Origin of the sequence: Paraburkholderia sp. BR13439 (assembly GCF_040948805.1) — a bacterium.
GTDB classification, from domain to species: domain Bacteria; phylum Pseudomonadota; class Gammaproteobacteria; order Burkholderiales; family Burkholderiaceae; genus Paraburkholderia; species Paraburkholderia youngii.
The window spans coordinates 1-57,671 of record NZ_JBFPKN010000011.1 but is presented as its reverse complement, the minus strand read 5'-3'; the positions used below and the strand labels follow the sequence as shown (position 1 = coordinate 57,671).

Annotated in this window: 48 protein-coding genes and 1 pseudogene (1 of these 49 running past the window's edge); 21 read left to right on the top strand and 28 right to left on the bottom strand. The window is 62.3% G+C overall.

Annotation, left to right across the window (positions count from 1 at the left end; translation table 11 throughout):
- Window positions 1-660 carry the 5' portion of a LysR substrate-binding domain-containing protein gene (locus tag AB3X96_RS21810; protein WP_368591338.1) on the bottom strand. Its footprint begins 270 nt before the window's first position, so 660 of the gene's 930 nt are visible here — the first part of the coding sequence; its start codon is at window positions 658-660; its stop codon lies beyond the left edge, outside the window.
- Window positions 661-780: 120 nt separating this feature from the next.
- Complete coding sequence (locus AB3X96_RS21805; RefSeq protein ID WP_368591337.1) at window positions 781-2,052, bottom strand: MFS transporter; 1,272 nt, start codon at window positions 2,050-2,052, stop codon at window positions 781-783.
- A 515-nt stretch (window positions 2,053-2,567) separates the two neighbouring features.
- On the opposite strand from AB3X96_RS21805, the gene AB3X96_RS21800 reads away from it, so the two are divergent.
- Window positions 2,568-3,473 carry a cation diffusion facilitator family transporter gene (locus AB3X96_RS21800; RefSeq protein WP_368591336.1) on the top strand — a complete coding sequence of 302 codons (906 nt, stop codon included), beginning with the start codon at window positions 2,568-2,570 and terminating at the stop codon, window positions 3,471-3,473.
- Between the two features lie 86 nt (window positions 3,474-3,559).
- Here AB3X96_RS21800 and AB3X96_RS21795 read toward each other — a convergent pair whose 3' ends face one another.
- Entirely contained in the window at window positions 3,560-3,832 is a 273-nt protein-coding gene (locus AB3X96_RS21795; RefSeq protein WP_013093856.1) for a hypothetical protein, read from the bottom strand.
- A 304-nt stretch (window positions 3,833-4,136) separates the two neighbouring features.
- On the opposite strand from AB3X96_RS21795, the gene AB3X96_RS21790 reads away from it, so the two are divergent.
- The gene (locus tag AB3X96_RS21790; RefSeq protein WP_368591335.1) at window positions 4,137-4,952 is read left to right on the top strand and encodes a class I SAM-dependent methyltransferase; all 816 of its coding nucleotides are present in this window, start codon (window positions 4,137-4,139) and stop codon (window positions 4,950-4,952) included.
- A 58-nt stretch (window positions 4,953-5,010) separates the two neighbouring features.
- Here the strand turns inward: AB3X96_RS21790 and AB3X96_RS21785 are convergent, their stop codons facing one another.
- Genes AB3X96_RS21785 through AB3X96_RS21775 form a run of 3 tightly spaced genes read right to left on the bottom strand, consistent with a single transcriptional unit; the run spans window position 5,011 to window position 6,912 of the window.
- On the bottom strand, window positions 5,011-5,316 hold the full coding sequence (locus AB3X96_RS21785; RefSeq protein WP_368591334.1) for an acylphosphatase: 306 nt from the start codon (window positions 5,314-5,316) through the stop codon (window positions 5,011-5,013).
- A 45-nt stretch (window positions 5,317-5,361) separates the two neighbouring features.
- Window positions 5,362-6,450, bottom strand: coding sequence for a hypothetical protein (locus AB3X96_RS21780; protein WP_368591333.1), 1,089 nt, complete (start codon window positions 6,448-6,450; stop codon window positions 5,362-5,364).
- Window positions 6,451-6,471: 21 nt separating this feature from the next.
- Window positions 6,472-6,912, bottom strand: coding sequence for a hypothetical protein (locus tag AB3X96_RS21775; RefSeq protein WP_368591332.1), 441 nt, complete (start codon window positions 6,910-6,912; stop codon window positions 6,472-6,474).
- 767 nt (window positions 6,913-7,679) lie between these two features.
- On the opposite strand from AB3X96_RS21775, the gene AB3X96_RS21770 reads away from it, so the two are divergent.
- Window positions 7,680-9,314 carry an NADP-dependent glyceraldehyde-3-phosphate dehydrogenase gene (locus AB3X96_RS21770; protein WP_368591331.1) on the top strand — a complete coding sequence of 545 codons (1,635 nt, stop codon included), beginning with the start codon at window positions 7,680-7,682 and terminating at the stop codon, window positions 9,312-9,314.
- Window positions 9,315-9,435: 121 nt separating this feature from the next.
- On the opposite strand, the gene AB3X96_RS21765 is transcribed toward AB3X96_RS21770, so the two are convergent.
- Both AB3X96_RS21765 and AB3X96_RS21760 read right to left on the bottom strand, forming a co-directional pair.
- The gene (locus AB3X96_RS21765; protein WP_176111502.1) at window positions 9,436-9,615 is read right to left on the bottom strand and encodes a hypothetical protein; all 180 of its coding nucleotides are present in this window, start codon (window positions 9,613-9,615) and stop codon (window positions 9,436-9,438) included.
- A gap of 10 nt (window positions 9,616-9,625) precedes the next feature.
- Entirely contained in the window at window positions 9,626-9,793 is a 168-nt protein-coding gene (locus tag AB3X96_RS21760; RefSeq protein WP_176110689.1) for a hypothetical protein, read from the bottom strand.
- Window positions 9,794-10,317: 524 nt separating this feature from the next.
- On the opposite strand from AB3X96_RS21760, the gene AB3X96_RS21755 reads away from it, so the two are divergent.
- On the top strand, window positions 10,318-11,010 hold the full coding sequence (locus AB3X96_RS21755) for a CBS domain-containing protein (protein ID WP_176369360.1): 693 nt from the start codon (window positions 10,318-10,320) through the stop codon (window positions 11,008-11,010).
- Between the two features lie 116 nt (window positions 11,011-11,126).
- Here the strand turns inward: AB3X96_RS21755 and AB3X96_RS21750 are convergent, their stop codons facing one another.
- Window positions 11,127-11,573 carry an SRPBCC family protein gene (locus AB3X96_RS21750; RefSeq protein WP_368591330.1) on the bottom strand — a complete coding sequence of 149 codons (447 nt, stop codon included), beginning with the start codon at window positions 11,571-11,573 and terminating at the stop codon, window positions 11,127-11,129.
- A 219-nt stretch (window positions 11,574-11,792) separates the two neighbouring features.
- On the opposite strand from AB3X96_RS21750, the gene AB3X96_RS21745 reads away from it, so the two are divergent.
- Window positions 11,793-12,527, top strand: coding sequence for a haloacid dehalogenase type II (locus AB3X96_RS21745; RefSeq protein ID WP_368591329.1), 735 nt, complete (start codon window positions 11,793-11,795; stop codon window positions 12,525-12,527).
- Here the strand turns inward: AB3X96_RS21745 and AB3X96_RS21740 are convergent.
- Window positions 12,510-13,109, bottom strand: coding sequence for an NUDIX domain-containing protein (locus tag AB3X96_RS21740; protein WP_176111506.1), 600 nt, complete (start codon window positions 13,107-13,109; stop codon window positions 12,510-12,512). The genes AB3X96_RS21745 and AB3X96_RS21740 overlap by 18 nt on opposite strands.
- 80 nt (window positions 13,110-13,189) lie before the next feature.
- Here AB3X96_RS21740 and AB3X96_RS21735 point away from each other — a divergent pair, with 80 nt between their 5' ends.
- From AB3X96_RS21735 to AB3X96_RS21710, 6 genes are all read left to right on the top strand, one after another.
- Complete coding sequence (locus AB3X96_RS21735) at window positions 13,190-13,945, top strand: DeoR/GlpR family DNA-binding transcription regulator (protein ID WP_368591328.1); 756 nt, start codon at window positions 13,190-13,192, stop codon at window positions 13,943-13,945.
- A 211-nt stretch (window positions 13,946-14,156) separates the two neighbouring features.
- Complete coding sequence (locus AB3X96_RS21730; RefSeq protein WP_368591327.1) at window positions 14,157-14,957, top strand: transporter substrate-binding domain-containing protein; 801 nt, start codon at window positions 14,157-14,159, stop codon at window positions 14,955-14,957.
- A gap of 362 nt (window positions 14,958-15,319) precedes the next feature.
- Complete coding sequence (gene treA, locus AB3X96_RS21725) at window positions 15,320-16,993, top strand: alpha,alpha-trehalase TreA (protein WP_368591326.1); 1,674 nt, start codon at window positions 15,320-15,322, stop codon at window positions 16,991-16,993.
- Window positions 16,994-17,067: 74 nt separating this feature from the next.
- A complete protein-coding gene (locus AB3X96_RS21720) occupies window positions 17,068-17,436 on the top strand; it encodes a DUF2784 domain-containing protein (protein ID WP_368591325.1) in 369 nt (122 codons plus the stop codon).
- Window positions 17,437-17,961: 525 nt separating this feature from the next.
- Window positions 17,962-19,797 carry a peptidase S10 gene (locus tag AB3X96_RS21715; RefSeq protein WP_368591324.1) on the top strand — a complete coding sequence of 612 codons (1,836 nt, stop codon included), beginning with the start codon at window positions 17,962-17,964 and terminating at the stop codon, window positions 19,795-19,797.
- Between the two features lie 57 nt (window positions 19,798-19,854).
- Entirely contained in the window at window positions 19,855-20,247 is a 393-nt protein-coding gene (locus AB3X96_RS21710; RefSeq protein ID WP_368591323.1) for a 2-oxoglutarate dehydrogenase, read from the top strand.
- Window positions 20,248-20,356: 109 nt separating this feature from the next.
- On the opposite strand, the gene AB3X96_RS21705 is transcribed toward AB3X96_RS21710, so the two are convergent.
- The 4 genes and pseudogenes from AB3X96_RS21705 to AB3X96_RS21690 all read right to left on the bottom strand — a co-directional run bounded on the left by AB3X96_RS21705 (window position 20,357) and on the right by AB3X96_RS21690 (window position 23,009).
- A complete protein-coding gene (locus AB3X96_RS21705; protein ID WP_176111513.1) occupies window positions 20,357-20,770 on the bottom strand; it encodes a VOC family protein in 414 nt (137 codons plus the stop codon).
- A gap of 88 nt (window positions 20,771-20,858) precedes the next feature.
- Window positions 20,859-21,167, bottom strand: a pseudogene (locus tag AB3X96_RS21700) (amidohydrolase family protein); the annotation flags it as partial.
- Between the two features lie 171 nt (window positions 21,168-21,338).
- Window positions 21,339-21,872 (bottom strand): helix-turn-helix transcriptional regulator, encoded by a 534-nt coding sequence (locus AB3X96_RS21695; protein ID WP_368591322.1) that lies wholly within the window; start codon window positions 21,870-21,872, stop codon window positions 21,339-21,341.
- A gap of 63 nt (window positions 21,873-21,935) precedes the next feature.
- Window positions 21,936-23,009, bottom strand: a complete 1,074-nt coding sequence (locus AB3X96_RS21690) for an AI-2E family transporter (RefSeq protein ID WP_176111517.1) — start codon at window positions 23,007-23,009, stop codon at window positions 21,936-21,938.
- Between the two features lie 455 nt (window positions 23,010-23,464).
- On the opposite strand from AB3X96_RS21690, the gene AB3X96_RS21685 reads away from it, so the two are divergent.
- A complete protein-coding gene (locus AB3X96_RS21685) occupies window positions 23,465-24,751 on the top strand; it encodes a hypothetical protein (protein WP_368591321.1) in 1,287 nt (428 codons plus the stop codon).
- A 39-nt stretch (window positions 24,752-24,790) separates the two neighbouring features.
- Here the strand turns inward: AB3X96_RS21685 and AB3X96_RS21680 are convergent, their stop codons facing one another.
- Complete coding sequence (locus tag AB3X96_RS21680) at window positions 24,791-25,579, bottom strand: hypothetical protein (protein WP_368591320.1); 789 nt, start codon at window positions 25,577-25,579, stop codon at window positions 24,791-24,793.
- A 306-nt stretch (window positions 25,580-25,885) separates the two neighbouring features.
- On the opposite strand from AB3X96_RS21680, the gene AB3X96_RS21675 reads away from it, so the two are divergent.
- Window positions 25,886-27,472, top strand: a complete 1,587-nt coding sequence (locus tag AB3X96_RS21675; protein ID WP_368591319.1) for a phospholipase D family protein — start codon at window positions 25,886-25,888, stop codon at window positions 27,470-27,472.
- A gap of 8 nt (window positions 27,473-27,480) precedes the next feature.
- Here the strand turns inward: AB3X96_RS21675 and AB3X96_RS21670 are convergent, their stop codons facing one another.
- From AB3X96_RS21670 to tssH, 3 genes are all read right to left on the bottom strand, one after another.
- The gene (locus AB3X96_RS21670) at window positions 27,481-27,936 is read right to left on the bottom strand and encodes a hypothetical protein (RefSeq protein WP_176121648.1); all 456 of its coding nucleotides are present in this window, start codon (window positions 27,934-27,936) and stop codon (window positions 27,481-27,483) included.
- Between the two features lie 215 nt (window positions 27,937-28,151).
- A complete protein-coding gene (locus tag AB3X96_RS21665; protein ID WP_176111522.1) occupies window positions 28,152-28,535 on the bottom strand; it encodes a PLDc N-terminal domain-containing protein in 384 nt (127 codons plus the stop codon).
- A 425-nt stretch (window positions 28,536-28,960) separates the two neighbouring features.
- Window positions 28,961-31,651, bottom strand: a complete 2,691-nt coding sequence (tssH, locus tag AB3X96_RS21660) for a type VI secretion system ATPase TssH (protein ID WP_368591318.1) — start codon at window positions 31,649-31,651, stop codon at window positions 28,961-28,963.
- Between the two features lie 484 nt (window positions 31,652-32,135).
- Between tssH and AB3X96_RS21655 the strand changes: the two genes are divergently transcribed.
- The 8 genes from AB3X96_RS21655 to AB3X96_RS21620 are packed head-to-tail and all read left to right on the top strand — an operon-like array spanning window position 32,136 to window position 40,713.
- On the top strand, window positions 32,136-32,831 hold the full coding sequence (locus AB3X96_RS21655; protein ID WP_368591317.1) for a TagK domain-containing protein: 696 nt from the start codon (window positions 32,136-32,138) through the stop codon (window positions 32,829-32,831).
- Complete coding sequence (locus AB3X96_RS21650) at window positions 32,815-33,651, top strand: type VI secretion system accessory protein TagJ (RefSeq protein ID WP_368591316.1); 837 nt, start codon at window positions 32,815-32,817, stop codon at window positions 33,649-33,651. The genes AB3X96_RS21655 and AB3X96_RS21650 overlap by 17 nt, the downstream gene beginning before the upstream one ends.
- On the top strand, window positions 33,648-34,166 hold the full coding sequence (gene tssE / locus AB3X96_RS21645) for a type VI secretion system baseplate subunit TssE (RefSeq protein WP_368591315.1): 519 nt from the start codon (window positions 33,648-33,650) through the stop codon (window positions 34,164-34,166). Before AB3X96_RS21650 ends, tssE begins: the two co-directional genes overlap by 4 nt.
- A 1-nt stretch (window position 34,167) precedes the next feature.
- Entirely contained in the window at window positions 34,168-36,048 is a 1,881-nt protein-coding gene (gene tssF / locus AB3X96_RS21640) for a type VI secretion system baseplate subunit TssF (RefSeq protein WP_368591314.1), read from the top strand.
- A gap of 2 nt (window positions 36,049-36,050) precedes the next feature.
- The gene (gene tssG, locus AB3X96_RS21635; protein WP_368591313.1) at window positions 36,051-37,118 is read left to right on the top strand and encodes a type VI secretion system baseplate subunit TssG; all 1,068 of its coding nucleotides are present in this window, start codon (window positions 36,051-36,053) and stop codon (window positions 37,116-37,118) included.
- Window positions 37,115-38,185, top strand: coding sequence for an ImpA family type VI secretion system protein (locus tag AB3X96_RS21630; RefSeq protein ID WP_368591312.1), 1,071 nt, complete (start codon window positions 37,115-37,117; stop codon window positions 38,183-38,185). The genes tssG and AB3X96_RS21630 overlap by 4 nt, the downstream gene beginning before the upstream one ends.
- Window positions 38,169-39,269, top strand: a complete 1,101-nt coding sequence (locus AB3X96_RS21625) for a fimbrial protein (RefSeq protein ID WP_368591311.1) — start codon at window positions 38,169-38,171, stop codon at window positions 39,267-39,269. Before AB3X96_RS21630 ends, AB3X96_RS21625 begins: the two co-directional genes overlap by 17 nt.
- 40 nt (window positions 39,270-39,309) lie before the next feature.
- On the top strand, window positions 39,310-40,713 hold the full coding sequence (locus tag AB3X96_RS21620; protein ID WP_368591310.1) for a GlcNAc-transferase family protein: 1,404 nt from the start codon (window positions 39,310-39,312) through the stop codon (window positions 40,711-40,713).
- Here AB3X96_RS21620 and AB3X96_RS21615 read toward each other — a convergent pair.
- From AB3X96_RS21615 to tssB, 10 genes are all read right to left on the bottom strand, one after another.
- Window positions 40,618-44,052 carry an RHS repeat-associated core domain-containing protein gene (locus tag AB3X96_RS21615; RefSeq protein WP_368591309.1) on the bottom strand — a complete coding sequence of 1,145 codons (3,435 nt, stop codon included), beginning with the start codon at window positions 44,050-44,052 and terminating at the stop codon, window positions 40,618-40,620. The two genes, AB3X96_RS21620 and AB3X96_RS21615, sit on opposite strands and share 96 nt — an antisense overlap.
- A 16-nt stretch (window positions 44,053-44,068) precedes the next feature.
- Window positions 44,069-44,335: a PAAR domain-containing protein gene (locus AB3X96_RS21610; protein WP_176111993.1), complete on the bottom strand. Its 267-nt coding sequence runs from the start codon at window positions 44,333-44,335 to the stop codon at window positions 44,069-44,071.
- 89 nt (window positions 44,336-44,424) lie between these two features.
- Window positions 44,425-47,427 carry a type VI secretion system Vgr family protein gene (locus AB3X96_RS21605; protein ID WP_368591308.1) on the bottom strand — a complete coding sequence of 1,001 codons (3,003 nt, stop codon included), beginning with the start codon at window positions 47,425-47,427 and terminating at the stop codon, window positions 44,425-44,427.
- Window positions 47,428-47,460: 33 nt separating this feature from the next.
- A complete protein-coding gene (tssM, locus tag AB3X96_RS21600; RefSeq protein ID WP_368591307.1) occupies window positions 47,461-51,426 on the bottom strand; it encodes a type VI secretion system membrane subunit TssM in 3,966 nt (1,321 codons plus the stop codon).
- Window positions 51,427-51,439: 13 nt separating this feature from the next.
- On the bottom strand, window positions 51,440-52,774 hold the full coding sequence (tssL, locus tag AB3X96_RS21595; protein WP_368591306.1) for a type VI secretion system protein TssL, long form: 1,335 nt from the start codon (window positions 52,772-52,774) through the stop codon (window positions 51,440-51,442).
- Window positions 52,771-54,120, bottom strand: a complete 1,350-nt coding sequence (gene tssK / locus AB3X96_RS21590) for a type VI secretion system baseplate subunit TssK (protein WP_368591305.1) — start codon at window positions 54,118-54,120, stop codon at window positions 52,771-52,773. Before tssK ends, tssL begins: the two co-directional genes overlap by 4 nt.
- 5 nt (window positions 54,121-54,125) lie before the next feature.
- On the bottom strand, window positions 54,126-54,671 hold the full coding sequence (gene tssJ / locus AB3X96_RS21585) for a type VI secretion system lipoprotein TssJ (RefSeq protein WP_368591304.1): 546 nt from the start codon (window positions 54,669-54,671) through the stop codon (window positions 54,126-54,128).
- Window positions 54,672-54,810: 139 nt separating this feature from the next.
- Window positions 54,811-55,293: a type VI secretion system tube protein Hcp gene (locus tag AB3X96_RS21580; RefSeq protein WP_176111536.1), complete on the bottom strand. Its 483-nt coding sequence runs from the start codon at window positions 55,291-55,293 to the stop codon at window positions 54,811-54,813.
- Between the two features lie 108 nt (window positions 55,294-55,401).
- Window positions 55,402-56,904 carry a type VI secretion system contractile sheath large subunit gene (tssC, locus tag AB3X96_RS21575; protein ID WP_176121500.1) on the bottom strand — a complete coding sequence of 501 codons (1,503 nt, stop codon included), beginning with the start codon at window positions 56,902-56,904 and terminating at the stop codon, window positions 55,402-55,404.
- Window positions 56,905-56,950: 46 nt separating this feature from the next.
- Window positions 56,951-57,484: a type VI secretion system contractile sheath small subunit gene (gene tssB, locus AB3X96_RS21570; protein ID WP_368591303.1), complete on the bottom strand. Its 534-nt coding sequence runs from the start codon at window positions 57,482-57,484 to the stop codon at window positions 56,951-56,953.
- Window positions 57,485-57,671: the final 187 nt, after the last annotated feature.

The following is a 57,671-nucleotide window of genomic DNA, read 5'->3' as shown; positions in this document are numbered from 1 at the left end:
CGAACGGATCATGCCCGGCAGCTCCATTTCGACTACCTCATCACCGTGCGTCATGGTCCAGCGATTGCGCGACGGGTAGCCCGAATAAAGCGCGGTGGTGTGTTCCAGCAACTCGCGCGGATGCTGCGGCGCGCCATGCTCCTTCACATACGCGGGCGTCGCGCAGAACAGACGCCGCACTTTGAACAGCCGTCGCTCGATCAGCGATTCGGCGATCGGCGGAAAGATCTGAAAGGCGACGTCGAAGCCCTCTTCGATCGGATCGACCACCCGGTCGTTGACGATCACATCGAGCTGGATGCCGGGATAGCGTCGGTTGAATTCCGCAAGCGGCGCGCCGAAGTGGCCGAGCGCGAAACCCGGCAGCATCTGGATGCGCAAGCGGCCGGTCGGTGTCGCGCGCAACTCGCGCATCTGGTCGGTCAGTTCGTTGACACGCCCGACCACCTCTGCGCATTCGCGATAGAACGCCTCGCCCACTTCGGACAGGCGTACGACCCGGGTGCTGCGATGAAAGAGCGGCGCGTTGACGAACTTCTCCAGCTGCTGGATGCGCGTCGTGATCACCGAACTCGTCACGCCCAACTGCCGCGCCGCCTCGGCGAAGCTGCTCGTCTCGGCCACGCGTACGAAGGCCTCGATGCTCAGAAAACGATCCATGCTGGGTCCTTGTCCACTCGTCCAGCCTGTCAGTGTATCTGGGCTGGGGCGCGTGAACGCGCCGCCCAGTCGGCGACAACGGCCTCGTTGTCGAGCGCTGTGCCGACCGGTTGCAGCGCATCATTCCGGTTGCTCGCTGGCCGGCAGGTCGAGCGACGGCGCAAGCCGGTGACGACGCACTCGGGCCGGCGCGGTTTCCTCGAGCAGCAGGCTCACGCCGATACCGAGCAGCACCGCGCAGATCGGCAGCCACAGGATGTTCTGAATGCCGAAGTGCGTCGCGACGAAGCCCGCCAATGCCGGCGCGATGCCGCCACCAAAAATCTCGCCCGCGCCGACGACGATGCCGATCGACGTCGAGATCATGCCGATCGGCGCAGCTTCGGTCGCAACCGGACCGGACAGCAGCGACACGAGTCCGAGCGTGAAGAACGACGCGACGAACAGCACCGCGAACAGCTGCACCGGCTGCGCACCGAGTCCGCGGAACAGGTACAGCATCACCGCGGTGCCGGCGAAGCCGACGATGCTTGCCACGCGCCGCCCGGTCAGATCCGACAGCCCCGGCAAACCGAACTGTCCGATAAAGCCGCCAAAGCCGATCGCCGAGACGACGACGCCCATGCGCTGCGTGTCGAGCGACAGATACTCGGTCAGGTACAGCGGCAGCATCGCGCCGAGCACGAACACGCCGGTCATCGCGCAGAAAAGCGCGGCCATCGCGATCGGGATGTTGCGGCTCTTCAGCACGTCGCGCCAATTGCCGCGTTCGGCCGGGCAGGCGGGCCGCTTTGGCCTAGCTTGCGGCGCGGCTTTCGGTTCGCGAATCACGAAGAACATCAGCACGCCGAGAATCAGCCCGGGCACCGACACCAGCGCGAACACCCAGCGCCACGTGACCACGCTGAGCAGCTGCGTCGCGATGATCGGCGACAGCGCGAGGCCGAACAGCGCGAAGCCGCTTTGCTGCAGGCCGAGATTGAAACCGCGGCGCTTCGGATGCGACGCATCGGCGGTCGCGGCGAAGCTGGTCGGGCAGAACGAGCCTTCGGCGACGCCCATCAATGCGCGCACCGCGAGCAGGCTCATCAGGCCGCCGGCAAGTCCGGAGAAACCGGAAAGCAGCGAAAACGCCAGAATCGCCGGGATCAGCACCTTGCGGCGCCCGATCTTGTCGGAGATGCCGCCCATCAGCGCCGCGAAAATGCCCCAAGACAAGCCGAGGATGCCGATGCAGTTGCCGACGTCCTGCGCGGTCAGATGCAGGTCCTTCATGATGGCCGGAAAGAGCGGCGCGATCAGCCAGCGGTCGAGTCCCACGAGGCCGAAGCCGAGGGCCAGCAGCACGACGGCCTTCCATTCGTAGGCCACGTCCCAATCGTTCGATTTCATCTGTGTCTCCATGTCTCCGTGGTCCGGCCGCTTGGCGCGCGCACGGCATTCGCTGGCGCCGCGGCGCGCCGCCGGGTTCGTCGAATTCAGCAACGGGGGTCGTGCCGCGCTTCGTCGATGCGGCAGCGACGCGGCCAAGATTGGCCCAAGTGCGGCGGCTCAGGTACGGGACAAGCGGCGAATGCGGTATTCGTGAATCGCAAATAATCGCGAGGGACAGCGCGGCGGCGAGCGTGGGTAAGGCTTGGCGGTATGCAGATAGGGTGAATTGGATGCGCGCGGAGGCACCCCAGGACAAGCCCGGGTAGACGCGCGGATGTGCCGCGGGCGGGGGGGCGCGCGGGCAAGCCGTTGGAATAGCTTTGGCTAGCCGTATCGAGCACCGGGCCCGCGACGTTGGCCGCTACCGACGAATTGCGGCGCGCTCGCGCGTGGCCGCGACATTCCGGGCATACGCGCCCGATATACTCCCCTCACCTCTGAACGTCTTTCAGCCACGGGCGGTTACTCGGATCATGAAAGCAACGGACCTCGAACAACGCATCCTCAAGCAGTCGCTGCTTTGCACCGTGATGATCGCCGGACTCGGCATCGCGGTCGGGATTCTGAGCGGCTCGCTGGCGATCATCTTCGACGGCATGTTCTCCGCGCTCGACGCCGCGATGTGCAGCCTGTCGTTGCTCGTCACCCGCCTGCTTCAACAGGAGAGCAGTCGACGCTTCCAGCACGGCTTCTGGCACATCGAGCCGCTCGTGCTGGTGTTCAACGGCAGTCTGCTGGCGGTGCTGTGCTTTTACGCTTTCATCAACGCGGTCAAAGGCCTGCTCGACGGCGGCCGCGAACTCGAATTCGGCTGGGGGGTCTTCTACGCCGTGGTGGTCGCCGCGTTTTGCTTCTTCATGTTCTGGCGCGAACGGCGCGTGAATCGCGTGATCGACTCCGAACTGATCGGCCTCGACATCAAGAGCTGGTTGATGTCGGCGTGCATCAGCTCGGCGCTGCTACTGGCGTTTTCGATTGCATGGCTGCTCGAACGCATCGGACAAGGCCACCTGACGCCGTACATCGACCCCGGCGTGCTGGCCCTGCTAACTCTCGTGCTGATCCCGATGCCGATCGGAACCGTGATCGGCGCGGTCAAGGAAGTGTTGCTGATTACGCCGCCGGATCTGGAGCACGAGTTGCGCGACCTGATGCAACAACTGACCGCCGACTATGGCTTCGTCAAGCACTCGCACTACGCGACACGCGTCGGCCGAGGCCTGTTCGTCGAGGTGCATATCGTGTTGCCCGAGGCGATGGAGCACGCCGGCGTGCGCCAGCTCGATCATATCCGCGACAGAATCTCGCGCGCTATCGGTGAGTCGGGCCCGGACCGCTGGTTGACCGTCGCGTTTACGCGCGACCCGCGCTGGTTGTAACGACGCGTTGCCGGCGTGCGTTGCCATTCCCGTTTCCAACATGCGCACGCGATCAATAACGAACAAGGAATCGGTGTGTGTCGCGGCTAGTCCCCGAACGGATTGCCGGTGTCCTTGACTTCGGTACTGAGGTTGTATTCCGCACGCATGGCCTTCAGTACGCCCTCGATGTCGCGCTCGAAGCCAATCGCATTGCCGAAGTGGGTCATGTTCCAGTTGCAGCCAGTCTTGTCAGCCTCTTGCAGCTGCGGCCGCGGCACGCGAATCTTCACGCCATCATCGACGATTTCCTGCAGTCGATGAATTCTCCGATTGACCTCCTGCTGAAGCTGCGAGGCATTAAGCGTCTTGCGTATCATCCTTGGTCTCCTTCCGGTTGCTCGAGCCAGTCTAGCGCAAGTGAGGCGGTTCGCGACCTAGGCGCTGAAATGCACGATGCCGCACGGAAACCAGGCCGCACGGTTCGTCGGGATGCGTCAGCCGGCGCCGCCGCGCGCGAAAGTCTGGCGGCTTTAGACGACGCTAGTTGTGCGCCGCACCACACATCCGTTTGTTTGCTGTGTCGCCCGCCTGAATTGTTTCCCCGATAGCCAGACATGCGGATTCCGAGGAACATAGTCGTGCGCTACAAGTTGCACACGTGTAAAACCGGTGGGGGTAAGCATGGGACAACTCGACTTCAGCACCTTCGAACATGAAGGTTGGGAGCGGGTCGCGCAGGCCTATCATGAGTATTTTGGTGATTTGACCGGGCAGTCTAACCAGGCAATTCTCGAGACCCTCTGCATTGGTCGGGGTGCGCGTTTTCTCGACGTCGCATGCGGCCCCGGCTACCTCGCGGCGGCCGCCGCACTGTGCGGCGCGGATGTCGCTGGCGTGGATTTCTCGGTTGCGATGGTGGACAAGGCGAGACGCGTCTTTCCGGCACTCGAGTTCCGCGTCGGCGACGCGGAGGATTTGCCATTTCCCGACGAAAGCTTCTCGGCTGTGGGGATCAGCTTCGGAATGTTGCACTTCGCGCACCCCGAGCGCGCACTCGCGGAGGCGCTTCGTGTACTGCGACCCGATGGCAGAATTGCCTTCACGGAATGGGCGACACCGAATAAGGCGGTGGGCTTCGACATGGTGTTGAAGGCAATCGAGCAGCACGGGACGACCGATGTGCCCCTGCCGCCGGGACCAGCCTTCTTCCGGTTCAGCGATTGGCAGGAATCGAAGCACATGTTGCTCGATGCCGGGTTCGTCCAACCCGAGATGCGGGAGTTGGACCTCACGCTCGTGCTTCATGCTCCCAATACACCTTTTCATGCACTCCTGCGCGGCGGCGTGCGGTTTTCCGCGTTGCTACACGCGCAAACGCCGGCCGCGCTGGCGTCTATCGAACGGGCCGTCGCACGCGACGCCGAGCCGTATCGCAGCGATAACGGGGACCTGCGGCTTCCGATGAGCTGCGTTCTGGCCTCCGCGGTCAAGCCTTAGGGCGCTCGAATATCCAGCGTTCATGTCCGGCGGCTTGGACTCTGTAGCGTGACCCGAACTAGACCGTCGCGGCCAGCTTGAATTCATCGAACCTGGCTACCGGTGGCGACAGTTCCTTGATTTCCAGGCGGTCCACCAGCGCTCCATGCGCACCGTCAACCAGCCAGTCGCAAATTCGCTCGAGGTCTTCAGCGCGCCCTTGCAACACAGCTTCGACCGAACCATCCATCCGGTTGCGCACCCAACCCGTGATCCCTTGAGCCGTGGCCTCCTCGATGCAAGCCTGCCGGTAACCTACCCCCTGCACACGACCGTAGACTCTCACCAGTCTGGTCCGCAAATCGGTATCGAACTGTGGTGTCATGGTCCACGCAACTCCAGGCTGAATAAAAGGCAGCGCAGTTGCCTCTCAACCTCCGCGCATCTCGTCGCTTTCGCCTGCGGAGTCTGTCGCCTCCCAATCCGCCTGGGTCGTTGCTGGTGGCGTCGCCGGCTGGACACGTGTCCACCACGCGGTATTTGCCGGTGCATGAAAGCGGAACTGGGTACTCCATGCGGCCCAAAACTCCTGCTGCGCGGCCTGGGACGTCGGAAGAACAAAACCTAACTGCTCGGCGAGTGCCGGCAGATAAAGGTCAAACGTCGATTTGACAACGTCGCCCCAGCTTCTTGCCTCAAGAATCGCCAGCCGATACGCGATTACCGCAATAGCGGCCGCAATCGCGGCATTCTGCAAAAGATCGGCTAACACGTAATTTCCGCCCAGCCCGTCCGCAAGCCAGATGTCAAGCGCTCGCACGAACGTAAAGATGGACGTAAATGAACCCAGAACGACGAGTCCGACCAGAAAGTCAACTGGAGCTCTCGCGTCCGCAATGATTGCCTGATAGTCCTTTGGGATGACGGCAAGAAGACGCGGCCAGACGAATATGCTGTCGACCTTGTAGACTTCGCTCGAGTAACCCTCGAATGCACGCAACGTGTTCCCAAAGGCCGTAGAAAGAACGAGGTTTTCATAGCGAGGGAAATCACGCGCGTTGCGCTCCTGAGTGCGATACAGCCTCGCCCTTACGGTGGCTCTGTTCAATTCGGCTTTTCTGTATTCCGACGATTCCTTTGAGGCTTTGAGCCGCTCGATCGTACTGTTCTCAGTATCGAGTTCGGTACGGAGGCGTTCTATGAGGCCCAGCTGACGATTGCGGCGGTCGCGCTCATCGCGCTTCCAGGCCTCTCGATTGAACGGCCATTTGTATCCTTCGAGGACCTGATAAAACCAGTTGTTCAGCACCATCAAGAGCAGCGATAGAACCCATACGATTATGAGGAAAGTAAACAAGCCGCCGACCTTTTCGCTGTCCGAGGTCGCTTTGTTCAGCAAATCGCCAAACAGCGGGATGTCCGCATTAGCTGCGAGAAAACCTGTAAAGCCGAGCAGGGCTGGCAAAAAGAAGCCGAGGATAAATGCTTTGTCCAGTAGTTTCGATAGGCCCGAGAGCATCGGCGGTTATCCTTGGCAAGTTCAGCGACGCACTGGCGGCGGGTTGTCGTCATCGGGGTCTTGCTGTGACTGTCCCGGAAGACCTCCGAATTGAAGAGCCCTGTGAACGGCATTCAAATCAATGCTTGCCAGTTTGCTCGGTGGCGTTGCTGAGCCGGAGTCGTCTACCAGATGTTGATAAAGGAAATCGACTACCGCTTTGAGGGCATTGAGGGCGCTCGCGTAGTCTTGTGCAGTCGCAAGGTCATGGACTTCTACGGCCCGCCTCATCACCAGTTCGCGTAGCGGTTCCGGTGCTGATTCATATTGGCGAGCAAACGCCGCGTTGCGCTTGATCTCTTCGAGCTGGTCGATCGCTCTCGACGCACTCCTGCGGGTCTGCCCCCTGGGCACATGCATGGCGGCCCGCCCGACTACTTTGGTCAGCAGTTCGACGATTTCCCGAGACGAGTTTTGTTTCATCTTGGTCCTCCAGGAAGGAGGCAATTTGCCTCCCGGCCCCGCCCGGTCGTCAGTGCTCGAACCGTTACTCGATGTTAGTACAGCTGTTCGGTAGGAGGAAACAGTAAATCGTGCGCATGCCGCAGAGGCGTCGCGTCGAACTTCGCAATAAATGAACTATCGCGAGGCTTACTCGCTGCCGTCCTTCCCTGTCATAGGATGTTGCATGCGTTGCCGTCAAGGTCGAAGCGCCCGATTCTCAGTGGGAACGTGTTGGTTTCGGACCGTCTGGGCCCGCTCAAACTGTCTGGTGAATCCCACCATCGAATCCACGTTGCCGCTGTCGCGCGAGCAGCCAACGCGTATGCAGCCTTCCAGCGGCACGCTTGCCGGGCAGCCCGCTGCGTCGGCACAGCCTTTGCTTGCAGAAGCTGCGTCAATAGGAGATGGCCATCATGCGATGTTTTGCGGACTTCGTTCCCAGGCAAGCGGTGCGCGGCAGTGTAGCCGTACTGGCTGCCGCCCTATTCATAGCGGCATGCGGAACCGGCATTGCGGCATTCGTTGGACTGCTCCCGAAATCCGACGGGGTAGCGACTGCAGTGACTGCTACACCGCTGGTCGAATTGCAGACCACGATGATGAATCTCATCGAATCCGGTTTCGAGGACGCTTCCGCCGCTCCTGATTGATGTTGGACACGGTTCGGCTCCAACTCTGCCGCCATTAGCTATGCTTCTGTCTGTGTCTTGCGCCTACCGCGTACTGCACGAACATGGGAGCGAAACGTGGCAAGTATCGACTTCGAAAACCTCCGGCAGTTGTTTCCAGTCACCGACGATATTCCAGAGCCCGCCCGCCTGGCGGAGCCCATTCATCAGCGCGTCTCGCTCGTCGATGGAGAACTGAAGGCATGGGATGGAAACTGCAAGACCGTGCTATCTCCGGTCTGCGTGCGACAAGCCTCCGGCGACGCTGAACAGGTCGTAATCGGCAGTTATCCCGTCATGGGCGAAGTCGAGAGCGATGCCGCGCTCGACGCCGCCGTGCGAGCCTACGACCACGGCCGCGGTGAGTGGCCGACGATGACGGTCGCGCAGCGCATCGGTTGCATGCAGGACTTCATTCGTCTGATGGCGGCCAGGCGCGATGAGATTGTGAATCTGATCATGTGGGAAATCGGCAAGAGCCTTGCCGATTCACAGAAGGAGTTCGACCGCACCATCAGCTATATGCAAGACACGATCTCGGCGCTAAAGGAGCTGGACAATAGCAACTCGCGCTTTGTCATCGCCGAGGGCACCATCGGCCAGATTCGCCGCACACCGCTTGGCGTCGTACTGTGCATGGGGCCTTACAACTATCCGCTGAACGAAACGTTCGCGACGCTCATTCCCGCATTGCTGATGGGCAACACCGTCGTATTCAAGCCGCCCCAATATGGCACGCTGCTGTTCTTCCCGCTGCTCGAGGCATTCCGCTCCGCTTTTCCGAAGGGCGTCATCAACACGATTTATGCACCGGGCGCGGTGGTCGTGCCACACATGCTCGCCTCGGGAAAGATCGACGTGCTTGCGCTGATCGGCTCGAGCAAGGTTGCAGACCATCTGAAAAAGCAGCACCCGAAGTCGCATCGGCTCCGCGCCGTTCTCGGCCTTGACGCCAAAAACGCCGCGATCGTGCTGGCTGATGCCGACATAGACCTCGCCGTGAAAGAATGTCTGCTCGGTACGTTGTCGTTCAATGGTCAACGGTGCACAGCGCTCAAGATCCTGATGGTGCACCGCTCGATCGTCGATACGTTTCTAGAACGCTTCAACGCAGCGCTCAAGAATCTCAAGGTTGGCATGCCGTGGGAAAAGGGTGTGTCCATTACACCGCTGCCCGGCATGCATCGTACAGCCTACATGACTCAGGCGATTGACGATGCGAAAGCGAAAGGCGCGGCGGTCGTGAATGAAGGTGGTGGCGTGTTCTGCAAAACGCTTTTCTATCCGGCCGTGGTGTACCCCGTCAAGGAAGGGATGATGCTCTACCGTGAAGAGCAGTTCGGACCGATTATCCCAGTCGTGCCGTTCGATCACATCGATACACCGCTCGAATATGTCATCACTTCGGACCACGGTCAGCAGGTCAGCATTTTCGGCACCGACGCCGCTCAGATTGGCTCGCTGGTCGACCCTCTCGTCAACCAGGTGTGCCGTGTCAATCTCAACAGCCAGTGCCAGCGAGGTCCCGACGTCTTTCCGTTTGCCGGCCGCAAGGATTCCGCGGAAGGCACGCTATCGGTCACCGATGCGTTGCGCGCGTTCTCGATCCGGTCCATGGTCGCAGCCAAGGAGACCGACTTGAACAAGACGCTGCTCGACACGATGGTCACGAATCATCACTCGAAGTTCGTGAACACCGGTTTTATCTTTTAGCGGCTAAGTGCGGCTTTCGGAGGTTTGGCGGTTTCAGTGTCGGCGAGAATGCGCACAAATTCCCGCCGGCACCGCACGCATAAGTAGTGCTTTTTTCTTGGTTCAGGATGCGCAAAGCGGGTCACTGCGGCTCCGGATGAGCCAGGCCCGCTTCCTCGATAACCTGCTCGTATTGTTCCACGCCGACTACGGCTCGGTACTCCTGCATCAGCCGGATGAGCGCCTGCGACGTCTTGGAAATCACGCCGTGGACTTCCAGCTGCTCGGCGTGCACCAGCGCCTGCCCCAAAGTTATGGCCACGTCAGTCTCCTTATTGCAGTTGAACAGCGAGCAAGTCGTTGGCGAACGCGGGCCGGGCGGAGGCAAGCTCCATCAGGTCGACGAAGCCCTTGCTGAGCGCAAACTCATGCAGCGCATCATTGCCGCTGTCAGCCTTGATGCGACCGTAGCTTTCGACCATTTTCAGATCGGTAATCAAGTACATCATCTCAACCTCTTTCTGCCGGGGATGCCCGAGTTGTTACGTGCGTAGCTCGGCGGAAAGGTGCACTCCGTCGCGCCGTTTTCCTCTCCTGCTACGGTTTGAAGCGTAGGTCGCGTCGCTTAATTCAAGCTTAAAGAATGCCAGCGGTAGGAAGCCGCGCCGGGACAGCAATTCAGAAGCGCTAGCTGCGACGACGAATGCCGAAATCGCATGGGTGATTCCGCGCACAGCTCGCCGCCTACACTCCGTGTCGACCTCGAATATTGCTGCATCGCACTAGGCGACACCCCGGTTGAAACCGACCTTATCGTTAATCAGGTATTGAATATGGTTCGGCGCCGACTTTGTCGTAGCCCATTAGCAGCGGGAAGATCTGCCTTGTGTTGCATACCAGCCGGTAAAGTTAACCTACACTCAAGGCGCCTCAGCACCGCGGCCTTGTCCCCCGGTGCGTCTGCCGACCTCGCGCGACGCGTGCGACCGATGAGGACCCGTCGCGGCCCGCACAGGAGAAGAACATGCGCGCGCTCGACATCATGACTTCTTCGGTCATTACCGCCACACCGGATATGACCATCCACGACGCAGCGAAGCTATTCGTCGATCACCACATCAGCGGCATGCCGGTGCTCGGCGCCAATGGGCAGGTGATAGGCATCGTCAGCCAGGGCGATCTGCTGCATCGTGTGGAAAACGGCACCGGGCACGGCAAACGTCGATGGTGGCTCGAACTGCTGTCGTCGTCGGCGCGCGAGCAGGCCGCGAGGTATATCAAGGAACATGGGCATGTGGTCGGCGACGTGATGTGCGAGAACGTCATTTCGATTCCCGAAGACATGCCGCTGCACCAGATCGCCGACCTGATGGAACGCCGGCATCTGAAACGCGTGCCAGTGCTGAAGGATGGGCAGCTCGTCGGCATCGTCAGCCGCTCTAACCTCATCCGCGCGCTCGCTTCCGCCGAGCCGATAATCGACACGGGCTCGCACGACGATGCGAGCCTGCGCGACGCAATCGTGCGCGAGATGCACGGACAGCGCTGGGGGCTCGCGAAACAAGGTGTATTCGTCAAGGACGGCGTCGCGCATCTGTGGGGCATCATCGAATCCGAAGAGGAGAAGCGCGCGATCCGCATCGCCGCGGAAAACGTGCCCGGCATCAAGCGGGTGGAGAGCCATCTGGAGTCGCCGAGTGTGATTCCGACGATGTAGCCGGCGCGCCCGTCAAAGTGCCGAACCTTCCCTGATTGAGTGCGAGCGGCGCGGTTTCGGACCGCGCCGGGCTCGCACATTTGCTGGATGACGCAGCAAGCGACTGGTATTGAATGTCAGTCCGGAATCTCCGGCTCGACTAGCTTCGCAAGCTGCGCGAGCGACTCCTGCCAGCCGAGGTAACACATCTCGACCGGAATCATCTCGGGGATGCCCTCCTGCACGATGTTCAGTTCAGTTCCGCACGACACCTGCCGCAACGAAACGGTCGTATGCATCTGACCGGGCAGATTCGGATCGTCGAAATAGTCCGAGTAGCGGATCTTTTCGAACGGCACCAATTCGAGGTATTCGCCGCCGAACGAGTGACCCTTGCCCGAGCCGAAGTTGTGAAACGACATCCTGTAGGTGCCGCCGACGCGCGCTTCCATCTGATGCACGTCGCAGGTGAAACCATACGGCGGCAGCCATTTCGCCATCGCGGCGGGTTCGAGGAACGCTCGATAGATACGCTCGGGCGTCGTGCGCAAAACACGGTGAAATTTGACGGTTCCGGTAGCCATGATGAGTGTGCCATTCACTGGAGGGGTTGAACATACTGTCACGACGGGCCGCCGCTGCGGGAATCGACACGCGCGAGACCAGGCAAAACCCTGGACGGCTCTCAGCACCTGCGGCTCCTCGTTCACTACGAGCCTTGTACACTCCACCGCGATGCTAGCAACGCGTGCTTTCTCTTCGCCTAAGATGGATTGTTCCCGCCATACCCGCCAAGGACGATCATGGGCATCGACTCTACCAGCCAAACCACCATCAAAGCATTCGTGTTCGATGTCTTCGGAACCGTGGTTGACTGGCGAAGCGGCGTCGCGCGTGAAGCGCAACCGTTTCTGCAGCGGTACGCACCGAATCTCGACGCATCCGATTTCGCGGACGCGTGGCGACGCGAGTATTCGCCTGCGATGGAAGAAGTGCGTAGCGGACGCAGACCGTATGTAAGACTCGACGTGCTGCACCGGGAAAACCTCGTCAAGGTGCTGACGCGTTTCGGCATCGTCGACGTTACCGAGCCCGAGATCGATGAGTTGAACCTGGCCTGGCATCGGCTGGACCCGTGGCCCGATTCCGTCGATGCATTGCGCCGCCTGAAGGAGCGCTTCATCATCGCGCCGCTATCGAATGGCAACATTCGACTGATGGTGGACATCGCAAAGCGTGCCGGTCTGCCCTGGGATGCCATTCTCGGCGCCGAAGTCGTCCGCGCTTACAAGCCCTCGCCGCGGGTCTATAGCGAAACGGCGGAAATTCTCGGCATCGCACCGCGCGAGCTATGCCTCGTTGCCGCACATAACAACGATCTCGCCGCCGCCCGGCGCGTCGGTCTGAGCACCGCGTTCGTGCTGCGGCCCACCGAGCATGGCCCTCAGCAGACGAGCGATCTGAAGGCGAACGAGGCATGGGACTTCGTTGTCGGCGATCTGCACGAACTCGCGACGCAACTAGGCTGCCCGCGCTGACGCAAACCCACGTAGAGCGACGTACTGCAACAGCATGATCGTCTTGCCGTCGACGATTTCCCCTGCCTCGACCGCTCGCAACGCGGCTTGCAACGGCATTTCGATCACCTCGACATCTTCCCCTTCATCTTCGACGCCGCCGCCATCGTGGACGCGCATCGACGCCTCGTACTCGCCGACATAGAAGTGGAGCTTTTCGGTCACCGACCCCGGGCTCATGTAGGCCTCGAAAATCTTGTGGACCGCGCCGACGCGATACCCCGTTTCCTCCTCGACTTCGAGCCGGATACGCTCTTCCGGCGAAGCGTCGTCGAGCAATCCGCCCGGCGCTTCGATCATCATGCCGTCGTGACCGTTCACGAACGCGGGCATGCGGAATTGTCGCGTGAGCATCACGTTGCCGGTGCGCGGACTGTGCAGCAGGATCGTCGCGCCGTTGCCGCGATCGTAGGTCTCGCGGTTCTGGCGTTGCCATGTGCCGTCTCGGCGCAGGAAGTCGAACGTCACCTTTTTCAGCGTGTACCAGTCGTCCGACAGCAAGGTCGTAGCGACGATGCGAACACGGTCTTTCGTTGCAGTCATGTTGCCCTCCTGTCGATCATCGACAATGATTCATGTTATCGTGCAACTTCGTGCAATTTCAAGTGATCTCGTGCAAACCAATGTTGACCACCCAACGCAAGAAAGCGATCCTCGACGAGCTCGCGCGCAACGGGCAGGTGCTCGCAGGCGAGCTGAGCGTGGCGTTTGGCGTGTCGGAAGATACGATCCGCCGTGATCTGCGCGAACTGGCCGCTGAGGGGCGCTTGCAGCGGGTCCACGGCGGCGCGTTGCCGGCGTCTGCCGCGCTCGCGTCATTCGAGCAGCGTCAGGACATCGAGACGCTCGCCAAGCGGCGCATCGCGCGGCGAGCGGTCGAGCTCATCGCGCCGGGGCAAACCGTGATCGTCGACGGCGGCACCACGTCGGCGCTACTGGTCCGGGAACTGCCGGCCGATCTGCACGCGACCATCGTCACGCATAGCCCGAGCGTCGCGACGGCGCTGGCCGCGCATCCTTGCGTCGAAGTGATCCTGATCGGCGGGCGGCTCTACAAGCATTCGATCGTGGCCGTCGGCGCCGCGGCAATGGAAGGCATTTCGCGCATCCATGCCGACCTGTACTTCATGGGCGTGACCGGCGTGCATCCGAGCGCAGGGCTGAGCACCGGCGACTTCGAGGAAGCCGCGATCAAGCGCGCGCTCGCCGCGCGCGCGGCGGAGACGGTCGTGCTCGCGTCGTCGTCGAAACTGAACGCCGCGTCGCGCTTCGTGATCGGTGATATCAGGCTCGCGCAGACCATCGTGGTCGAGAAGAAGACCAGCGCGGAATTGACGAAGCCGATTGAAGCGGCCGGGGTGACCGTGGTGAGGGCGTAGGGTGTCTTCACGAATTGACTGATTCGCATCATCGTGGGCTCGAAGCGTCGCTCCACCGCCTCCGAACAAAGATAAAACAGACGACTTTTGGAGTGCTAGGATGACGCCGCACCCCGACATGATCCACGAAACGAGACAGTCGAGCGTGTGAACACGATGATGAAATCGTTGCGTTGTGCAGCCTGATACTCAAGTACAGAGGAGACACTCAATGAAACTTTCGAAGCTGCTGATTAACGCGCTGGCCATCTCCGCCTTCAGCTTTACCGCAATCGCGGCTCATGCCGAAGATCTGCTCGACTCGGTCAAACAGGCTGGAGTCCTGAAGATCGGTCTCGAAGGCACCTATCCGCCGTTCGACTCGCGCAACAAGGACGGTCAACTGGAAGGCTTCGACGTCGATGTCGCAAAAGCCGTGGCGGCGAAGCTCGGGGTGAAACCGGAGTTCATTCCGACCGAGTGGAGCGGCATTATCGCGGCGCTGCAGAGTGGCAAATTCGACGTGATCATCAATCAGGTCACCATTACCCCGCAACGCAAACAGGTTCTTGATTTCAGCCAGCCATACACGTACTCGGCCGCGCAGCTGATTCAACGCGCGGACGACAAGCGTGAGTTCAAATCGCTCGACGAATTCAAGGGCGACAAGAAGATCGGCGTGACGCTCGGCACCAACTACGACCAGATGGCGCGCGCAGTACCCGGCATCAACGTGCAGACTTATCCGGGCGCACCCGAGAAGCTGCGCGATCTCGCGGCCAAGCGTATCGACGCGACCATCGACGACCGGCTGATGCTGCCTTACATCATCAAGAACTCGCAATTGCCGCTGCGTACGGGCGCGGTGCTGAAAGGCGCCGACCAGGAAATGGGCATCCCGTTCCGCAAGGACAATCCGAAGTTCGCAAAAGCACTCGACGATGCGCTGACCCAAATGAAGCAGGACGGCACGCTCAAGAAGATCTCGATGCACTGGTTCGGTACGGACGTGACGCAGTCTCTCGCGCAGTAAATTTCTCGTTGTTCTCCCGTACCCGCGCCGGCCTGCAGAATGGTCGACGCGGGTACGTCGCTTGCTCCGCGAGCGGCTTTTCTCGCGGAATCGCTCGCGCGCATCGCTTCCATTGCTTCGAATCACGAAGCACGCGCAAATACGCGATTGCGCGCATCTTCCCCCTTCGTTCATCACGTTTCGATCTTCATGCTGAGTGCATACAGGATGTGCTGCGCCGCAGTTGCCTGATGCTTCGAAAGCGTGCGATGCTTTCGGGGCCATTGATCCGGCCACCTCGTGCCGGACTCGCATGTCGTCGGGAGACGACGTCGAATGGCGTGCGAAGAGACCAGTGACATGCCCACAACCTTGGAGGCATCATGAGCACTCAATCACTGTCTCGCAGCAGGACCGCATCCAACGCGCATCTCTTTCCCAGCTTAAATGAGCACTTCGTGCCGCGACGTTCGCCGATCACGCTCGGCATCGCGTGCATCGCCACGCTCGTCTTCGCATCCGCGAGCTGTCTGGCCGATACCCAGGTGGGCGCCGCGCTGCCGCCCGCGCCCGACATCCTGTACGGCGATCTGTTCGTCGCCGTGCAAACCGCGCAGATCTTCAACGACCAGAAGACGTTCGTCGACTCGACGCCGAATGGCAGTCCCGCCGCGATCGTGCAGTTATACGAAACGCGGAAGAACCAGCCCGGCTTTTCGCTGCAGAAATTCGTCAGCCAGTACTTCACGCCCCCGCCCGATCAGAGCATCACGCCGCCGCCCAATCAGAGTCTGCGCGAGCACATCGACTGGCTGTGGAGCGGCCTCACGCGCACGACGACGAGCGCGCCCGACTACAGCTCGCTGATCCCGATGCCCAAACCGTACGTCGTGCCGGGCGGCCGCTTTCGCGAGGGCTACTACTGGGATACCTATTTCACGATGCTGGGGCTGCAGGAGTCCGGACGTGAAGATCTCGTCGACGATATGCTCGACAACTTCGCGTACATGATCGACACGTTCGGTCATATCCCGAACGGCAATCGCACGTACTATCTGAGCCGCTCGCAACCGCCGTTCTACTCGTATATGGTCGAGCTCGCGGCGCAAAAGGAAGGCAATAAGGTCTATCAAAAGTACCTGCCCGAGCTGCGCAAGGAGTACGCGTACTGGATGCAGGGTTCGGCCAGCACGCCGCGCGGCGGCGCGACGCGCAATGTCGTCGTACTCAACGATGGCACCGTGCTGAACCGCTACTGGGACGAGCTGGACACGCCGCGCGACGAGTCCTATCTCGAGGACGTGCACACCGCGCAGGCGAGCGGCCGGCCGGCCAACCAGGTCTACCGCGATCTGCGCGCGACCGCCGAAAGCGGCTGGGATTTCAGCTCACGCTGGTTCGGCGACAACCAGACGCTCGCCACGGTGCGCACGACATCGATCATCCCAGTCGATCTGAACAGCCTGTTATTCCATCTCGAGACGACGATCGCGCGCGGCTGCTCGGCGACCCGCGACTTCCATTGCGTCGCGCAGTTCATCGGCTACGCGGCGCGTCGCGCGGAAGGCATCAACCGTTATCTGTGGAATAGCAACGGCTACTACGGCGACTACGACTGGCAACTCCGCAAGTCACGCGACAACCAGACACCGGCGATGCTGTATCCGCTGATGGCCGGCGTGGCGTGGCCCGAGCGCGCGTGGAAGACTGCGCAGACCGTGCAGAACGTGCTGTTGAAGCAAGGCGGCCTTGCGACCTCGATCTATAACACCACGCAGCAATGGGACGCACCGAACGGCTGGGCGCCGTTGCACTGGATCGCGATTCAGGGCCTCAAGCGCTACGGACGCACCGATCTCGCTCAGTCGATCGGCACGCGCTTTCTCGCGGACGTCCAGAACGTCTACAACACGCAGCAGAAGCTCGTCGAGAAGTACGTCGTCGAAGGTGCGGGGGAAGGCGGCGGCGGGGGTGGCGAGTATCCGCTGCAGGACGGCTTCGGGTGGACCAATGGTGTGACGTTGATGCTGCTCGATCTGTATGGCAATGGGCAGTGAGGCGCCGCGGCATGGTCAGGCGGGTGCACTGAGCTTGGCCTGATGATTCCAGACACATCCCGAGTGGAAGCAGAATGATCTGGCTCGCCAATGTTGTTCTCGTGCTGCACGCGCTGATCGTGGTGTTTATCGTCGGCGGACTATTCGCGATCTGGATCGCCCACGGTTTGCGACTCCCGTGGGCGCGCAATCGCGCGTTTCGGACGGTGCATGTTCTCGCGATCGGTATCGTCGCGACGCTCGCGGTGCTCGATGTGCCGTGCCCGTTGACCGTGCTGGAGGACTATCTGCGCACGGGCACGGCTGGTCCCCAAGGCTTCATACAGCGGTGGGTAAGCGCCTGGCTGTATTACGACTTTCCACCGTGGGTGTTCGTGGTCGCCTATGTCGCGTTCTTGCTGGCGGTGATTCTTACCTGGTATCGAATTCGGCCACGGGCGTGACTCGAATATCGCCTTTTTAATTCGATGGAGGATACGTTTCCACCGGTTAAATTTACCATTTAATTCTATTTTTCAAACGCAATTAATTCCGACGACTTTCCCACGAAAATCCAATGCAATGCGGATAAATCCGGACAGCATTTTTCCGCGCCAAGCCGCCGCGACCGCACCGGTGCTCGCTAACAGACCATCTTTATCCCGAATAGCATAATCACCGCTCCATCCTTGACAAGACGTCATTTCGCATCTTATTTTCACTCTTGCTGTAAGCGCCGGAAAGATTCAATTTTAAATTTCTCTTGAAATGTCGAGATAAATCGACAGGAAATTCCTTTGCCCATTCAATCGGTAACTCTGGAAAGCAAATAGAAATATCAACGCAAGCAATTTGAATTAATGAATTCGGAAAAGCTGTCCATGCAAGCGCTGGGTGCCTTCGAGTGCGGTGCGGGTTATTCGATCTCCCACGCGCGCGACCGGCGAAAAGCGGCCTTTGTGTAGCGGTATCACTCACCAGGGAACGAGATGAAACCAGACAGAAGGAGTACCGACGATGGCCGCGTCCGTCGTCGTGGCCGGCTAGCCGCGCTAAGCGTGCTGACACTCGGAATCGTGATCGTCGCCGGATGCGGCGGCAGCGATGGAGGTTCGTCGGCGTCGGCGGTCCCAGGCAGCATGGCGCAGGTCGCCAAGCAGGCGCAAGCCGCATCCGCGCCGCAGACGCCGTCCGCCAATCAGCCCTACACCGATCTCACCTCCTATTCGACGAGCGCGACGTCCGGCATTGCGTCGTCACTGGTCGCGGAGAAAGCGGCGATCATGCATTACCAATGGACGTCCGGCAGCACCACCATCAACTACACGACGACCACCGGCCACCTGACCGCAATGGATCTGACGAGCGGCGCACCCGAAGCGACGATGTCTTATGTCGCCTACACGGCGCCGAGCACGGATGGCAAACCGCGTCCCGTCACGTTCGTCTATAACGGCGGGCCGGGCTCTTCGTCGATCTGGCTGCGGCTCGGATCGTTCGCGCCGACGCGCGTCGCGACCACCGATCCGCTGCTGAACGGCACCAGCTGGCCGAACTACCCGCTCGTGAACAACACCGAAAGCCTGATCGACACGACCGATCTCGTGTTCATCGATCCGCCGGGCACGGGCCTCTCCGAGGCGATCCTGCCGAACACCAACCAGACCTATTGGAGCACCGATGCGGACGCGAACATCATGCGTGACTTCATCGTCCGCTACCTGACGGTCAATTCGCGCAGCAGCTCGCCGATCTATCTGTACGGTGAATCGTACGGCACGCCTCGCACCGACATCCTCGCGCTCGCGCTCGAATCGGCCGGCGTGCACCTCACAGGGATCACGCTGCAGTCCTCGATCCTGAACTACTTCGCGGATGCGATCGAGGCGGTGGCGATCACGGGTTCGCCCAATCAGCTCGCGCTCGAAACCGATACGTTGAGCGGCTACATGCCGGGCTATGCCCAGGTCGCGGCGTACTACAACCAGGTGTCGCCCGCGCCAGTGAATCAGGCGACTTACGCGCTTCGCAGCGAGGCGTTCGTGACCGCCAACTACAACCTGTTCAAGAACTATTCGCTGTACTGGACGTTGAGCCAGCTCGGCGCGCCGACTTACGCGGGACCGCCGAACTTCCCGCCGACGTGGCTCGAGAAGTTCTGGGACGCCGAATCCGGCCTCACGTTGCAGGCGATGCAGGGTTACTTCAACATCAATCCGTTCAACATCACGCTGGTGCCGGGCTCGACGATCGGCCGCTACGATGGTCGCGTGTCGTTGCCCAACTCGGACCCGCGCCTGCAGAGCGACGGCGACCCGTCGGACATCCTGATCTCGCTGCCGTTCACCAATGCGTTGGCCACGCAGATGCCGGATTACCTCGGCTACACCGCACCGAACGCCGCGTATATGCCGCTGAACGACGCGGTCATCGAGGCGTGGAATTTCTCGCACGGCGGTCAGCCGCTGCCCGACACGATCCCCGATCTGCTCGGCGCACTGAAGCTGAATCCGCAACTGAAGGTGCTGGCGGAAAACGGCTATCACGATCTGGCCACGCCGTTCTTCAATACCGAGAAGCAGCTCGCGCGACTGAAGACGGTGCAGGGTCTCACGCCGAATCTGCAGGTCAACTTCTTCCAGGGCGGGCATATGATTTATCTGGATGACGTGGCGCGCCCGCAGATGAAGGCGGATCTGGCGGCCTTCTATGGCGGCACGCCGATAGCGGGCGCACTCACGCTCGCGACGCTGCCGCAGCCGTGGGCCGACGAAGCGCCCGCCGCCACGCCGACGAGCGAGGCGGTCGCGGCGGCCGCGCCCTGATCGATGGTGGTTTCGCTTCGCGCGAGACCCTCCGACTACTTTTTATGGCGAGTGATCATGTCTTCAATCGATATCTTGCGACGTACGCTGGCGTTGATCGTCCTCGGTGTGGTCGTCGGTAGTGCGCATGCGCTGCCGCCTCAGCCGGTCGCGCCCGTGACGCTACCCCAAGGCGGACACGGCGTCGACGGTCCGTTCTTTCCTCATAACCGTGCTAGCGCGGTCGCGCCTACCACCGGCTCGACATTGCAGCAGCAGGCTCAGCAGCGCATGGAGAGCAGGCTGGGCGCGAATTCGGTGCTCAGCAACGGCTCGTCGATCACCAAGGCTCAGGCGCAAAGCAATGGGCTTGGCTATATCGCCAGGCATTTTGACGAGATCGATAGCGCGCATTCGGGTCGTGTGACGTTGAACGACGTGCGGCAGTATCTGCAGCAGCATCAGCAGTGATACCCGGTTAGGCCATCGGTCCCGTAGGTGGGACGGCCGGCGAACGCGTCGCGATCGTGCGACTTGTCGCCGGCCGTTTTTGACTACGCGCCGCGCGGATCGCTTACGCTCACTTCTGCGCCGCCGCCTGGATCATCTTCCATCCATTGCCCGCCGGATCGCGAAAGCCCGCATCGACGCTGCCGAAACGATCCACCGGCTCCTGCGTGAATTCCACGCCGCGCGCCTTCAACTGCTCGTAGCTCGCGCGACAGTCGGCAACGGACAGCACCAACGGCGGCATCGCTCCCTTCGCGACCATCGCGCGCAGCGTTTGCGCGGTCGCTTCATCGTGGATCGGCGGCCCCGGCGCGAACAGGCCCAACTGGAAAGTCGGCTGCTCCGGGTGCTGGACCGTGAGCCAGCGGTAAGCGCCGTTGCGCACGTCCGTGTGGACGCGAAAGCCGAGCTTGTCGACGTAGAACGAAAGCGCCGCGTCCTGATCGTCGACGTACAAACCGACCACATCGATACCCTGATTCATGACTCCTCCCTCGGTGGTTGAGGGCTCGACTGTATCGCTGAGCACCGGGCGGCGCTTCTCCAAAACTGCGCTCGGCTCGCGCGCCGGTTCAATGCAATTCGTTGAACTCGACGCGCCCGCCCTTCATCACCAGCGGGATACGCTCGCCTTGGCCCGTCAGACAACTCAGATCGCGCCTGCGGATGATCTCGGCGGGGGTCAGCACTTGTGCGCGGATCGAAAACTCGTCGCTTTGAATCCGATGGCCCGGGCCGAGCAGATCGGAACCGAAGCCCATCTTGACCCCGGCGCGCTTGAAAATCTCCAGCGACTTCAAGCCGGCTTCACGCACGATGTCGATCTTGGCCGCGCTCTCGGCCGACAGGCCATAGCGCACGCCCTCGATATGCAAGGCCTCTCTACACGCGCGGGAATCGTCGACATAGCTTCCTTCCAGAAAGGGCGGCGCCGTGGCACCGGGCTTGGTCGAACGAGTATAGGAAGTCGAAATGGGCGGGTCTTGGTTGGAAACCGCATCGAATATGCAGATTCCGGCATCAAGGCGCGGCGGGCGCGAGCACTGCCTGATTCATGTTTTCTCGCTGGCAGGAGGCTCGGCAGCGTCGCCGTTCGCGCGGCGGCGCTTTTCCAGAACCGCGGTCGTCAGGTCCGGACGTTGCGCGGCCTTCAGCACACAGGCGGGCACGCGATCGAGTTCGGTCTGATTGGCGCGTGCCTGCACGCGCATCTCGCTCGGACTCAGGCCGGTGATGTCGCGAAACACGCGGCCGAACGTGCCGAGGCTTTCCCAGCCGGTCGCGAACGCGATGTCCGTGATGCCGAGGTCGGTGTCACGCAGCAGCGTGGCGGCTTGCTCGATACGCCGCGTCAACAGATAGCGGTGCGGCGGCACGCCGAAGGCCCGCTTGAACGAACGCGCGAAGTGCGCTTCCGACACGCCGCTTACTTCAGCCAGGCGCCGCACCGGCCAGGCTTCGTGCGACGCGGCATCGATGCGGTCTTTCGCGCGCAGCAGGCGGCGCAACAACGCCGGGTCTTCGAGCGCTTCGGCGCTGCCCGGGATGGGAAGGGGCTGGAGTTCAGGGTCGTGTGAGCGGGACATGAGTTCGCATTGGAACGGCTCGTCGAAGAACGCGCGGGTGAAAGGGCCGCCGCGGCGACCGCTTCAAGCGGTCTGCTCGGTCTTGCCGTAAGTGAGCCGGCCGTTTTTCGACAGCAGCACCGCGACAGGCCGCGTCATTTCGAACTCGGAGAAAATGATCGTCATGCTGGCGGTGATCGGCACCGCGAGAAAGGCGCCCGGCACGCCCCACAACGCCGACCACACCGCCATGCTCGCGACAATCGCGAACGGGCTCAGGTTCAGCGAATTGCCCGTCAGATACGGATCGAGAATATTGCCGATCACGAAGTGAATCGCGGACAGCGAAACCAGCACGATCAGGACCGAATTCACGTCGCCGAACTGCAGTACCGACATCAGCACCGGGAACGCAACCGCGAGCACCGAGCCGATATATGGCACATAGTTCAGCAGCGCGGTCAGTATCGCCCACAGCCCGGCGAACTCGAGGCCGACGCTGCGCATCGCGAGCCAGCAGAGCCCGCCGAGCAGCACGCCGAGAAACGTCTTCAGCGCGAGATACGCGCCAATGCGCCGGTTGATGTCGATGACCACGCCCCGGATGCGCGCCGCGTTGGTCGAATTGGCGGTCATGTTCGCCAGCTTGTCGCCGAACGTGCGGCGCTCGAACAGCAGAAAACTCGCATACAGCACGATCACGAACAGGTCGATGATCATCGACGAGAGCGACGCCAGCAGGCCCGTCACCATCGCCTGAATGTTAAGTTGCGTGAGTATGTTCCGCCGCAGTGACTCCCAGGTCGGCTCGCTTTCGAGGTGCAGCAGCGTCGAGATCTTGTGGATCATCAGCAAGACCGAGTCCTGGTAGCGCGGCGCGAGCGCGACGAGCGCGTCATAGTTGGCGACCAACATATCGACTGCGAAGAAAATCGCGGCGCAGATCAGGAACATCGACAGCCCATAGCGCAACTGCACCGGCAGCCGCGGGCCGATCAGCGGAATGCGTTGCAGCAGCCGCGTGAGGTCGACCACCAGGTACACCGCGATCGCGCCGAACACGATCGGCACGAAAACCGCACGCCCGATATACAGCAACCAGCCCACAATCAGCAGCAGCAGCACTACGTATACGGACGCTTGCAATCTGTCGGTCATTGGTCAGTGCTCCATGAATCCGCAAACAGGTGCGCCCGCGCACAACCCGAGGACGACGGCGATCGCCGCGCACGCGCCCGCCGTACGAGCCCCTTACACAGCAGGCCGCGCGATGGACAGAACCGATCTTCGCACAGAACGATGACAGCTCACATATAAAGCGCGCCAGATCGTTCCGGCCGCAAAGTCCAGGCCGATACCTCGAAATGCGCCAGCAGAATGTCGCGAAACGTTGTGATGCGCCGGACTCGCTCGTGAAACCATCTGTTACGCTGTTTTAATCGGTTTCGATCACCTGACGTGGTTCGACGCGAGCGCCTGCGCCACGCGGTGACAGCGGTCGGCCAAATCACGCAGTGAAACCCGCGCCGCGCGTGGCGGTGCGATGTCCGCACTTTGTCTATGCGCGATGTCCGCTGCACGCATCCCTTTCACCTCACGGCATGGAGAACGAGATGCTGCAACGGCTGGGGTCGCGATTCGTCGCATTGGGTCTGATCTGGACATTGTCCGCTTGTGGCGGCGGAGGTGGCGGCAGCGGCGCGGAGCCGGGCGGCACCGGCTCGAACGGCGCGGCCGGAGCGACCACCCCCGCATCGAGTCCCGCGCCCGCGTCGAGTCCGACACCGGCATCGAGTCCAACTCCGGCATCAAGTCCAACTCCGGCGTCGGGCGCATCGGACGCGAGCGCGACGACGCCCAAGCTCGCCGCCGCGACGCCGATCATCGACGGCACGACACTCGGCGCCGCCATCTGGCCCGCGGGCGCCACCTCAGCGGGCGGAACCGGTCAGCCCGTCGGCGGACTGAACTGCGCGTTGCGCAGCACCGCGTACACGTATGCACACGTCTCGATCTACCAGAACGGGCAACTCCTGACGCTGCCGCCCAACATCGGCATGGTCGAGCCGACCATCGCCGCGCCGACTGGCTGCGCATATCCGGTACACACGGTCGATTCGAGCGGCAAGATCCATATGGACGCGACGACCGGCGCGACCTATACGCTCGGCCAGTTCTTCTCGATCTGGGGCGAGCCGCTGAGTGCGTCGAACGTGGCGGGTCTGACCGCCTCGCCGATCGCGATCTACGTGAACGACGGCGGCACTCTCACGCAATACACGGGCGACCCCGCGAGCCTCGTGCTTAAGCCGCACGACGAAATCACGATCATGGTCGGCACGCCTGTCACACAAGTGCCCACCTATACGTGGACCGATCCGCCGCCGTTCGACCCGAACCCGATCACGCTCGTCTTCGGAGGCGTGGTCGGCTCGTCGTTCTGGCCGAACGGCACGACGTCGACGGGCGGCAACGGCTCGCCGGTCGACGGCCTGACCTGCGCGCCGAACATGAATGTGCTGTACCACGTGCACGCGCACCTCGCGATCATCAAGGACGGGCAATGGCTCGCGTTGCCGGCGAACGTCGGCATCCTGTCGCAATGCACGTATGAAATGCACACGCACGACAACACCGGCATCATCCATATGGAAGCGCCGAACGCAAAGACCTATACGCTCGGCGACTTCTTCGATATCTGGGGCGAGCCGCTGACGAGCACGAACGTCGCGGGCATCATGGGCGACGTGGTCGCGTATATCAACGACAACGGCGATTCGCGCCGCTATATGGGCGACTTGCGCAATATCGAACTGACATCGTTGCGCGACATCACGCTGCAGATCGGCACGCCGCCGGTGAGCACGTTGGCGACGTATTCGTGGTACGAGCCGCAGTGACATCCGCCGCAGGCCGCATCACTTTGCCGTGACGCGGCTTCAACGCGGCGTACCCGAATGCCCGATGCCGCCCGGCCGGCGCGGCATGATGCCCGCGACGGAGCGCGGCGCCGCGTTCGCGACCAGAATCATCGACGCGCCGGCAAGACCGCTCGACACATGCTTCAACGCATGGCCGGCGATCACGTGATGCGTGAGCTCCCATATCTGCCAATCGAGGCTTTCGAAAATCTTCGCGACCCCGTAGAAGACGATCACGAGCGTCCATGCGATCACGCCGTCCACCTTGCGCGTGAGCGTCATGCCGACGATCAGCATGAGACCGCCGAACTGCAGAATCGCGTAAGGCCACAGGCTGTTGAATACCAGCCAGTAGCCGACGGTGGCGGGTGACACGACCACCATGATCAGCATCTGCGCCCAGCCGACGCGCTGTCCGCTCCACGACGTCCATAGCATCGCGAGGATGCCGGCGAACACGATCGTCATCGGCAGGCGATCCCAGACGAGCGTCGCGTCGTTCGGCGCCATGTGGTAGTAAGCCGAACCGAACGCGGTGAACAGCAGCCCGATCGCGGCGACGACCATGCCGGGGAATTGCGCCGGCTGGTTCGACGCATGCCGCATGACCCAGCGCAGACAGAGCACGCCGGCGATCAGAATGACGACGTTCGAGAGCACGTCCGCCGCATTGTGCAGCGGCCCCAGCGTGCGCTGATCGGCGAAGTGGTGATACGAGGCAGGCTGCGCGAGCGGCCATATCATCTGCAGCACGGTGCCCGCCAGGAAAAGCAGCACGCCAGCCAGCAGCAAGCGGGAGATCTTCACGTTGCTCGACTCCACAGTGGGGCGAAATGCTCCAAGGTGCCGTGAACCGGACCTTTTACGCCTCTTGGCGACCCTTTTACGCTGACGCGAAGCGGATCACGCTCGCTCGCACGGAAACCGTGCGGCCGATGCGCAGCCGGGTTGGCCCCCGTTCGAATTCGCGCCGCCTGCTCGTATCATCGGACAAAGCGCCTGGCGCAACAAGAGCGTCGGGCGGCGCACCGATGGACATGCGCTCATAGTATTCTTCTCAACCAATGCAAGCTGCGTGCAAGAACGCGCGACCCAAAGGAAGACCCGGACTCCATGCAAGCGCAGATACACCACCCGTCGTTCCCGCATCGTCGATGGAAGGGCGCGCTGTGCGCGCTGCTGTGCGCAAGCCTGCTCGCCGGCTGCGCGCGGTTACCGTCGCTCGAGGACCGCAAGGAGTCGCATGCGTTGTCGCCCGCGGTGGCGGCCACCACGGATCTCGGTCGCGCGGTCGCGCCCGAGTTGGCCGCGCACGCGGGGCTGGCGGGCATTTATCCGCTGGCGGATGCGCATGTCGCGTTTGCCGCGCGCATGGACCTGATCCGTTCCGCGCAACGCACGCTCGACATCCAGTACTACATCTGGCGCGACGATCTGACCGGCACGCTGCTGCTCGAACAGATCCACGAAGCGGCGGACCGGGGCGTGCGGGTGCGCCTGCTGCTCGACGATCTCGGCATCGCGTCCGCGCTCGACCCGACACTCTCGGCACTCAACTCGCATCCGAACATCGAGGTACGCCTGTTCAACCCGTTCGTCGTGCGCAGCCCGAAATTCCTCGGCTTTGTAACCGACTTCTCACGCGCCAATCGGCGCATGCACAACAAGTCACTGACCGTCGACGCCACCGCGACGATCCTCGGCGGCCGCAACATCGGCGACGAGTACTTCGATGCCACCGACGGCGTCGTCTTCGCCGACCTCGATGTCCTCGCGATCGGACCGGCCGCGGCCGACGTGTCGCGCGATTTCGACCGCTACTGGGCCAGCGCGTCGGCGTATCCGGTGGACAAGATCCTGCCGCACGAGAGCGTCGATGAACTGGCCACGCTCGAGCGTGATGCACAGGCGATCGAACAGGACCCCGCCGCCGCGGAGTACAAGGAAGCGCTGCGCGGTCCACGCGTCGTGCAGAACCTGCTCGACAACAAGCTGCCGCTCGATTGGGCCAAAACGAAGATGATCAGCGACGACCCCGCGAAAGGCTTGAACGACGCGCCGCCGGAAGCGCTGATTCCGCACCAGCTACGCGAAGTGATGGGCCAGCCGACGAAGTCGCTCGACCTCGTCTCGCCCTACTTCGTGCCGGCGAATACGGGCACGCAGTTTCTGAGCGGTCTCGCCGCCCAGGGCGTCGATGTGCGCGTGTTGACGAACGCGCTCGAAGCGACCGATGTCGCCGCCGTGCACTCGGGCTATATCAGGCGGCGCGTCGAGTTGCTGCAAAACGGCGTGCACCTGTATGAATTGCGGCGCGTGGCGGGCGTCTCCCAGAAGAAAGAACAGTCGCCGGGGCCGTTCGGCAGCTCGGGTTCGAGCTTGCATGCGAAAACTTTCATCGCCGATTCTCAGCGGGTTTTCGTCGGTTCGTTCAACTTCGATCCGCGCTCCGCGCATCTGAATACCGAGCTTGGCCTCGTGATCGACAGCGCCGATCTCGCGACGCGGGTCGATCGAAAATTTCTCGCTTTGCTGCCGACAGTCGCGTACGCGGTGCATCTCGACGCAAACGGCAAGCTGTATTGGATCGAAACCAACGACGGCGTCGAAACCCGCCTCGATACCGAACCGAATGCGACGTGGTACGCGCGGCTCGGTGTATGGATGCTGTCGATTATGCCAATTGAGTCGTTGCTATAGCTTGCGGTTCAGAACCGTCGCAAATCGCGATCCCGCAATGGATCGGGCGAGCGCTGCGTCGCGCGCAACACGCCGTTGGTGTCGAACGCAAAATTGAACAGCATGTGGTTGATGTTGTTTTCGATGTAACGGTACGACCAGACTTCGCGTTGCGAGAGCCGGAAAAACTGCGTCTGCACGGGGCGGCCGAAATTGGTCAGCACATCCTCGCGCGTCCATTTGCCGATTTCCGCGCGATTGAATTCGCTCAACTGCAACACTTGACGCACGCTCACGATCTTGCCTGAAGCGTCGATGTCGGCGGCGACGGTGGTCGAACCCATCGGCTGGGTCGGCCACATCAGCCGGCGGCCGCCTCCGGGCAGGTCATAGGTTTCGCGCGGCGGACCCATGCGGGCGATGATCGCCGCTTGATCCTGGCCAGCCTGGAATTGCTGCCACGGTTGCGCGCAAGCCGCGAGCATCAACGCCGTCACGCACGTGAGCGCGGCGCGGCGCACAACCAGCGGCGCCCGTGCCGTTCGCGCAACAGCGTTTCGAACGTGGGTGACTCGGGCAAGCATGGGTTTCTCCCGTTACGTTCGATCGCGCGTCGATCGGCAAACCCTCACCGCGCAAAAGCCAAGGCGACACGGGCAATGCGCCCGCTCGCCGATGGCTGCACTGAGATAACCGACGCTTACTGCACGAGCTTCGCGCGCAGACGCGAGTGCTCGTCCGCAGAAATGGAACCGGACGCTTTCAACTTGTCGAGCTTGTCGATTTCGTCGGCGACACTGAAGCCCACCACATTGCGCAAATCTTCGCGCATCTGCCTGGCCCGCGCCTGATCGCGTTCCGCCATGCCGCGATGCTGCGTGAGCAGATACGCGAAGATGCCGATATACGGCAGGATGATCAGGAAAATCACCCACAGAACCTTGCCCCATCCCGACACGTCATGGCGGCGGAACAGGTCGCTCGACACCGTGATCAACAGCCAAAACCACAGAATAAAGATGAAGATGGAAAAAACGTCGGCCAGAAAATTCGGGAATGTGAAACCATCATTAAAGAAGAGCATTGTTGTTCTCCAGTCATTCCGGTTGCAATTGAAAGGCGGAACGGATTTCGACCTATGGTTGCCTGCTATGGATGGCGCATACGATTAGCATGGCAGCGCTGAAAATCTACCATGACCGCATGTCGATTGGGCACGTGCATTCATACCGTATGAAAGACATGCGCATGATGCGGAACTTTTTGTCTTTATAGACTATTCCGATCAAGTAGCGCGAGCAATTTTTAAGGATTCCCTTCGATTGGCGATTTCTGACGATCTGGCGATCATGCCGTTGGCATTAGACATGCATCATGTGAAAACGAGGTCAAATGCGAGCGCCATTGCTATGCAAAAAAAATGCCAAAAAAGTGTTTGCGAGATGCATCGATTGAATGGCAGCCTTCGTTCACTTTCGTAAACAAACCTGAATAAATTCGGAGCATGCGTCAGCAGTTGGCCCGGACCACGAGCGCATCAGCAGGTGCCGCAGCCGGATCGGTCACCTCGATTGTCATATGCGTGAGCGCGCTTTTCGCTGCAAACGCATCGAGCCACTGCCGTGCGAGGCGCGGCAGCACGTGCTGTTCGATAAAGCCGATCAAAAGACGCGCCCCGGTCTCCTGCACGAGGCAGCGCCCGACGATGTAGTCGACCACCTCCGACGCATAGCTCAGCGCGATGCCGTTGTTATCCGCCATGCGCCGAACGACGCGATCGAGATGCAAACGCACGATCCGCGCGAGCGAATCCGAGCCCAGCGGACGATATGGCACCAGCGTCACACGCCCGAGGAAGGCGGCCGGAAACGCCTTCAGCAATTCCGTCGCAAGCGCGGAACGCAGACCGTCAAAATCCGGTGCAAGCATTTCGTCCGCGCATAGGCTCGCGCTCAGATCGGCGCCGACATTGCTGGTCATCAGGATGGTCGTATTGCGGAAATCGATATAGCGACCATCGCCGTCTTCCATGTAGCCCTTGTCCAGCACCTGGTAGAACATTTCATGCACGTCGCCGTGCGCCTTTTCAATTTCGTCGAGCAGCACGACCGAGTACGGACGTCGGCGCACCGCTTCGGTCAGCACACCGCCCTCGCCGTAACCGACGTAGCCAGGCGGCGCGCCCTTGAGTCCCGAGACCGTATGCGCCTCCTGGTATTCGCTCATGTTGATCGTGATGAGATTCTGTTCGCCGCCGTAGAGCGCCTCCGCCAACGCGAGCGCGGTTTCCGTCTTGCCGACGCCGGACGGTCCCGCGAGAAGGAAGACGCCGAGTGGCTTGCGCGGGTCCGCGAGCCCGGCGCGCGCCGTCTGCACGCGCTCGCCGATCTGTTGCAACGCGTCGTGCTGGCCGATCACGCGCGCCGCCAGAGTGGCGGGCAGCATCTGCACGGCGCTCACCTCGTCGGTGATCATGCGTCCGACTGGAATACCGGTCCAGTCAGAGACGATGTCGGCGACGATCGCTTCGCCGACTTCCGGAAACACGAATGGCGTAGCCGCCTGCAGGTTCGATAACGTGCGCTCCAGCTCGCGCAACGTCTGCAGCTCGCTCGCCGCGCTATCGCGCGCGTCGGCCTCAGGTCCGCCTGCTGCGGCGCGCGCGCTCACGGCCGCGCGCGCGCCCGCCAGCGCCTTCGCCGCCTCGGACTGGGTCTGCCAGGCGGTTTCGACAACACGATCCTCGAACTCGAGGGTTGCGATGGTCGCGTTGACGTCGGCCAGCGCGGCCTCGCTGCCAAGCCCGATACGCACCTCGTTCCCGAGCAGCTCGGCTTCGACGCGCGCCGCTTGCAAGCGCTCGCGAATCCGCTGCAATTCGCGCGGCGGCGCATGCTGCGATAGCGCGACGCGCGCGCAGGCGGTGTCGAGCAGGCTGATCGCCTTGTCCGGTAACTGACGCGACGGAATGTAGCGATGCGACAGTGTCACGGCTGCGCGAATCGCTTCGTCGAGAACCACGACGCCATGATGGCTCGCGAGCGTGCGCGCGAGTCCGCGGACCATGTCGATCGCGGACGGCTCCTCTGGCTCGGCGATCTGCAGCACCTGAAAGCGCCGCGTGAGCGCCGGGTCTTTCTCGATGTGCCGCTTGTACTCGGCCCACGTCGTCGCGCCGATCGTGCGCAACGTGCCGCGGGCGAGTGCCGGTTTCAGCAGGTTTGCCGCGTCGCCGGTGCCGGCCTGACCGCCGGCGCCGATCAGCGTGTGAATCTCGTCGACGAACAGCACGACCGGAGCCGCCGACTTCGCCGCCTCCTCGAGTACCGACTTCAGCCTGGCCTCGAATTCGCCCTTCATGCTCGCGCCCGCAAGCAGCGCACCGACGTCGAGGCTCAACAGCCGCACGTCGGCAAGTTTCGGCGGGACTTCGCCGGCCGCGATCGCGCGCGCGAGACCTTCGACGACCGCCGTCTTGCCAACCCCGGCGTCGCCGGTCAAAAGCGGATTATTTTGGCGCCGCCGCAACAGCACGTCGATCATCGTGCGAATCTCGACTTCGCGGCCAACCACCGGATCGATTTCACCGGCGCGCGCACGTGCGGTCAGATCCGCGCAAAACTGCGCAAGTGCCGCCGCGCCCTGCGCCGAGGCTGCGAGCGCACCGGACGCCTCGCCCGGCACCGCGGACGAAAAGTCGCTCTGGTCGTACGGGGTGTCCTTCTCTTCGGGGGAACCGTCGATCCAGGCCGGCAACGCATCGTGAAGGCCGTCGACGGCAATCTTGCCGAACTCCGGCGAAATGGCCAGCAGCAAGCGCCGCAAATCCGGCGTCTCGACAAGCGCCGCCATCAGCCATGCACCGCGAATCCGCCCGTCGCCGAATGCCAGCGTCGCGACGACCCACGCGCGCTCGATTGCCGTCTCGACATGATGCGAAAAATCCGTGAGCGCGCTGGCCCCGGACGGCAGCGCGGCAAGTGCCCTCTGCAGGTCCCGCTCGAGCAGTTCGCGGCTGATGCCGCAGTGTCTGACGATGCGGTGCAGGTCGCTATCGGGCTGCGCGAGCAGCTGGTGCAGCCAGTGCACCAGCTCGATATATGGGTTGCCGCGCAGCTTGGAAAACGCCGTAGCGGATTCGATGCTCCTGAAGAGCGTCGCGCCGAGCTTGCCGAACAACGCGTGGCGTGAAATGGACATGATGACGTTGCAAGTAAAGATGTTTGTTGCAGAAAGGCGTGGCTCTGTCGTGGCATCCGGCACACCGCGCGCAGGTATCCGAAAAAGCGTGCTGGCCACACTGATCGAGCGACAAGGATAGCCGGTCGATCGCTGCGTGTATTTGGGCCGTCGCCCATATTCCGCTCGAGGTGCGCGAAGTAGCATTCACATCTGCCAGACGCCAACCGCATTTTTAGTTGGTGATCCTTTTATTTCTGCGTCGGGAGAGTCTTTTACCAATGCGCGCTTTACAGGCAGATCTGATTCGCCATTGCATACCGGCCAAGCCATGACTGGATATCACGCTCGCTGGGACCATTCGCCTTTCGAAGCGGGTGCGCTCAGGACGTTCGCACGAACCATCCAGTCTCTCGGGCTCGTTCGTACCGCTTCGCGCAACGGTCACGCCGGCGTGGCGTGTTCGTCTGACGCTGTTCCGAGCGCGCATCCCGACCTTCAGCTTATGCCCGATTTGTTACTGAACCCGCCTCTCGAAAATGCGAACGCGCCTGAAGAATCCGTCCCGACACCACCGTCGAGCGTGAATCCGCCCGCGGACCGGATCGAGCCCGTGCTCGCGAAGCCGGATGACTTCAGCGACCTGATCGCACTAGCCGACGAGGACGATGACGATCCGCTGCAGTCGCGGCGCGAACCGCATTCAGCGGAACGCGGCGGACACGACGGCATGGCAAAGCTTCTGGTAGCCGACATCGATGAAGCGGACCCGCTCGCCGCGCTCACGCTCCAATACCGTGACGCGCTACTAAACCGGAAGAGCGAGAACGGGCCCGAGCCCGAGGCGTCGGCCGAAGCTCAGAGCGAGTCGATCATCGGGTCATCTCCCGATCCGTTCGCGGAACTTGTCGATCCGTCGCAGACGGAAGCGTCCGTGTTCGACCTGCTGACGCAGGGGAAGAACATCGACACCCTGCTCGATGGTCTTGACTCGTTCGGTGCCGAGCAGATTTTCGAGGCGGACCAAACGCACGAGATCCTCGCGCTGCTCGCGCCGCGCGGAATTCCCGCACACCGTGCGAGCAGGACCGCGCTGCTCGCACGCGAAGAACATCACCTGGTCAGCATGGACAGCCACATCGCCATGCCTGAATCGATCGAATACGAAGAGCCTGCATTTTCAGATGAACATAACCGCTGACCTGCCCAAGTCGGACTCTCCAACCCTTAGCAGCCTGCTCGACGCGCAGACCTACGGCGAACTGAAGGAGCAAACCGTCGACAAAGTGCGCAAGCATCCGTCGAACGTGCGCGAACGCTGGCTGCTGTTCGAGCTGTTGTGCCTGGACGGCGAATGGAACCGCGCGCTACAGCAGTTGCAGACGTGGGCCACGCTCGAGCCGGAAGGCACATCGTGCGCCCAGATGTATCGCGGGCTGATCCGCAGCGAGATGTTCCGCGCCGAGGTGTTCGCGGGTCAGCGCACGCCTGGCGAGATCGAGCCGCTGCCCGAATGGGTGAAAACACTGCTGCAAGCCAACCTCGAGCTCGGCGAGGGCAATCTTGCCGCCGCCGATGAACTGCGCGGCGCCGCGTTGGACGCCGCGCCGGCCACGCGCGGCGAAAGCACGCAGATCGGCGAATTCGAGTGGCTGACCGATAGCGATAGCCGGCTGGGTCCGGTGTGTGAGCTGACCGTCGCGGGCGGTTATCGCTGGGTGCCGTTCGACTCGATGAAATCGCTGACACTCGGTCCGGTCACCGCGTTGACCGACCTCGTCTGGCGCTCGGCCGTCGTGGGCCTACGCGACGCGACAGTCCTGCGCGGCTATCTGCCGGTGCGCTATCCCGGCTCGGAAACTGGCTCCGCTGCCACGCGGCTCGCGCGCGAAACCACCTGGAAAGACGTTGGAGAAACGGGCGTGATTGCGCTCGGCCAGAAAACCTGGAGCACCGACAAGGGCGACGTCGGCCTGCTCGACATCGGCGAGTGCCGGTTCAATCACGACGAGCGCGTATGACCAGGTCCGACGCGCGGTACCGGCAAGCCTGTATGCCGTCGCTGATCGACCGCCTGCTCGACGACGCGCCCGCGCGGCGCAGCGAGCGGCCCGACGCCTATGCGCCGAATAGCGAAGGCATGCGCCGCATCATCCAGCGTGATCTGAGCCTGCTGCTCAACACAACGAACCTGGACGACGAAATGGACATCGCGCGCTACCCGATGCTAGCCGAATCGGTCGTCAATTACGGCATCCCCGCGTTGTCCGGCAGCTACCTCGCCAGTCGCAACTGGGAGACCGTCGAGAAGATGGTACGCAACGCAATCGTGCGCTTCGAGCCGCGTCTGATTCCCGAGTCGCTGCGCATCCGGCCGCTCAATAGCGAGAACCCCGTACGCTACAACCAGCTCGTGTTCGAGATTCACGGCCTCATGCGCTGGTCGCCCTATCCACTGGAATTTCGCATCCAGAGCGCATTCGACATCGAAACGAATCACGTCACGTTCGATGCGGACTCCGGCAGGGGAAATTGATATGGACCCGCAATTTCTCGACTACTACAGCCGCGAACTGACGTACATGCGGGAAATGGCCGGCGAGTTTGCCGCGCAGCACCCGAAAATCGCGCGCCGCCTTGGCATGGAGGGCATCGACGTTGCCGACCCCTACGTGGAGCGGCTCATCGAGGCATTCTGCTTCATGTCGGCGCGCACGCAGATCAAACTCGATGCCGAGTTTCCGCGCTTTACGCAGCGCCTGCTCGAAGTGGTCTATCCGAATTACGTCGCGCCGACGCCGGCGATCGCGGTCGCGCAGTTGCGTCCGAGCCTGCGTGAAGGCGATTTCACGAAAGGGCTGAAAGTGCCCAGGGATAGCATGCTGCGCTCGGCCATCCCGCCCGGCGAGCAAACCGCGTGCGAATTCCGCAGCAGCCAGGACGTCACGCTATGGCCTATCGAGATCGTTGAAGCCCGGCTTACCGCCGTGCCGCCGGATATCCCCGACACCGATCGCCATCTGTTGCCGCACGTGCAATTGCGCGGCGCGTTGCGGCTGCGCCTGCGCACAACCGGCGAAGTGAAGTTCAGCCAGATGACGAACTTCGACCGGCTGCCCATTTACATCGGTGGCGACGAGCGGATCGCTTCGCATCTGTTCGAGCTGATCCATGCCGGTAGCGTCGCCTCGGTCGTGCGCGCGTATGGTGCGTCGCGAGACGAAGGGCACGTGGTCGCGAAAACACCGGTCGCATTCGAAGGTCTGCAAGCGGAGCAGTGCCTGCTGCCGCTTAGCTGGAATACGTTTCACGGCCACAACCTGCTGCAGGAATACTTCGCATGCCGCCAGCGCTTCTATTTCTTCGCGCTGACGCAGCTCGCGGCCGGTCTCGCGCGCGTGGACAGCAAGGAAGCGGAGATCGTGCTGCTGCTCGACCGTCTGCCGGAAGAGCTTGCCACGCACGTCGACGCAGCGCGTTTCCTGCTGTTCTGTACACCGGTCGTCAACCTGTTTCGCAAACGCACCGATCGCGTCGAAATCAATCGAGCGCAAACCGATTTTCATCTGCTCGCCGACCGCACCCGGCCGCTCGACTATGAGATTTTTTCGGTGTCCCGCGTATTCGGCCAACGGGCGCAAACATCGCTCGAAGTCGAATTCAATCCGCTTTATCAAACACTGCATAGCGACGTGGGCAACCACGGCCGCTATTTTTCGGTGCGTCGCGAGCAGCGCGCGCTGTCCGCCAATGCGCGCAGGTACGGCACCCGCACGCCGTATATCGGCACCGAGGTCTACGTGTCGCTCGTCGATCAGGCGGAGGCGCCGTACGCCGACGACATCCGCTACCTGTCGGTCGAGGCGTGGGTCACGAACCGTGACCTGCCGCGCCTGATTCCGCGTAACGGCAAAACCGACCTCACGATGTCCGACTCCGTGCCGATCGAAGGCGTGCGCCTCGTGCATGCACCGAGCGCGCCGCGCGCGCCGTACGCGAGCGGTGAAACGGCGTGGCGTCTGATCCGGCAGCTGAGCTTCAACTATATGCCGCTCGCTGAACTCGACCACAGCGACGGCGGCCAGGCGCTGCGCAACATGCTCGGCCTCTTCATCGCGCCGGGCGAGCGCGAACAGGCACGGCAAATCGAGGCACTCGTCGGTGCACGCACCGAACCGGTGGTGCGGCGTTTGCCGGGCGACGGACTCCTCGTCTATGGGCGTGGCGTGCGCTGCGAACTGACGGTCGATGAAACCGGCTTCTCAGGCATCAGCCCGTATCTGTTCGGCCTGGTGCTCGAACATTACCTCGCGCGCCACGTTTCGATCAACGTGTTCACGGAAACCGAACTTCGTTCGATGCAACGTGGCCTGATCACCCAATGGCGGCCGCGCATGGGCGGACGCGGAGCGGTATGAGCATGGCTGGGACATTTGGGAGCGCCGTTGCGCCGAAGCGATCATCGCTCGATCCGCAGTCGCTCGACGCCTGGTTCGATCCCGACACGCCGTGGCAGTCCGGCTTTCTGAGCCTGCTGCGCGCGATCGCCGCGCGCGATCCGCTGATGCCGTTGCCGGGCACCGCGAGCCTGCCGCAAGAAGAGCCGTTCCGGATCGGTCAGCAGCCCACACTGGCCTTTGCGCCGCGCGAAATCGCGTCGCTCGGCACGCGAGACGGGCGCCTCGACGTGCGGCTGTTCGGGCTCGGCCTGTGGGGGCCGCAAGGGCCGCTGCCGCTGCATATGACGGAGCTGGCGCACAGTCGTGTGGAAAGCCACCAGGACTATGCGCTCGTCGGGCTCGTCGATCTGTTCCATCACCGCGCACTGTCGCAGTTTTATCGCGCGTGGGCTTCAGGGCAAGCCACCGCGTCGCTCGACCGTGCCGGCGACGAAACGTTTTCGTTCTACGTCGCCAGTCTGATCGGCGTCGATCCGGCCGAGGCGGGGCAGTCCTGTCTGCCCACGCACTCGCGTTACAGCGCGGCGGCGCACCTCGTGCGCGAGGCGCGAACGCCGCACGGCATCGAGGCGACGCTCTCGCATTACTTCGGTGTTCCGATGACCATCGAGGAGTTCGTGCCGCACTGGATCCACCTGTGCGCATCGGAACATACGAGGCTCGGGGTGCCGGGGCCCGCGGCGATCATCGGTGAATGCGCGCAGCTCGGCGAGGCCATTCCCGACCGGCAACACAAGTTCCGGCTCGTCGTCGGTCCGCTCGACCTCGATCAGTATCTGCGCCTCACGCCGCACGGCGAGGACTTGCCGACGTTCGTCGAATGGGTGCGGGCCTTCGTCGGCCATGAATACGCGTGGGAGGTCAAGCTGCTCGTCAACCCGCGCGCGGCGCCCCCCGCCTCCATCGGCACGTCTCAGAGACTTGGTTACTCGACGTGGCTCGGTGATTCCGTCGACGACCTTCCGGTCGTCGGCATGGTTTTCGAACCTGAACAGTACAACGACCGACCCCGGAGTTCCTTCGCATGAACGCCAACACTCCCGCCGTCGTGCTGCGCTACGCCGATCTGCTCGAACCGGTGTCGGCGCACGCGCCTTGCGGTCCCGATCTCGAATACGATCCGGCTTTCGTGATGCTGCAGGCGGCCGCGGCCCCACGCGCCGAAGCGCAGTACGGCGACTTCGTCGACGTGCCGCCAACGGCCAACTGGGCCGACATCGAACGCGATTGCCGCGCGCTGCTGCTGCGGACGAAAGACATCCGCCTCGCGGTGATCCTGCTGCGTTGTCGAACCCGGCTCGACGGCGCGGCCGGCCTGCGCGACGGACTGGCTTTGCTGCTGGCGATGTTCGAATGCTATGGCGAAGCGCTCCACCCGCTGCCGGTGTTCGAAGGCGAACCGGACCCGGCGATGTTCGCCAACGCGATCGGCGGACTCGTCGAACCGGATGGCATGCTGGCCGATGCGCGCGACATCCCGATGCCGCGGGCGGCCGGGCTGCAACTGCATTTGCGAGATATCGAAAAATCATTCGCGACGCCGCGCCAGAAGGACGCGCTCGCCCCTGAATCCGTCGCCCGCTTGCTAAAGGAATGGTGGGGCCGACGCGACGCGGCGATTGCCGCATTGGTCGAAGCGCAGGGTCTGACGCAGCGCATCGCTGCCTGGTGCGATGAGACGCTCGGCGTCGATGCGCCCGATCTCGGCGCGTTGTCCCGAGCGCTGCAGCCATTCGCGCAGCATCGGGTGGACGGCGGCGGCGCGTCCGCGCCGGCGCCAGCGGCCGCCCGAGCCGCCAACGAGCAGGACAACGATATCGTGCGTGGACCGGCGCCGGCTAGCGTCGTTACGGCAACCCTGGCGCAGTCCGACGCGCCGGCCGATCCGCCAATCACCGCGCCGTGTCCAATGGATCGCTGGAGCGCGCTCGCGGCCATTCAGGAAACACGCATGTGGTTCGAGCAAAACGAACCGAGCAGTCCCGTCATTGTTTTGCTGCGCCAGTCGGAACGAATGGTCGGCAAACGGTTTTCAGAACTCGCCCATATCATTCCCGCCGATTTACTCGCTAAATGGGATGAGTTCGACGGTTGAGGCAATGTGCGCGCATCTACGTACTTTCTCCGCTGTCGGCCCCTACAGTCCGCCGGTCAACCAACAAGCTCCAATGAAAAGACTCGTTCAATTTTTTATCCTGATTTGCTTCGCGATACCCCATTTCGCGTTCGCCACCTGCACCCAGTTGAAGCCTGCGCAAATCTCCGAACTGCTGTCTCAAGGCTACATCGCGGGGTATCCAATAGCGGTCAACATACCGTTTCAGGAAAGCTCGGTATCGATCGATCCTGGCTTACCGGTCGGCTCGGTGATCGCCACGGGCTTGTCGCCGGCGTACGCTACCTATGGGAACTTCGCGGACTGCACCAACGGGGGCACGGTCACATTCGGCTATTTCAACGTAACGCCGTCCACGATGTCAGGGGTCTATAACACCAACATTCCCGGAATCGGCTTTCGTGTGACCTACCTTCGCGCGAGCGGCACGAATTCGCCACTTCCGTTTACGCCATCCTTTCCCGCCGGCGAGCCCAATCAGGTGATCTACGGTCGCTTCGGCATTGGCTCGCAGTTCCTGATCGAACTGGTCAAAACCGGCGACATCGCGAGCAACGTCGACGTGATGTTCAACACCTTGGGAACCGGCATTGCCGATGGTGACGGCAGTCGGGTCGTGACGATCACAGGCGGCAGCATCAACGTCAAGGTTCTTCCGAGTTGCTCGGTCAATACCAGCGCACTGAACATCGATTTCGGCACGTTCGGTCCAAGCGATGTGTCGACGACGAGCGGGCCGACCCAGCCAGTCGACTTTACGGTGCTCTGCACCGGTCCCACGCCACCGGCTTCGATCACCGCTGCACTTTCCGGAACCCCCGATACCGAAGATAGCAGCATGTTGAAGAACACCGGCGCGACGCATCTTGCGATTCGTTTGCGGGACGTTTCAAGCAAAACCGCTTTCCGGCCCAACGATCCTTCGAGCACCCTCGTCCACGCACCGCGGGGCGCGATGCAATCGCCGTTCGCACTCGAGGCGACCGTGCTGCGCGTCGGCACAGCGACGCCAACCGCCGGCAAGATCCAGGCAACGGCAACAGTCACGATGACCATTCTTTAAACCGACTATCAACGGCGAACGTCTACCAGAAGCAACCAGCATGACCGAGATACCCGTCGCACCACCGAACTCGATCTTCGTGCAAATCGCGAGTTATCGCGACCCGCAGTTGGTCCCCACCCTGCTGGATTTGATCAACAAAGCTGGAAGGCCAGATCTGTTGCGGATCATCGTCTGCTGGCAGCATGCGCACGACGAAACGATGATCCAGTTCTGGCAGCAGGGCTTTGGCGAATGGCGAGCCGAGCAGACCGACAACTGGATCGTCCACCATCTCAGTCATCGTGAAGCGAAGATCGAATTGATCGACGTCCCCCACATGATGACGCAGGGCGCATGCTGGGCCCGCAATCTGGTCCAGCAGCGATACAGCGGTGAGTGCTACACGCTGCAACTCGACTCGCACCACCGCTTCGTCGACGGATGGGACATGCTCGCAATCGAAATGCTGGAGTCGCTGCGCGACGAAAGCCCGAAACCCGTGCTGACCGCTTACCTTCCGATGTACGACCCCGAAAACGACGATGCTCGATCGAGCGACGAGCCGAGGATATTGGCCTATGCGAGGTTTTCCAGGGAAGGGGTCGTCCTGTTTCGCTCGAAGACACTTTCCGACTGGAGAACCCGGGCTCGCCCGGTCCGTTCGCGCTTCTTCAGCGCACACTTCGCATTTGCCGACGGTCACTTTGCCGAAGTGGTCCAGCACGATCCCGACTATTTCTTTCACGGCGAAGAAATTTCGCTTGCCGTCCGTGCATTCACCCACGGCTATGACCTGTACAGTCCGCACAGGCTGATCGGGTGGCACGAATATCTGCGTTCCTACCGCGTCAAGATGTGGAACGATCACAGTCACGAGGCCAAGGAACGGGGTGAAATCGACGAGCCCTGGCATGAGCGCAACGAGCGCTCATTGCAGCGCAATCGTGCGCTGCTCGGTATCGACGGACAAACGCTGGCTGACGCCGAGTTCGGCGAGTATGGACTCGGGGCCGAACGCACGCTCTCCGATTACGAGGCCTACGCGGGCATCAGCTTCAAGTGGCGCGGAGTTCAGCAGTCGGTATTGAATGACGATCCGCCCGTCCCGGGCTCTCAACGTCCCGACGAAGCGACATGGAAGGCCTCTCTGCTACGCGCAAACGACGTCCGTGTGTGCATACATCGGAATGGATTCGACAGGCATGTGCTCACGCCCGGCGTCGAGCACGCGTTGCCGGCCGCAAAGTCGGTTGCCGTGGTGATCTACGACAACGGCGAGACGCAACTGCACCGGGAAACCGTCAATGCCAGCGGTCTTTCCCGATACCGGAAAAACGACTGGCTCGACTTTCATGTGACTTTCGAATCAGAACTTGACCGGGTCCCAGCCAGTTACGTCGTGGAGTTGTTCGACGACGCCGGCAACGTATTGAGCCGGGTCCGACGCGCCATCGATGCATGACGCGTCCGCGACGACGACGCACGAAGACGCTTCCGGCGTCGCGCGGCCAAGAGGATTGCACCACGTCAGCGGATTCGGCGCGTAGCGGTATGGACTGGCTCCGGCTTCGCCGTTGCGATCGGGGCTGATGTAGCGGCCCGCGTGAGGATCATAAAAACGCGCGCCGTTGTAATACAGCGTGGTTTCATCGTCGGCGTATTGGCCGGCATAGCGAAGCGGCTGCGCAAACGCATCGCTGCTTTGCCACTCCGGCGTCACGAGACCGCCCCACGCACGATAACGCCCACGCCATACCACCCGGCCCGTCTCTTCCGTGAGCGCGACGACCGTACCGGCCACGTCAGTGTGATAGTGATAGACCTGCGTGCTTTTAATCGCGCCATCATCGGCGAGGGTCTGGTCCACGCGAGCGAGCGGCGCGAAGCCGGTTGAGCCGTCGGGCTCGGGTTGATACAGGTAGGTGCGCAGTTCCATCGCGCGGTGCTGCTGGATCAGTCTGTGCCCTTGCCACAAAAAGCGCGTGAGCTCGTCGCGCTCCGGCATCGATAGCTGCTGCGTGCGCCGCGACGCAGTGGATTCGACACGCCTGGCGATACGCCGACCGATTGCGTCGTACTGGTAGCGCACGGTATAGCCGTTGCGATGCGCGGCGATGATGCGCCCCTCCGCATCCCAATCAAGCGATAGCGTATGGTCGCGGCCGCTTCTACGCACCAATTGTCCCCACACATCGTACTCGTAACGATGTCCGCGGCATTCCCGCAACCGGTGGTCCGGATACACGGCCGGGAACCAGCTGCCGCCAGGCGTATCGAGCAGATTGCCAGCGGCGTCCCACGTGAAATACTCGATGTCCCCGTTCTCCGACACCGATCGCAACAGACACCCACGCCGGTCGTAGTCGTACCACATCTGACCGTCGCTTTCGCCGCCCGTCCTGACGATCAGGTCAGCGGGACTGTAATCGGCTTCGCGCCACAATTCGGTGACAGATTCTGTCGCGGAGCCCGGCGTATCCACGTCGCGCCCCGTCACCGAGCGCCACCACACCGGCAAGCCGAGCGGCGAAAAGCCCGTATGCGTGCGCAAGCGACCTTGCGTGCGCGCAACCGGACGCCTCATCGCGTCATACCAGAAGCGCGCAATCTGCCGTTCGCCCAGTTCGATGAACGCGATGTCGCCGGTTTCGAAGCGGCGCGTACGCAGCTCCTGCCCCTGCGGCAGCTGAGTCGCGACAACGCGTCCAGCGGCGTCGTACGTGTAACGCAGTGTGCCGTTTGCGCCGTGCTCGGCGATCAGACGGCCACCGGCGTCGTGTTCGAAGCGGATCTCATCCGCTCCGATGCCGAGCAGCTCGCCTTCCGGTGTCGGCTCGCGGTTCACGCCGTCGAGCAATCCGCCCGGCCCGTAGCAATATACATAGCGGTTATGCGCGGTTTCGCGCTGGGTCAGTCGGCCCGCACGGTCGTAGTCGAACGTTTCGCAACGCTGTTGCTCGCCCGCCTTCCACGTGAGACAACGGACCTGCCCGCTAGCCGCATAGTCGAAGCTGCGTTCCACGCCATCGGCGTCCGAGATCGACAGGCAACTGCTCGCATTCCACCGAAGCACCTGCACCGCGCCGTTCGCGCCTTCGATTCGAACCGGACGCCCATGTGCATCGTACCGACGCACGATCACGTGACCCTCTTCGTCGACCGCGCGTAGGACATTGCCGCGCCGGTCTCGATACCAGTGCCGGCTTCGGCCACTCGGGCCAACGAACGACGTGCGCTGGCCAGCCGCATTCCACCCATGACGCTCGGCCTGTCCGTCCGGACGCGTGATGGTCAATGGCCGGCCGAGGCCATCGCGCTCGATTCGCGTGACGGCGCCGAGCGCGTCGGTCACGCTCACGACGTAACCATTGATGTCATACTCGTAGCGCGTCGTCCTCCCGCCGACTCCCGTGCGACGCGTCACCTGCCCCCACGCGTTATGCGCGAAGGTCGTGACGGTCCCCAGCGCATCCGTCGAGCGTACGACATCGCCAGCCTCGCCATATTCGAAACGCGTGAATTCTCCGGACGGGGTCTGATAGTGCAATGGCTGTAGGCGATCGTTGCGTGCCCACATCCACGCACGGCCATCGCCCAACGCGACCGACACGGGCTCGCGTGACGCAAACGCATACTGTGTCGAGCGGGTGGCGCCCTGCGGGTCCGTCTCGCACGCGACGCGTCCGAGCGCATCGTATTCGATGCGAACCTCCCGCTCGCCGGGCAGTTGCAGTGTGACCGGCGCGACGGCGGCGTCGTAGCCGAACCGGTAGCGTCGACCGTCGAAGTCCGTGTGCGACAGCACGCGGCCCTGCTCGTCGTATTGCCAATGCGCCGCGTTGCCGAAGACATCGCCGACCTGAATGGTCCGGCCATCGAAGTCGTAGGCGAAGCGATCACGCGCGCCTTCCGACGTGACTCGTCGAACCACGCGCGCGGCGCCGCCGATCGTCTGCCATTCGTAGCGTGTCGCCATGCCGAGCGCGTCTGCTTCTTCGACGATCCGCCCATCGCGGTACGCAAAGCGACGCACGATTTCGCCGACCCGGTTGCGCACCTCGTTGAGTTCGCCGTGCTGGCTGTAGCCGTACTGGACCAGCGCGCCGGTTGGACCGCCGTCGACACACTCGACAGCGCTCAGACGCGGTCCCATCCGCGCTTCATAGTGCATGCGCAGCTCGTGGCCGCAGGTCCCACGCATGCGCAGCAAGCGCCCGTCGGGGTCCCAGATCAGGCCGATCCGCTGCTGACGCAGATCCTCGACGTATTTGAGCCGTGCGATTCCGTTGGCGTCGAATTCGCCGAACACGCGGTAATGCGGCGTCAGATCCGCAACGACGAGGCGTCCGTCGCTCCGATGCGCGATGTGCAATTGCGCAGCCGACGCAATTACCTGTGTCCCCCGCTCGGGAAACGGCACGCTGAGCGTGCTGCCGTATTCGTCGGTATAGAGCAGTTGATCGTCCCGCTTATGCAGCGTGACTTCCCAGTTCGTGCGCCAGCCAACCCCGAGCAGTCCGAGCGCATGCTGCGCGCTCGAATAACAACGCGACCATGCAAGCGGAAGACGGCCTCGCAGCCTGAAGTCGGTTTCGTCGGCAGGCTGGCAGATTTTGCTGCCGCTGATCACATCGACCGAGCCGCACAGAATGCCAGACAGCGCACGACGCATTCGAAAGCGGTCGACCAGGTCGCCGAGGCGCTCACAGCGATCGACCAACGGTCCGACACAGGCGACGGGCAATACGACGCCGGGCAGTCTGACCAGCTCGCCGCCGATTCCCGCGAGACCCGTCGTCACGTGGCTACCGTCGTCATCATGAACCGATGCGCACGTCTGGCGAACCAGCGGAACACGGCGCGCCACACGAAACCTTGCCGCCAACCAATGCCGCCGGCAGGTTGTTGATCAACACCGTCCCCGAACCCGCGACCACAGCTTGGGAGCCCGGGTGCAGCGTGCAAACGGCAGAGCTCATACCGACGAGCGCCGCAGGCATCTGATTGATGAAGACCGTCGGGGAACCCCCGGCGATCGAACCGCCATGTCCGATTGCATCGCCTTTGCGAGCCGCTGGAAACATGATCGATTTTCTCCCAATGAAAATTGAAAGACCGTGCAGGGCGATGCGCGAAGGCATTCGCCGGCTGCACGGTACTGCGAAATACGCTGTTACGCGTCGTTGCCGGTTGCCGGCGGTGTTTCAATCGGCGGCGGCGGTTCTTCCGACGGCGGCGGCTCCTCCGATGGCGGTGGCTCCTCCGATGGCGGTGGCTCCTCCGATGGCGGCGGCTCCTCCGATGGCGGCGGCTCCTCCGAAGGCGGCGGCTCCTCCGATGGCGGTGGCTCTTCCGACGGCGGCGGCTCCTCCGATGGCGGCGGCTCCTCCGACGGCGGCGGCTCCTCCGATGGCGGTGGCTCCTCCGACGGCGGCGGCTCCTCCGATGGCGGCGGCTCCTCCGATGGCGGTGGCTCTTCCGACGGCGGTGGCTCCTCCGACGGCGGTGGCTCCTCCGACGGCGGTGGCTCCTCCGATGGCGGTGGCTCCTCCGACGGCGGCGGCTCTTCCGAAGGCGGGGGCTCTTCGGAAGGCGGCGGCTCCTCCGACGGCGGTGGCTCTTCCGACGGTGGCGGCTCTTCCGAAGGCGGCGGCTCTTCCGACGGTGGCGGCTCTTCCGATGGCAGCGGCTCTTCCGATGGCGGTGGCTCCTCCGACGGCGGTGGCTCTTCCGACGGCAGCGGCTCTTCCGACGGCGGCGGCTCTTCCGACGGCGGCGGCTCTTCCGACGGCAGCGGCTCTTCCGACGGCAGCGGCTCTTCCGAAGGCAGCGGCTCTTCCGAAGGCGGTGGCTCTTCCGACCGCGGTGGCTCTTCCGACGGCGGTGGCTCTTCCGACGGCGGCGGCTCCTCCGAAGGCGGTGGCTCTTCCGATGGCGGTGGCTCCTCCGATGGCGGTGGTTCTTCCGTCGGAAGCGGATCTATCGTCGGAAGTGGTTCCTCCGAAGGCGGCGGCGGAATAATTGGAACGTCCAGCGCATCAAGCACCACTACAGGAACCGGCACCGTCACTGCGCTACCGCATTCCATGTCACCGGGGTTGAGGTCCAGCGGCGTGCCTTGCACCACAACACGGGTATCACCCTGGATGCGGATCGACTTACCGATGAGCTTGATCTCGCCATCGTTGCTCATCGTCAGCGACGACTTGCCGCACACGATGGACAGCACCCCTCCAGCCGACAGCGAATAGGCTCCGCCCACCGCGTGCGTTGACGCGCCACCGACCGTGACCGTACGGGCCCCGCCTACCGTCAGAGTGGAGGCACCCCCAACCGCAGTCTCGTCGAGCCCGCCGATCGAAACGAACTGTCCAAGATCCACGGAATGGAAGGCAACATTCTTCACCCTCATCGAATACTTGCCGCCAACGACCGTGCTGGAAGTCGCCCCAACGGTCATGCTGTGCGCCGCGGCCACGCCGATCGTGTAGTCGGCACCGATCACGTGCGATTCGTTGAGCTTCGTCAGGCGGTTCATGTCCCGCTCAGCCTGCACCGTGAACTCCTCGGCACCCGCCTTGTCCTCGAAGCGAATGCTGTTGTAGTTCTGCAAGCCCCCTTCCATCGACCGGCTCATAAAACCGCTTTGCGTCGCGTTGCCTGGCAACTCATAGGGCGGACGCGTCACCGTGTTGTACAGACTCCCGGTGATCAGCGGACGATCCGGGTCGCCGTTCCAGAAATCGACGATGACTTCCTGGCCGATGCGCGGAATATAGATGCCACCGAAACCCTGACCGGCCCACGCCTGGCTTACACGGACCCAGCAGGAGTCGGTTTCGACGTTGCGGCCATAGCGATCCCAGACGAAGCGGACCTTCACGCGACCGAATTCGTCGGTCCACAATTCCTTGCCCTCGGGACCCACGACGACAGCCGACTGAGGCCCGCTGACGATCGGTTTCGACGTCTCCCGCGGCAGTCTGAACACTTCGCTCGTCGGCTGTACGTCGAACTTGTTGCTGCAGGTGTACTCGTAACCGCTACCCGATTCATCCGGCGTGCCAATCAGGGCGAGTTTCGTACCGATCACGAGGTACTCGCAGTTCGCAGCCGTATGGTCGTAGTGGGTCAACCCAAACGTCTGCCCGCACGCGAGTCCGCGCACGTTACCTTCGCCTTGCGCTCGCGTGCCCGGCGCGCGCAGCGCTTCCATACGCGTACGCGCGAGCAGTTCACCGTGGTTGCCGTCGGTGTAGTCGCCCGGCCAGTCGTAGCGCTCGAGCAGGTTCCAGCTGGTATCGCGCGGCTGTTGATTGATCGCTCGCATGTCGGCACGCGAACGCGTGAAATCGAAGTCGCTCGTCACATAGTGACCGGTGCACAAAACTTCCGCCGTCGAAAACGCGCTGATGTATTCGGTGTCGGTCTTGCCGTTCTGCGGTTGGAACGCGAGCGTCCGGTATGCGGAGTTCGGCGACTGGCGGTGCGCGCCGATGTGATCGCACAGCACGAGCCGGTGCTTGCCGTCGGCATGCTCGAAAAACCAGTAGATGCCCCACTCCTCCATCAGGCGTTGAATGAAGTGGTAGTCGGTCTCGCCGTACTGGACCTGGAACGCGCGCGGCTCGTTGGTCGGACTCTCACCCTCGAGCGCATAGCGGCTGACGTCGAGACGCTTTTCGACCGGATACGGATAGTCCTTCAGAACCTCGTCGATGATCTCGATGACCGTCTTGTTCTGGAAAATCTTGTAGTCGGTCGTCAAGGTGGTCAGCCACAGCCAGGGCTTCAGCACGACACGATAGACGTTGAAGCGGCCTTCCCGACGCAGGTATTGCGCGGCGGCGACGAGTCCGGTGATTTCGCGCTGAGCCGCTTCGGGATCGGCGCTCGGCTCGAGGTCGATCGCGACGGTCATTTCCTTGCCTAGCAGCGCCTTCAGATCGAGGTTGGCACTGACGGCAAGCGGCACTGTGTAATCGTCGGGCGTGCGCAACAGCAGTTCGTATTCGAACAGCTTGCCGAGATGCTCGTCGCCCTCCAGTGACATGAACTGCAGCGCCGGCTGCGTCAGTCCGTCCGCGCTCTGAGCCGGCCACCTCGGTATCGCCGCGCTGGATACGGTCACTGCGCGGCTTTGCACACCTATCGCGTTCAAGGGATTACTTGACATGCACTCCTCTAAGTTCTCTTTATCGAAAAGGCGCTACAGCTCATTGGACGATGCGGTGCCTGACGACGCGTCCGTTCGCCTTGCCAGCGTGTTTCCACTGCCAGGGCAACGAAAATCCCGTAGCAACGCGGTGAGTTGCGGTCCCGACTGCCCGCCCGATGTCAGTTCGATAACCGCGTGCCGGTCGTCGAAATTGAAGTCCACTGCCGAGCGGCTCGACGACAATGTCGACGTCACACGACCCCGGTCGATCAGACGGAACAGCGCCCACGGACCCTCGGTCATCACGGTCGACGTGTCCGGACGCACGCGCGGATTCGCGGTGAGGCCGGCCATCGAGCCGCCGCGCGGCCCCGGCCATGTGATCGGGAATGTCGTGACCGGACCGTGCGCATAGCGCAGGCTTTGCCCGTCGACGTCGATGAGCAGATCGGTAATCTCGGGGTCCAGCGACACGACCTTGAGGCCCGCATTCCACGACATCCGGGTCGCGCCGGGATCGCGGAAAAATGTCTGGCGGATCGCCGCGGCGCGCTCGAACGGTTCGAGGCTCGGTCCCTGCATGGGCGGCATGCCGGGGCTGACCGGCTTATAGCGCCACGGCCGTATGCTCGTATCGACACGGCTCGCGAGCGTCTTGTGGAAGAAGTCGTCGAGCAGGCCGCCCGCCGCGAACACGCGGTTGAAATCGTCGATGTCGACTTCCTGAACGCTCGCGACGAACGGATATTTGCCTTCGACAGCACGGCGGCATTGCGCGCCAACGCTCGATTCGACCTGCATCGTCAGCAGCGAGCCGACGTTGCGGTCCACCTTGCGCATCGACTGCGACGCGAGGCCCACGAGCACGGCGCGAAACGGCGGCGGAAGCTTCTGCGCCTCGAGCTGCATCGTGGCGCCGAGGTCGTCCGTGGGCGGCATGCTGTTGGTGGCGAGCACGTCGCCGGCGGTCATCAATCGCGTGTACTGCTCGTTGATCAGCCCGATGACGCCGCCCAGCTGCAGCACGCCGCTGCCGCCAGGCAGCGCGCTCCCGCTATCGGCCTGGCCGGTCACGACTTCGCGCAGCGCGGCAAAGCGTCGGTCGACCAGTTCACGTTCCATCTTCTGCTGCGCGAGCTGACCGATGGTGGCGGTTGCGGCCACGGCGCTCGCGGCGCGCGCCGCTTGCGAGCGACGCATGATCCCGTTGATGGCACTCCCGGCGGCCGACGGCTCGTCCGCGCCGTCAGCGACCGACAGCGACGTCTCGCGCGCGGCGGTTCGCGCGAGTCTGGCCAGCGGCGAATCCGGCGCGGCCAGCGTACGCAGCGTCTGCAGATCGGGCGCCAGCGTGCCTTCGCTGCCGGACACCGGTCTCACGTCGTCGAGAAACTGGCTCCAATAGTTGCCATAGTCGGTCAAGTACTGGCGACGGATATCGTCGGCGAGCTTGTCCTTGCGCAGCGCGTTGCCGTTTGCCATGTGCCGCCACCGCGTCGATGTATCGGCCTCGCCCATCACCCACGCGTCCTGTTTGCGCGCCTGCTCGAGAAATTCCGGCAGGCGCTTGTTGAATACCGCGTGATAGCCGTCGTAGGTATAGAGACCGGGGATGCCTCGCGCGAGCGTCGAGCCGTTGGCCAGCATGAACACGGTAGTGGCCTGCGGACCCGCGGCGCTCAGCAGCGTGACGTTCTCGGGCGCCTCCGGCGCCATGCTGTTCATCGCGCGTTCGTAGAGGCGTCCGGACGCCGGATTGCGGCCGAGGAACTCGCGCGCGCGACGCACTAGCTGCGCATTCACCGGTTTTGCCGGCACCGCGGGCACCCCTTCCCCGATCAGCGCGTCGAGGTGTCGCGCCATCACGCTGCGCTCGCCGAGCGGTGCGACGCTGTTGGCGTGCTCCCAGTCGCCGAGCACCCAGGCCTTGATCGCTTTCGCGTCGTAGTGCGAGCGGTCGAACAGCATCAGATAGACCGTCAGCGTGCGATAAACGCCGTCCGCGTTCTGTGCGCCGATTTGTGTATCGAGCACCGTTTCGAGCCGGCCGATGACTTGCGGCAGCAACATCTGTTTCAGCAGACCGTCGTAGGTCTCGCCGGCGGCGGCGCTGATGGCGGGCGCCGTGTACAGCCCGTAGCGCCATGCGAGACCGGGACTGTCGAGTTCGATGCCGTCGAACTGCGGCAGGTCACGCGACGCTGACAGCATCGACCCCATCGCCCCGGGCTGCGGCGCCTTGCGCTGCGACAGGACCCGCGCGGCGAGCCCATTGGCCTTGGCGTCGATCGCCGCAAGATACTCGCGGTTATTGCCGAAGCTAACGACGAGTGCACCGATTAGCCACACCGCGACGACGATCGCGAGCAGATGCCCGACAACACGCAACGCTCGGAAACGGATTTCCCAGTACAGGTTTGGCCGCACCAGATGCGCTTCGGCCAGGATCACGTGCTGAAACAGATTGCGCAAGAAATAGCCGCGATAGGCGGTAGGCGTAGCGCCACCGGATGACGGCGAGACCGTTTTCGGCGCGGCGCCGAACAAACCCGCAAGCCCGCGACGCAGCCGCTGCAACAGTGTGGTGCTGTCGGCGGACACGGCCTCGTGAGTTTGCGCCGCGCTCGTGAAATAGACGCCGCGCAACGTGCTGTTCAATTGTGTATCGTCGTATTTCGAATCGAGAAACACCAGCGCGAGCAGTTCATTGAGTTCCGCGCACAGGCTACGAAATTCAGACGGCAACGCATAAAGCTTCTTGCGCAGATCGACCTCGTACACCTCTTGCAGCCTCGAGTTGATGCTGTCTTCGAGTCCCTGCTCCAGCTCACGCATCTCGGCCGCGCAGGCCACGCGCAATGTGTCGCGGCCGTGTTGTTCCGGCTCCTCCTGATAAGGCAGTGTGAAGCCGAAAATCTGCGCGCGGCTCTCCGCTGTCAACGACTGGAAATACTCCCCGAAGCCGGGCAGCAAATCGAGCTTCGTGACGAGTACGTAGACGGGGAATCGAATCCCTAACTGCTGGCGCAGCTCGCCAAGCCGCGCGCGCATCGACGCGGCGAGCGCCTTTCGTTCGGACGCGGGGCGCGTCAACAACTCTTCGACCGAAACGGCCAGCAGCGCACCGTTGATCGGCGCGCGCGGGCGCCGCTTGCGAAGCAATCCGAGAAAGCCGCGCCATTCGGCCTCGTTCGCGCTCTTCAGGTCTTCCGGTTTGGCGTCGATCTTCGCGGCGTCTTGCGATGCTGCGTCCTGAACCGTATAACGGCCAGCGGTATCGATCAGCACCGCCTCGTTCGCGAACCACCAGTCGCAATTCTCAGTTTCGACGCGGCCTCTCAGCGACGCCGCGGCCATCTGTTCCGCCTCCGGAAAGTCCAGACCCGAGTTCAGGACCAACGTCGTCTTGCCGGCGCCCGGCGAGCCCACCACCATGTACCACGGAAGTTCGTACAGATAGCGCTGGCTTTCGAACAGACGACGCAGCCCCGCCGGTCCGCCGCGCATGCGTTTGAGTTTGTCGATGGCCTTCGCGACGACCGCGTGAAGCGCGCGGATTTCGTCACGTGCGACAGGGGTCGCGGCCGACTTCTTCGTGAACGGGTTCAGAACGCGCTGCAGCAGCACGTCGTCGCTGCGCACTGCCCGCCACAGGCGATACAGCCCATAGATCGCGTAGCAGGCAAGCAGCACCGAGATCAGCAGCACGCGGGACCATGTGGTGCCGAGCGGATGCGTTTCGCCGAACGCGAGTATCGGTCCGAAATACCAGAGCGCGACACACAGCAACGCGACGCCGATGACACCCGACGACCAGCCGAGCAGCCAGAACAGCAGCAGCAACAACAGCACGACGATCGACAGCGCGCGCGAGAACACGCTGTCGAGCGGCCGGTAGTCGCCAAAAGCGATCAGAGGCCCCACGAACCAGACAGCCACAGCCGCCACGAGGATCGCGGCGAACACCAGCGTCTGGCGCGTCAGCACCAGTTTCGATAAGCGGTTCAAATAAGACATCAAGGCTTTCCCGTTAGTGCGTGACGAAGACTTCCACGCGTCGATTGCGGGAACGACCTTCCGCTGTAGTGTTGTCCGCGACAGGTTGTGCATCGCCCTTGCCGACGGCCAGGATGCGATTGGCAGGCACGCCGTGCGCCTTCAATACGTCGGCGACGAACGCCGCGCGCTGTTCCGATAACACCCGGTTGTCGGGAAACTCCGCCGTGTGGATCGGCTGGTTGTCGGTGTGCCCGGTCACCGTGACGTGGCCGCCGACCCGCGCGACCTCCTGCGCAACCCTGCTCAGCACTGGATCCAGTTCCGGGCGAATGCGGCTTTGCTCCGGAAGAAACACGTAGTCGCCACGAAACACGACCCGGCTGCTGCGCTCGTTCTCTTCGACCATGACCTGGCCGCGAGCAATCTCGTCCTTCAGCAGAACGGACAGGCGCAAGCGCTCGTGAACGACCGGAGCCGCGACCTTGATCGGCACTCCGATCGCGAGAATCTTTGCTTGCAGCGCATTGCTTTGCGCCAGAAGTCGATACTCGTACCAGGCGAACAACGAGAACACGCATAGCGCGGCGACGCCCGCCGTCGCCCAGACCGGCACGCTTTTCAGCAGCCGCATCTTGCCCGGCTCCTCGCCGCGCCAATGCGGCGACAGTTCGAGCCGCAGCGTGTCGCGCGTGCCGCTGATGAGTGTCAGCATCCGCTGCCGGATCTGCTCCAGATGACGTGGACCGTCCGCGGCAACGCTGTAGCGTCCTTCGAATCCCAGGCTGAGAATGCGATACAGCACCTCGAGTACGTCGATGTACTCCTGAGGGTCGGTTGCCATGCGGCCGATCAGCAGGAAGAACTTCTCGCCACCGTCCACTTCTCCTTCGAAGTTCAGCAACAAACCCCGTGCGGCCCAGATGCCACCGCTCCCCCAACGCGTGCGGTTGGCGGCTTCGTCGAGCGCGGTGCACAGCGCGTAACGAACAGCCGCCACATGTTTCCACGGCAAACCTGCTTTGTCGCAGACTTTCTGGAATGCGGCGACCTCACGCACCAGCAGCGAGCGCAAGCTCGCGACCGGGGCCAACGAATCGAGCGAAGCCGGCATGTCCGCCAGCATGCGCAACAAAGGCTGTGCGGCTTCACGCAACGGATTGCGCGCGGTCTTCATGCGCTCGAGACGCGTCTGCACCTCTTCCGGCGGATCGAAGGCGGTCGCATCGACGACCGGTTCCTGATTGGCGGCGGCCGCGGTTGTGGGACGGCCAGCGGGCAATCCAGACGGCTGGCTCTGGCCAGAAGCGGAGTTCTCGGGGTTCAGCAGAAAGTCGAACGCATCATCCCCGTATGCGCCGGTACTCATTTTTGACGCACGCCCCACAGTTCAAGCTTGAGTTCCGGGAAGTGTCCGGCGACATGCATGGCAAGCCCTCCGTGCCGTGCAATCTGCTCCCAGAACGGTCCGGTACGCGACAGTTCGAAATATATAAAGCCCGAGTTGAACGGAATCTGGCGCGGAGGAACCGGCAGCGCGGCTATGGTCAGACCCGGCAGGTGCGAACGGATCAATTCCGGCAAGCGCTGTGGATGGCTGATCTTCGTTTGGGCAAGAAACTGCTGCTGCAGCAATTCGGAAGGCATCTGAGCGCCCACCGCGAGCACGAGGCTCGAATAGCCTGCCAGTTCGTTCGGCAACATGGCGGCCGTGCGGATGCCGTGCGCCTGCTCCGTAAGCGCAATCGGCTGCGCACCGCGAATCAACACCTGGTTCAACAGATAGTGAACCTCCTCGACGAGCGGCCTGATACTGCTGTAGAGCTGCGCGTGGTCATAGCCTGGAGCCGGCCGCGGACGACGCGTTTGTGGACGCACGAAGGTCGAAAGCTCGCCGGCAAAAAGCGCGAGCTCGCGATACAGGTCTACCGGCGCTGTCTCCTCGAGCTGGCAAATATGTTCGAGCAGCGGCTCATAGCGATTGAGCACCTGGAGCAGCAGATAGTCGGCCACTTCGGCCGCCGCGCCCGAACGGCCATCGGCACCTGACAGACGAGCGGCGAGCGCGTCGGCGCGTAGCCGCGCGAGGCCGTGCAGCTGCATCGCCCATTCGCGCAGCAGTGGATTCGCGCCGTAGCCGGTCACGGGCGGAATGTGGTCGGTGCTGTGCAGCGACACGGCGCCGTCCGCGTGCAGCGCCTTCACGCGCGTCAGCGCAACACCAATCCAGGACTGTGTCAGCTCTTTCTCGGGCAACAGCCGCAGGCGCAGATTCGACAGTTGGACGGGCTTCGGGCCCTGGCCGATCGCATTGCTGTCGCGCAGTTCCGTGTCGTACGCATGGTAACGGGCCAGCGATCCGCTCTGCTCGGTGAAGGCGGTTTCCTCGGTATTCGGCAGGCGAAGCGGGATCGCCAGGTAAATCACCTGCTCCTGATGTTCCGGTCCGATCGTCAGTGGGGGCGGAGGCTGCGTCAGACCCGGCACCTCGAACGGCGTACCGTCCGGAAATACGCCGAGCCCGCTTTTGAATACCAGCTTGCCGAACGCGAGCGATTCCTGATCGATTTCATAACGGCTGAAACCCCAGAAAAACGGGCTCAGCGGCGCACTGCGGCGATGGGCGAACGACTCGAAATATCGTTCCTGCTGCTGAAACAATTGCGGGCGCAGGAAAAGTCCCTCGCTCCAAACAACTTTGCTATACCAACTCATCGATATTAGTCTGACTTTGAAATCGAAACAGTGCGCTGGTCAAGCTGGATCGTCAGCTTCTGTTCCTTGTCTGGAAGAGCCATCCTGTACCATGCGGCGTCGGGCGCGACTGGCAACCGGTACACCCCGCGCCAGACTGATTTCCCGAGATCCCGGTAGCCGGCCAGCACGCCAATTGCGGTAGTGGCGACATTCGACTTGCGGACGATCTCGCGGGTGTCGCCGGGACGCAGAATGAATTCGTCGACGATCAGCGCGTCGTCGCCAAGGATTTTTTTGTCGTCGCTTTGCAGCGTGAAAAAGTCGGCGGTTTGAAACGCGGTGGTTGACTTCAGTTCGTAGATCCGCACGAGGATCGGCGCCGCCGTTCCCCACTCGTTCGGATTGACGTTCTCGTTTGCCGCGATCTGAAGCCGGAGGGTCGTTCGCTCCTTGATAACGGGAGCCGGCGCGCCAGCGCACCCGGACAGCCATGCGCCGACCCCGCTTAGGGCTAGCCAGCCCCCGATGCGCAGCCATATCGCGAAGCGAGAAAGAAAGATCGAAACCATCTGACGGTATCAAGGAGGTCTCGCACGTAGTCCTGAATGAACCAGGATGCCTGCATCCAGCCCGGCATCCTGGCTAACAGTCTTCACTGTCCACCGGACAAAAGAGTGGTGGTGTCAGGATTCAGGAATCTGTGCGACTTTAGGCTTTGTTCTTCTTGATATCGAAGGTCGCCGTGATCGCACCGCCGCTGCCGCCTTGCGCGTTCTGCACCACATATTCCTGCTTCAGGCGAGCAAAGGACAGACTCACCGTTTCGCGGGGACGTGATTCGCTGTCGCTGACGCCGGAGGGATGCACCGAGGTAACCAGCACGTCGCTCATCGTGAATTTGATGTATTCGAGCGGATTGCCGCCGGCTTTACGCACGACCAGCTTCGCTTCATCGATGTGCTTACCGGTCAGGCAGTATTGCGTCAGATTGGGCGTTGCACGATCGATGAAATGCTCGAACGTGAAGTCTTCGACCGTTGCCCGGCCGGCGCCACCGCCGGAACCAACGTGCATATTCGATTGCTGCGTAACGCCCCACCCCCAGCTCAGAACGTCGATTTCATCCTTGTGGTTAGCGTCTGCCGACTCACCATCAATCCCGTTAATCTTGAGAAAGATGTCTTGCGCCATAAAAGTACTCCTTGGTACACGTTAGTTTTGAGTTGCTCAATGAAAGCCAGGCATATTTAGTGAGCGCCTGTCCGTCGCTCAATCACCGCATAAGCGGTAGACGCCGGATCAGGCGGCTTCCTTCACGAGCGGCAGCTTCGCGACGAGACGCAAAGAAACCGTCAGACCTTCGAGCTGGAAATGCGGGCGCAGGAAGAATTTCGCCTGGTAATATCCAGGATTTCCCTCGACGTCCTCGACGACCACTTCGGCCGCCGCCAGCGGTCGACGTGCCTTGGTTTCCTGCGACGAATTGGCGGGATCGGCGTCGACGTAGTTCATGACCCATTCATTGAGCCACTGCTGCATTTCATCGCGCTCCTTGAATGCGCCGATCTTGTCGCGCACGATGCACTTCAGGTAATGCGCAAAGCGCGAGCACGCAAACAGATACGGAAGACGCGCCGATAGATTCGCGTTAGCAGTTGCGTCCGGATCGTGGTACTCGACCGGTTTCTGCAACGATTGCGCACCGATGAACGCCGCGTAATCAGTGTTCTTGCGGTGGATGAGCGGTATGAAGCCACTCTTGGACAATTCCGCTTCGCGGCGGTCGGAGATCGCGATTTCCGTCGGGCACTTCATGTCGATCCCGCCGTCATCCGTCGGGAACGTGTGACACGGCAGGTTTTCAACCACACCGCCGCTTTCCACGCCGCGAATCAGCGTGCACCAGCCGTAGTTCTTGAACGAACGGTTGATGTTCACCGCCATTGCGTAGGCCGCGTTCGACCATACATAGCGTTGATGATCCGCGCCGTCGGTCGCCTCTTCGAAATTGAATTCGTCGACCGGATTAGTCTTGACGCCATACGGCAGACGCGCAAGAAAACGCGGCATTGCAAGGCCGATGTAACGCGCGTCTTCGGAACTGCGCAGCGAGTTCCAAGGCGCGTACTCGAGGTTTTGCGTAAAGATCTTCGTCAGGTCGCGTGGGTTCGCGAGTTCCTGCCACGAGTCCATCTGCAGCACGGACGGCGCCGCGCCGCTAATGAACGGCGCATGCGATGCTGCCGCCACCTTTGCAATCGAGCCCAGCAGGTCGACATCGGCCGGTGTGTGATCGAAGTAGTAGTCAGCGACGAGACAGCCGTACGGCTCGCCACCCAACTGCCCGTACTCTTCCTCGTAGATTTGCTTGAAGAACGGGCTCTGGTCCCACGCAATCCCTTTATAGCGCTTCATCGTGCGGCGCAGATCGTCCTTCGACACGTCCATGAAGCGTATCTTCAGTTTCTCATCTGTTTCCGTGTTCGCGACGAGGTGGTGAAGTCCACGCCATGCGCTTTCAAGACTCTGGAAATCTTCGTGATGAAGAATCAGGTTGATCTGTTCGGACAATTTGCGATCGATCTCCCCAATAATCGACTCTATGTTTTTGTAGGCGTCGTCCGACACTGTTGCCGATGTAAGCAGTGCTTGCTGAGCGAGCGTTCGGACAGCCCCCTCGACAGCCTCGCGCGCGCGCTCCGTTTTGGGCTTGAATTCGCGCGACAGGAGTGCATTGAAATCGGATTGATTGGTCACGCTCGCCGTTGCCTTGGCGCGCGTATTCGCTTGAAGTTCGGCCATCATTTCCCCATTGTTTCAGGCTGTGCTTTCGTGCGGAAAGCAAAGATCATTCGTCGGTCACCGGCTCGCCGGTGGTTGCCGCTTCCGGTTTCGGCGCCTTGGCAAGCGCTTCGAGCAATGCAGGGTCTCTCAACACCTTGCTGACCAGATTTTCCGCGCCACTCTTGCCATCCATATACGTTTGCAGATTGGCGAGTTGCGTACGCGCCTCCAGCAGTTGCGCGAGCGCGTTAACCTTCTTCGCGACGGCTGCGGGCGAGAAATCGTCCATGCTTTCGAACGTGATATCGACCATCAGCTGACCTTCGTTCGTCAGCGTGTTGGGCACCGCGAACGCGACGCGCGGTCTCATGGCCTTCATTCGCTCATCGAAGTTCTCGATGTCGATATTGAAGAACTTGCGATCGCCGACGGCGGGCAACGGTTCGAGCGGCTTGCCCGACAAGTCGGCGAGGACGCCCATCACGAACGGGAACTCGACTCTCTTATCGGAACCGTAAATTTCGACGTCGTATTCGATCTGGACGCGAGGAGCACGATTACGTGCGATGAATTTTTGGGAACTGGTAGAAGCCGACATAGTGCTCTGAGGTTATCGCTCAAATAAAATAAGAAGCGGTGGCACCGCTCGTTTTCACTTAGGAACGCGCTCGAAATAACTTCCCGCTATGCGCCGTTCCTTGAGCGAATGCTGTAGTTCCACGAAGGCAGGGTTGAGTCGTACGCGATGTTGAGCGAAGCGCGGACGTGGCGGGTGACCGTCCGTC

Excerpts from the sequence above, each read along its gene's own strand:
- AB3X96_RS21620 (WP_368591310.1), top strand. The coding sequence starts at position 39,310 with ATGACCGAGATACCCGTCGCACCACCGAACTCGATCTTCGTGCAAATC.
- tssJ (WP_368591304.1), bottom strand. The coding sequence starts at position 54,671 with ATGGTTTCGATCTTTCTTTCTCGCTTCGCGATATGGCTGCGCATCGGG.
- AB3X96_RS21735 (WP_368591328.1), top strand. The coding sequence starts at position 13,190 with ATGTTGACCACCCAACGCAAGAAAGCGATCCTCGACGAGCTCGCGCGC.
- AB3X96_RS21790 (WP_368591335.1), top strand. The coding sequence starts at position 4,137 with ATGGGACAACTCGACTTCAGCACCTTCGAACATGAAGGTTGGGAGCGG.
- AB3X96_RS21710 (WP_368591323.1), top strand. The coding sequence starts at position 19,855 with ATGTCTTCAATCGATATCTTGCGACGTACGCTGGCGTTGATCGTCCTC.
- AB3X96_RS21720 (WP_368591325.1), top strand. The coding sequence starts at position 17,068 with ATGATCTGGCTCGCCAATGTTGTTCTCGTGCTGCACGCGCTGATCGTG.
- AB3X96_RS21685 (WP_368591321.1), top strand. The coding sequence starts at position 23,465 with ATGCTGCAACGGCTGGGGTCGCGATTCGTCGCATTGGGTCTGATCTGG.
- tssH (WP_368591318.1), bottom strand. The coding sequence starts at position 31,651 with ATGTCCATTTCACGCCACGCGTTGTTCGGCAAGCTCGGCGCGACGCTC.
- AB3X96_RS21805 (WP_368591337.1), bottom strand. The coding sequence starts at position 2,052 with ATGAAATCGAACGATTGGGACGTGGCCTACGAATGGAAGGCCGTCGTG.
- tssG (WP_368591313.1), top strand. The coding sequence starts at position 36,051 with ATGGCTGGGACATTTGGGAGCGCCGTTGCGCCGAAGCGATCATCGCTC.
- AB3X96_RS21650 (WP_368591316.1), top strand. The coding sequence starts at position 32,815 with ATGAACATAACCGCTGACCTGCCCAAGTCGGACTCTCCAACCCTTAGC.
- AB3X96_RS21630 (WP_368591312.1), top strand. The coding sequence starts at position 37,115 with ATGAACGCCAACACTCCCGCCGTCGTGCTGCGCTACGCCGATCTGCTC.
- AB3X96_RS21745 (WP_368591329.1), top strand. The coding sequence starts at position 11,793 with ATGGGCATCGACTCTACCAGCCAAACCACCATCAAAGCATTCGTGTTC.
- AB3X96_RS21715 (WP_368591324.1), top strand. The coding sequence starts at position 17,962 with ATGAAACCAGACAGAAGGAGTACCGACGATGGCCGCGTCCGTCGTCGT.
- AB3X96_RS21675 (WP_368591319.1), top strand. The coding sequence starts at position 25,886 with ATGCAAGCGCAGATACACCACCCGTCGTTCCCGCATCGTCGATGGAAG.
- AB3X96_RS21795 (WP_013093856.1), bottom strand. The coding sequence starts at position 3,832 with ATGATACGCAAGACGCTTAATGCCTCGCAGCTTCAGCAGGAGGTCAAT.
- AB3X96_RS21610 (WP_176111993.1), bottom strand. The coding sequence starts at position 44,335 with ATGTTTCCAGCGGCTCGCAAAGGCGATGCAATCGGACATGGCGGTTCG.
- AB3X96_RS21705 (WP_176111513.1), bottom strand. The coding sequence starts at position 20,770 with ATGAATCAGGGTATCGATGTGGTCGGTTTGTACGTCGACGATCAGGAC.
- AB3X96_RS21780 (WP_368591333.1), bottom strand. The coding sequence starts at position 6,450 with ATGCTCTCGGGCCTATCGAAACTACTGGACAAAGCATTTATCCTCGGC.
- AB3X96_RS21775 (WP_368591332.1), bottom strand. The coding sequence starts at position 6,912 with ATGAAACAAAACTCGTCTCGGGAAATCGTCGAACTGCTGACCAAAGTA.
- AB3X96_RS21665 (WP_176111522.1), bottom strand. The coding sequence starts at position 28,535 with ATGCTCTTCTTTAATGATGGTTTCACATTCCCGAATTTTCTGGCCGAC.
- AB3X96_RS21755 (WP_176369360.1), top strand. The coding sequence starts at position 10,318 with ATGCGCGCGCTCGACATCATGACTTCTTCGGTCATTACCGCCACACCG.
- AB3X96_RS21605 (WP_368591308.1), bottom strand. The coding sequence starts at position 47,427 with ATGTCAAGTAATCCCTTGAACGCGATAGGTGTGCAAAGCCGCGCAGTG.
- AB3X96_RS21785 (WP_368591334.1), bottom strand. The coding sequence starts at position 5,316 with ATGACACCACAGTTCGATACCGATTTGCGGACCAGACTGGTGAGAGTC.
- tssM (WP_368591307.1), bottom strand. The coding sequence starts at position 51,426 with ATGTCTTATTTGAACCGCTTATCGAAACTGGTGCTGACGCGCCAGACG.
- AB3X96_RS21800 (WP_368591336.1), top strand. The coding sequence starts at position 2,568 with ATGAAAGCAACGGACCTCGAACAACGCATCCTCAAGCAGTCGCTGCTT.
- tssF (WP_368591314.1), top strand. The coding sequence starts at position 34,168 with ATGGACCCGCAATTTCTCGACTACTACAGCCGCGAACTGACGTACATG.
- tssB (WP_368591303.1), bottom strand. The coding sequence starts at position 57,484 with ATGTCGGCTTCTACCAGTTCCCAAAAATTCATCGCACGTAATCGTGCT.
- AB3X96_RS21690 (WP_176111517.1), bottom strand. The coding sequence starts at position 23,009 with ATGACCGACAGATTGCAAGCGTCCGTATACGTAGTGCTGCTGCTGCTG.
- AB3X96_RS21625 (WP_368591311.1), top strand. The coding sequence starts at position 38,169 with ATGAGTTCGACGGTTGAGGCAATGTGCGCGCATCTACGTACTTTCTCC.
- tssK (WP_368591305.1), bottom strand. The coding sequence starts at position 54,120 with ATGAGTTGGTATAGCAAAGTTGTTTGGAGCGAGGGACTTTTCCTGCGC.
- tssC (WP_176121500.1), bottom strand. The coding sequence starts at position 56,904 with ATGGCCGAACTTCAAGCGAATACGCGCGCCAAGGCAACGGCGAGCGTG.
- AB3X96_RS21670 (WP_176121648.1), bottom strand. The coding sequence starts at position 27,936 with ATGCTCGCGGCTTGCGCGCAACCGTGGCAGCAATTCCAGGCTGGCCAG.
- AB3X96_RS21655 (WP_368591317.1), top strand. The coding sequence starts at position 32,136 with ATGCCCGATTTGTTACTGAACCCGCCTCTCGAAAATGCGAACGCGCCT.
- tssL (WP_368591306.1), bottom strand. The coding sequence starts at position 52,774 with ATGAGTACCGGCGCATACGGGGATGATGCGTTCGACTTTCTGCTGAAC.
- AB3X96_RS21750 (WP_368591330.1), bottom strand. The coding sequence starts at position 11,573 with ATGGCTACCGGAACCGTCAAATTTCACCGTGTTTTGCGCACGACGCCC.
- AB3X96_RS21695 (WP_368591322.1), bottom strand. The coding sequence starts at position 21,872 with ATGTCCCGCTCACACGACCCTGAACTCCAGCCCCTTCCCATCCCGGGC.
- treA (WP_368591326.1), top strand. The coding sequence starts at position 15,320 with ATGAGCACTCAATCACTGTCTCGCAGCAGGACCGCATCCAACGCGCAT.
- AB3X96_RS21580 (WP_176111536.1), bottom strand. The coding sequence starts at position 55,293 with ATGGCGCAAGACATCTTTCTCAAGATTAACGGGATTGATGGTGAGTCG.
- AB3X96_RS21730 (WP_368591327.1), top strand. The coding sequence starts at position 14,157 with ATGAAACTTTCGAAGCTGCTGATTAACGCGCTGGCCATCTCCGCCTTC.
- tssE (WP_368591315.1), top strand. The coding sequence starts at position 33,648 with ATGACCAGGTCCGACGCGCGGTACCGGCAAGCCTGTATGCCGTCGCTG.
- AB3X96_RS21740 (WP_176111506.1), bottom strand. The coding sequence starts at position 13,109 with ATGACTGCAACGAAAGACCGTGTTCGCATCGTCGCTACGACCTTGCTG.